Origin of the sequence: Bradyrhizobium sp. AC87j1, from assembly GCF_002936975.1 — a bacterium.
Taxonomy (GTDB): domain Bacteria; phylum Pseudomonadota; class Alphaproteobacteria; order Rhizobiales; family Xanthobacteraceae; genus Bradyrhizobium; species Bradyrhizobium shewense.
On record NZ_PTFE01000010.1, the window covers coordinates 57,672 to 115,342 of the forward strand.

A 57,671-nucleotide genomic window follows, 5' to 3' on the forward strand; every position below is an offset into this window, starting at 1 on the left:
TCGTTACTTGCGGACTTTGAGGGCGAAGAGACCCTGCGGCCGCAGCATTAGGATGCCAACGACAGCGAGCAGCGTCAGAACCTTGGCCATCGAGCCCGACATGAAGAATTCGAGCGTCGATTGCGTCTGCGAGATCGAGAACGCGGAGGCGATGGTGCCGAGCAGGCTCGCGGCGCCGCCGAACACGACGACCAGGAACGTGTCCACGATGTAGAGCTGTCCGGAGGTCGGCCCGGTCGAGCCGATCATGGTGAAGGCACTTCCGGCGATCCCGGCGATGCCGCAACCGAGCCCGAACGTGTAGCGGTCGACCTTCTCGGTATTGATGCCGACCGCGCCGGCCATGATGCGGTTCTGCACCACTGCGCGGACCTGGCGACCCCAGCGCGACATGTACATGACGTAGGCGACCGAAAGAGTGATCAGCACGGTGAGACACATCACGAAGACACCGTTGATCGGCACTTCGATGCTGTCGGTGACGTGCAGCGAGCCCAGCATCCATTGCGGCAACTCGACGCCGACCTCACGCGCGCCGAACACGGAGCGATAGGCCTGCTGCAGCATCAGGCTGAGGCCCCAGGTGGCAAGCAGCGTATCCAGCGGGCGCTTGTAGAGATGTCGTATCAGCACCCACTCCACCAGCATCCCCAATGCGCCGGACGCGACAAAGGCCAGGATCATCGCAAGGAAGAAATAGCCGCTGAACAAGCCCGGCAAATAGGACTGGAAGACATTCGAGGTCATCCAGGTGACGTAGGCCCCGAGGATCATGAACTCGCCATGGGCCATGTTGATGACGCCCATCTGGCCGAAGATGATGGCAAGCCCGAGCGCCATCAGGACGTAGACCGAGAACAGGATCAGCCCTGCAAAGCCCTGCATGACGAAGATGGAGCCGAGATCACCAAGCGAGTAGTCGCCGAACATCGATGTCCTCCGTCGGGGATAAGGGTCCCGCGTCGCGAGCAGGTTCGCGACGCGGGGGTCTTGGGCGTGGATTTGCTGTCCACGCCAGGGAGCGGTTGGACTTGAGGAAAAGCGCGACGGGCGCCGCAGCTTACTGGTAGCCCTTCGGGAACGGATCGGGCTCAACGAGATCGGCGGTCTCGTAGATCAGCTCGAACTGGCCATCGAGCTTGGCGCGTCCCACCCGGGTCTTCGACCAGAGGTGATGATTCTCGTGGATGCGCACATAGCCTTCCGGCGCGCCCTTGAACTCGACGCCGGGCGAAGCCGCTGCGATCTTGTCGACGTCGAAGGAACCCGCCTTCTCCACCGTCAACTTCCACAGCCACGGGCCGAGATAGGCAGCCTGGGTGACGTCTCCAATCACCGTCTTCTCGCCCCACGCCTTCTTGAACGCCGGCACGAAGGCCTTGTTGTTCGGATTGTCGAGCGACTGGAAGTACTTCATGCAGGCATAGGCACCCGCGATGTTCTCGCCGCCGATGCCGTCGATCTCGTCTTCGGTCACCGAGATCGTCAGCAGCGCCTGCTTGGAGAGGTCGATGCCGGCGGCCTTGAGCTGCTTGTAGAAGGCGACGTTCGAGCCGCCCACGACGTCGGTGAAGATCACGTCGGGCTTGGTCAGCTTGATCTTGTTAATGACCGAGTTGAACTGGGTGTTGCCGAGCGGATAGTATTCCTCGCCGACCACCTTGCCCTTCAGCACGTTCTCGACGTGCTTGCGCGCGATCTTGTTCGAGGTGCGCGGCCAGATGTAGTCGGAGCCGATGAAGAAGAACGACTTCGCGCCCTTTTCCTTGGCGATCCAGTTCAGGCCGGCGAGAATCTGCTGGGTCGCCTCCTGGCCGGTGTAGATGACGTTCTTGGACTGCTCGAGGCCTTCGTAGAAGGTCGGGTAATAGAGCATGCCGTTGTACTGCTCCATGACCGGCAGCACCGCCTTGCGGGAGGCCGAGGTCCAGCAGCCCATGATCGCCGCGACCTTGTCGTTGACCAGCAGCTTCTTGGCCTTTTCGGCGAAAGTCGGCCAATCGCTGGCGCCGTCCTCCTGGATGAACTTGATCTTGCGCCCGAGCACGCCGCCCATGGCATTGATCTGCTCGATGGCGAGCTTTTCGGCCTCGATCGACCCGGTCTCGGAGATGGCCATGGTGCCGGTCGCCGAATGCAGGATGCCGACCGTGACCTCGGTGTCGGTGACCGCAAGGCCGGTGGTGTTGACCGCCGAGGTCGCGGGAGCCTGCGCAAAGGATGCCCGCGGCAGCATCGTGATGGCCGGCACGGCGGCCATTCCCATCAATAGTTTGCGCCGGAGCGGCGACAAAAGGCCCTTGTTTGGTTCGTCTGACATGAGCACCCCACTTTTGTTCGAGGACACGCGATTGGTGCCGGTGAGGATGGCTCGGATCTATGCAGTGCCAGCATACGCAAGATCGCGTATACTGCACCGCAAAATGCCGACGTAGGCTTTTGGTACGGAATTTGCGAGGGCTCCGGGTCCGTATCAGGAGTGGGGTAGAGCGTGGCAGGGCGGCAGCGAATAGACCGCGTCAGGCGCCAGTACAACCAATGGGTCGCCAACCAGACGCTGGAAGACTACGCGCTGCGCTTCACGGCCAAGAGCGCGCGCCGCTGGTCCGCCGCCCGGGTCGCCAACACGGCGCTGGGCGCGATCTCGTTCCTGGCGATGGAGGCGATCGGCGGCACCATCACGCTGAACTATGGCGTCACCAACGCCGCCGCGGCCATCCTCGTGGTCTCGACCATTATCTTCTGCTGTGGCGTGCCAATCGCCTATTATGCCGCCAAATGCGGCATCGACATCGACCTGCTCACGCGCGGCGCCGGCTTCGGCTATATCGGCTCCACCGTCACCTCGCTGATTTACGCGTCCTTCACCTTCATCTTCTTTGCGATCGAAGCCGTGATCCTGGCGTCCGCGCTCGAGATGTGCTTCGGGATTCCGCGGCCGATCGGCTACCTCATCAGCGCCGTCGTCATCATCCCGCTGGTGGCCTACGGCATCACGCTGATCAGCCGCTTCCAATTGTGGACGCAGCCCCTGTGGATCGTGCTCCACATCATTCCGTTCGCGGCGATCGCCTGGCACAACCCGCACTCCTTCACGGAGTGGCGCAAGTTCTCAGGCGAGCACGGCGACCTCAACGGGCATTTCGACCTGCTACTGTTCGGGGTTGCGGCCTCGGTGGTGTTTTCGCTGGTGGCGCAGATCGGCGAGCAGGTCGACTTCCTGCGATTTTTGCCGCGCGATCGCCGCGCCTCCAAGGCGTCCTGGTGGGTGGCGCTGATGAGCGCAGGACCGGGCTGGATCGTGCTGGGCGCGCTGAAGCTCCTCGCGGGTTCGTTCCTCGCCTTCTTCGCGCTCAGCCACGGGGTGCCGCCCGAGGAGGCCGCCGAGCCCGCGCATATGTATCTCGAAGCGTTCCGCTATGTGCTGTCGCAGCCTGACCTCGCGCTGGCGTTGACCGGCACGTTCGTGATCCTGTCCCAGGTGAAGATCAACGTCACCAACGCCTATGCCGGCTCGATCGCCTGGTCGAACTTCTTCTCGCGCTTGACCCACAGCCATCCCGGCCGGGTCGTCTGGCTGGTCTTCAACGTCATCGTGGCGCTGCTGTTGATGGAGATCGGCGTCTACAAGGCCCTGGAGCAGACGCTGGCGCTCTATTCGAACGTCGCGATCGCCTGGGTCGGTGCGCTGGTCGCGGATCTCGTCGTCAACAAGCCGCTTGGATTGCGGCCACAGCAGATCGAGTTCAAACGCGCGCATCTCTACGACGTCAATCCGGTCGGCGTGGGTGCGATGACGATCGCGACCATTGTTTCCATCAGCGCCTTTTACGGCCTGTTCGGGCCTACCGCGAAGGCGCTGTCAGCCTTCATAGCGCTGGCCGTTGCCTTCCTCACCGCACCGCTGATTGCCTGGGCCACGGACGGCAAATATTACATCGCGCGCAAGCCGAAGCGGAGTTGGCAGGACCTCGAGTCGATCCAGTGCTGCATCTGCGAGCACGCGTTCGAGCCGGAGGACATGGCCTCCTGCCCCGCTTACGCCGGACCGATTTGCTCCTTGTGCTGCTCACTGGATGCCCGATGCCACGATCTCTGCAAGCCGCACGCGCGGATCCAGGCGCAGGTATCGGAGACGCTGGGCAAGCTGCTGCCGCAGCCGATCTACGCGCGCATCAATTCCCAACTCGGCCATTATGTCGGCGTGTTCGTGGTCTCCGCCGGCCTCGTCGCGCTGGTGCTGGGCCTGATCTATCTGCAGACCTCGGCGAGCGTGCATGGCGAGAATACGCTCGTCTCCGACGTGCTCTGGAAGGTGTTCTTCTCGCTCAGCATCATCATCGGTGTGGTGGCGTGGCTGTTCGTGCTGGCACAACAGAGCCGCCGGGCCGCCGAGGAGGAGACCCGGCGGCAGACCGCGCTGCTGATCCAGGAGATAGACGCCCACAAGCGCACCGACGCCGAGCTGCAGCGCGCCAAGGAGGTTGCCGAATCCGCCAACCTCGCCAAGAGCCGCTACGTGGTGGGCCTGAGCCACGAGCTGCGTTCACCGCTGAACGCGATCAGCGGCTATGCTCAGCTCCTGGAGCAGGACACGACGCTCAACACCAAGCCGCGCGATCAGGTCCGCGTCGTCCGCCGCAGCGCCGATCACCTCTCCGGCCTGATCGACGGCATTCTGGACATCTCCAAGATCGAGGCGGGACGGCTGTACCTGTCGCGCGACGAGGTGCGCTTCAGCGAGTTCCTCGATCAGCTCGTGGGCATGTTCCGCCTTCAGGCCGCTGCCAAGGGCATCGATTTCGTGTTCAGGCGGCCGGCGTATTTACCGCTGGTGGTCTATGCCGATGAGAAGCGGCTGCGCCAAGTGTTGATCAATTTGCTCTCGAACGCCATCAAGTTCACCCAGACCGGCAGCGTGCAGTTCGTGGTGCACTATCGCAGCCCCGTCGCGGAGTTCGAGGTGATCGACACCGGTCCCGGCATCCAGGGCGACGATCTCGAACGCATCTTCGCGCCGTTCGAGCGCGGTGCGCTCGGCGTCTCGCAGCCACAAACCGGCACCGGGCTCGGCCTGACCATCAGCCGTCTGCTCGCCGGCGTGATGGGCGGCGATATCAAGGTCATGAGCACGGTCGGCACCGGCTCAACGTTCAAGGTCAAGATCCTGCTCTCGGAGGTCATCAATCCCCAGCGCATCGCGCCGGTGGAGGCTCCGATCTCCGGCTATCACGGCGCGCGCAAGACCATCCTCATCACCGACGACGACCCCGTGCATCGCGACCTCCTGCGCGAGGTGCTGACGCCGCTCGGCTTCATCCTGCTCAGCGCCCCCGACGGCCCCGGCTGCCTCGCATTGGCGCAGCATTGCCGGCCCGATATGTTCCTGCTCGACATCTCGATGCCCGCCATGGACGGCTGGGCCGTCGCGGAGGCCTTGCGCGCGAGCGGCCATCACCAGGCGCGCATCCTGATGGTGTCGGCCAGCGCGATCGAGGCCCACGGCGCGCCGCTGGCGCAGCCCTTCCATGACGGCTATCTGATGAAGCCGATCGACATCCCGAGGCTTCTGGAGACGATCCGCCAGCTCCTCAAGATCGAATGGCAATACGGCTCGGACGAGATCGCGGTGCCGTTCTGGCGCCCCGAAAGCGGATCGAGGCCGCCGGCGCGGCACATCGAGGCGCTGATCGGGCTCGGCAGGATCGGCTACGTCAAGGGCATCCAATTGAAGCTGGACGAGATCGGCAGCGAGCATCCGGAACACGCCGACTTCGTCGCGCAGATGCGGTCGCTGGTCGACCGCTTCGATCTCGAGCAGTACATGGCCACATTGAAGACGTTGCATGCGCATGAACATTGAGTCGAAAAAGCGCGACGTCGCGCTCGTCGTGGATGACTCTCCCGAAACGCTGCGGCTGCTCACCGACGCGCTCGACGGCGCCGGCATGACGGTGATGGTGGCGCTCGACGGCGCGGCGGCGATCCGCATCATCGACCAGATCACGCCCGACATCGTGCTGCTCGATGCCGTGATGCCCGGCATCGACGGCTTCGAGACCTGCCGTCGGCTCAAGCGCGATGCGGGTCTTGCCAATGTCCCCGTGATTTTCATGACGGGCCTCGCCGAAACCGAGCATATCGTTCGCGGGCTCGAGGCCGGTGGCGTCGATTACGTGACAAAACCGATCGTGATCGAGGAAATGCTGGCGCGCATCCGCGTCCATCTCGGCAATGCCCGCCTGACCCAGAGCGCGCGCACGGCGCTCGACGTCTCCGGCCGCTTCCTGTTCGCGGTCGACCGCCAGGGCCAAGTGCTGTGGGCGACGCCGCAGGCGCAGAAGCTGCTGTCCGATCATCACGGCGCACAGGCTGACGATTTCGTCCTGCCGCCATCGCTGCTGCAATGGCTGGAGCAGGCCAGGGCCAAGGGCAGTTCGAAGTCCCAGGCGGCTTCCTTGCCCGACAACCCGCAGCTTCGGCTCTATTACATGGGCGAAACCGCGCCGAACGAGTTCCTGCTGCGGCTCTCCAGGGAGTCCGGCACCGCGCTGCCCCCCGAATTCACCAGCGAACTCGGTCTCACCACCCGCGAGGGCGAGGTGCTGGCCTGGCTCAGCAAGGGCAAGACCAACCGCGACATCGCGCAAATCCTGGGCCTCAGCCCGCGAACGGTCGACAAGCATCTCGAGCAGATCTACGCCAAGCTTGGCGTGGAGAACCGCACGGCGGCGGCGGCGATTGCGGCGAATACGACGCGAAGGAATTCGTAGAGCCGCGGTGTGGATGAGTTGGTACGCCGCTCACCCAACCGACGGTGTCGTCCCGGACAAGCGAAGCGCCGATCCGGGACCCATAACCACAGGAAGCAATCTTCCGCGAGTCGGCAACTCCGAGTGCCCATAACCACTTCTCCCTGTGGCTATGGGTCCCGGGTTCGCTTCGCGCCCCGGGACGACGGCGGAGTGTGTGGCAATCACATCCGCCTCTCACACGATCAGCGCCCTCACCGGTAAACAAACGCCTTGTCATCCAGATCCGTCTTCGGGATCTCGTCCTTCTCGGTCCAGTAATCCTGGCTGTGCTGCCATTCCGGCTTGTCGCCGCGCTTGGGCAACAGGTCCATGTTGCGCATCATATAGCCGGGGTTGAAGTTTTCCGGATCGATCCAGGGCAGGATCGGCATGTTGTGGTCTTCGGCGCGCAAGCGCACCTCGACCTTCTTCGCGCCCTTGTCCTTCATATGGCCAAGAAGCCGGCAGACGAAATCTGCGACCAGATCGACGCGCAGCGTCCAGCTGGCGCGGAAATAGCCGAACACCCAGACCATGTTCGGAACGCCCGTGAACATCATGCCGCGATAGGTGACGGTGTCGCCGAACGCCAGCGGCTTGCCGTCGATCTCGAAGGCGATGTCGCCGAGCGCCGCGAGATTGAAGCCGGTCGCGGTGACGATGACATCGGCTTCCAGCAGCTTGCCGGATTTGAGCTGAATGCCGTTCTCGACGAAGCATTCGATCTCGTCGGTGACAACGGAGGCCTTGCCGCTGGCGATGCCCTTGAACAGATCGGCATCGGGCACGAACGCGATGCGCTGCCGCCACGGCCGGTAAGTCGGCGTGAAGTGCGTCTCGACGTCGTAGTCGGGACCGAGCACCGCGCTGATCTGGCCGATCAGGTCTTTCTTGACCTGTTCTGGCTTGGACACGCAGAGTTTCGTGAAGGCATCCTGCTCGAACAGGATCTTGCGCCGAACGATCTCGTGGATCCAGGCCTCATCGACCTGAAGCCTGCGCAGCTCCTCCGCGATCTCGATGGCGTTGCGGCCGAGGCGAAAATAGGTCGGCGAACGCTGCAGCATGGTGACATGCGCGCACTTGTCCGCGATGTTCGGCACCAGCGTTGCCGCAGTCGCGCCTGAGCCGATCACCACGACCTTCTTGTTCGTGAGGTCGAGATCATCAGGCCAGGTCTGCGGATGGACGACGCGGCCCTTGAAGCGATCGGTGCCCTTCCATTCCGGCGTATAGCCTTCCGAATGGCGGTAATAGCCCTGGCACATCCAGAGGAAATTCGCGGTGAACGTCTTCGGCTCGCCGGTGTCGGTCGTCACCGCCTCGATGGTCCAGAGACTCCGCTCGCTCGACCAGCTCGCGGAATTGATCTTGTGCTTGTAGCGGATATGCCGCGCGATATCGTTGTCGTCGATCACCTCGTTCATGTAGGCGAGGATTTCTTCGGCGGTCGCGATCGGCGGCCCGACCCAGGGCTTGAAGCTATAGCCGAACGTATGGAGATCACTGTCCGAGCGGATGCCGGGATAACGATGCGTGCTCCATGTGCCGCCGAACGTCGCCTGCGTTTCCAGGATCACGTAGCTGGTGCCTGGAAGCTGCTTGTTGATGTGATAGGCGCTGCCGATGCCGGAGATGCCGGCGCCGACGATCAGTACGTCGAAATGTTCAGAAGCCTGTTTGGCCGTGGCGTGACTGCGAACAGCGACATTCATTGTTGCTTCTATGCCTTGCTTGTTTTTGTGGCCGCCCTTGACGGACGACGCGTTTCCTCCGCGGCCGGCATGATCACCCGCCGCGCTTCCGCTTCAAAATGACATAGATCAAGTCGCGGTCAAATCACAGTGCCGCACCCCAGCTCCGCGCGGTCTGCAAGATCCAGTCGCGGTAGAGCGTGAGCGGCGTGACCCCCGTCAATCCGCCACAGCCATCGCCGGCGTTCGGTCCCGTCGCCCAGCTGATGACACCGACAAGCACGGCGCCGTTCGGCTTGTCCTCGAACACAGGACCACCGGAATCGCCGGTACAAGCGCCAATTCCGTCGCGAACACCGTTGGTTACGGGATCGACCAGGCGGATCTGAAGCGTGCCGGGCTGGCCCGTGACGACAAGGCCCGCGACGCGCGTGGCCCCGCCGCTCCTGCCATCACCGCGCACGGTGACACCGGTACCGGCAATGACGAAACGGCTACCGACCTGGATTGGAATATTCGGCGCGCCAACCGGCACCGCCGATTTTCCCTTGAGTGGAATTTCCAGTTGCAATAGCGCCACGTCTGCACCGGCACGATGCACCTGCGCTTTATAGCCCGGATGGATCGCGATGGTGCGCACGTTCAGCAATTGCGGTGCGCCACCGCTGCGATCGACGATCTTGTAGTCCGCGCCCGGCGGCAAGCAGTGAGCGCCGGTCAATACGATCTTCGGCGCGATCAGAGTGCCGGTGCAAGAATTGCCGCGCGAGCCGACGATGGTGACGACGGCGCGCGCGACGCCATCGGCCTGCGGCGTGCCGCCGCCAACAATGGCATGAGCGGGCGTGGCGAGCACCAGAGTGACCGCGGCGAATGTCGCGATTGTCTTCATGGGGAACATGTCTCGTCAGTCGGTTCGGGGAGCGCCTGATTTGCTTCGGACTGGTCCTTGCCGATAGCGCATGCTAGCCCTCTTGGAAAGGAATTGACGAGGGCAGGACATTGGCGATCGAAGCTGTGATCTTTGATTTTGGCGGCGTGCTGACGAGTTCGCCGTTCGAGGCATTCGCGCGGTTCGAGACCGAGCGCGGCTTGCCCGTCGACATCATACGCAGGACCAACGCCACCAACCATTTGGAAAACGCCTGGGCCAAGTTCGAGCGGGCCGAAGTCGATATCGACACCTTCGACGAATTGTTCGCCACGGAATCGCTCGCACTCGGCGCGGAGGTGCGCGGCCGCGACGTGCTGCCGCTGCTGCAGGGCGATCTGCGCCCCGAGATGGTCGAGGCATTGAAGCGCATCAAGGCGCAATTCAAGACCGGCTGCATCACCAACAATCTGCCTGCCAATGCCATCGGCAGCATGACCGGGCGCTCCCTCTATATCGCCGAAGTCATGGTGTTGTTCGACCACGTGATCGAATCCGCCAAGATCGGCCTGCGCAAGCCTGATCCGCGAATCTACAGGCTGATGGTCGAGACGCTGAAGGTCGATCCGAACAATTGCGTCTATCTCGACGATCTCGGCGTCAATCTGAAACCCGCGCGCGAGATGGGCATGACCACGATCAAGGTGACGAGCGGCGCCCAGGCGATCGCGGAGCTTGAGGCGGCGACGGGGTTGCAGCTCGGGTAGGCACAACTTATTCCGCAGCCGTAGGGTGAGCAAAGCGGAGCGTGCCCACCAAAAATGGCGCGACGGAGATGAAGGTCGTGGGCACGGCGCTTTCGCGCCTTTGCCCACCCTACGAGAGCTCGCAATGACGGCGGAGCCTACTCCGCCGCCGCGATCCGCTCCGGAAACGCCGCCGCCAGCTCGTCGCGATCCGGCTTCAGCACGCCGCGCTCAGTGATCAAGCCCGTCACGAGCCGCGCCGGCGTCACGTCGAAAGCGTAGTTCGCGACCGGCGATCCCTCTGGCACGATGCGCACCGTCTCCAGCCTTCCATCGGCCGTGCGGCCGGTCATGTCGGTGACTTCAACCCCGCTGCGCTGCTCGATCGGAATATCGCGGATGCCGTCATGGACGCTAAAATCGATCGTCGGCGACGGCAGCGCGACATAGAACGGCACGCCATTGTCGTGGGCGGCGAGCGCCTTCAGATAGGTGCCGATCTTGTTGCAGACATCGCCATTCGCGGCGACGCGGTCGGTGCCGACGATGGCAAGATCGACCATGCCGTGCTGCATCAGGTGCCCGCCGGTGTTGTCGGGGATCACCGTGTGCGGCACGCCATGATGACCGAGCTCCCAGGCCGTGAGCGAGGCGCCCTGGTTGCGCGGACGCGTCTCGTCGACCCAGACATGGACCTTGATGCCGCGCTCATGCGCGAGATAGATCGGCGCCGTCGCCGTGCCCCAGTCGACGGTAGCGAGCCAACCGGCGTTGCAATGGGTCAATACGTTGACGATCTCGCCACGCTTCTTCGATGCAATTGCCTCGATCAGCTTCAGCCCGTTGCCGGCGATGCCGCGGTTGATCTCGACATCCTGCTCGACGATCTCGTCGGCGCGCGCATAGGCCGCCTCGGCGCGCTCCAGCGGATCGATCGGCGCGAGCGCCATGCGCATCTCGTCCAGCGCCCATTTCAGATTGATCGCGGTCGGCCGCGCCACCACCAGCGTGTCGTAAGCGCACTTCAGGCCTGCGTCGGAGGCGTCCTCGCGCATGGCGAGCGCCATGCCGTAGGCCGCCGTGGCACCGATCAGCGGCGCGCCCCGCACCAGCATGTCGCGGATGGCGACGGCCGCGTCTTCGCAGGATGTCAGCTTCGCGACGACGAACTCATGCGGCAGCCGGCGCTGGTCGATCGCACCGATTGACCAGCCGTCATGCTCGCGCCAGATGCTGCGAAAATGCTTGCCGTCGACCTTCATGGCATTCTGCCTTTCACTTCACGCGCAGGATGCGCCCGGCCACCGCGTCGAGCTTCTTCAGCAGCTCGGGATCGCGCGCCTCGGGCGCGGTGATCAGCGCGGTGTCGAGCGCGCGGTCCGAACCGATTGGACAGGGCTCATGCTCGCGCGGAAAGTCCTTTGCCAGCCGCGCCACCAAGGCCTTGGCCTTGTCGGCGTTCGAGGTCAGCACGCGGATGATGTCCTGCACGGTGACGGCGTCGTGATCGGGATGCCAACAATCGAAATCCGTCACCATCGCCACCGTGGCGTAACAGATCTCCGCCTCACGCGCGAGCTTCGCCTCCGGCATGTTGGTCATGCCGATCACGGAATAGCCCAGCGTCTTATAGGTCATGCTCTCCGCATAGGTGGAGAATTGCGGCCCTTCCATGCAGACATAAGTGCCGCCACGCGCGATCGCGATGCTTTCGGCTTCCGCGGCCGCGGCAATATGAATGCGCAGACGTGGAGAAACCGGATGCGCCATCGACACATGCGCGACACAGCCCCGGCCGAAGAACGAGCTCTCGCGCTTGTGGGTGCGGTCGACGAACTGGTCGACGAGGACGAAGGTGCCCGGCGGCAGCTCCTCCCTGAAGGAACCGCAGGCCGACAGCGAGATCAAATCGGTGACACCGGCCCGCTTCAGAACGTCGATATTTGCGCGGTAGTTGATGTCGGAGGGCGACAGCCGGTGCCCCTTGTCATGCCGCGGCAGGAATACGATCGGCAACCCTGCGATGGTGCCGCGGCGCACGGGCGCCGACGGCTCGCCCCAGGGGCTCCTGATCACCTCTTCGCGCGCACCCTCGAGGCCCGGCAAATCATAAATGCCCGAGCCGCCGATGATGCCCAATACCGCCTGCGTCATGCCTGCTCCACCCTGTTCGCCACGTGCGACATGGTTAAGCTATGCCAGTTTTGCGGCGGTTTTGGAACGGGGGTGGTGGGGGCGATGATAGTAGTGTGAGGGCGCAGGCCCCACACTCAGTGTCGTCCCTGCGAACGCAGGGACCCATAACCACAGCCCTTGGGTTGGCGAAGACTCGTAGTTCGGTACTTCGACCGTCATAAGGTCGAGAGATTCCGCGGTATGGGTCCCTGCGCCACGTGCGCAATTGCGCACTAGGCAGGGACGACACCGTTTGCTTAAGCCGCGGTCGCCAGCTGCAGCTGGGTCGCCACCATCCGCTCCAGCGTCTCGACCGACTGGAAATTCTCCGGCGTGATCTCGGACTGCGGAATGGTGAAGTCGAACTCGGCTTCGACGCCGAGCATCAGATTGACCATGTCCATCGAGGTCAGGCCGACATCGACGAGCTTGGCAGACGGCGTGACATCGGCCACGAGCGAATTCTGCTCGAGGGTGCCCTTCACCAGCTTGATGATGCGATTACGTACGTCGGTATCAAAGGCTTGCATCGGCAAATTCCCGTCTGTCTGTCAAAGGTCGGACCGGCTTGCCGCTACGATGGGCACGGCCTGTCGGTCCCGCAATGGGCGACACCAATACTTCGCGTTTCTTAGTAAACGATGACTCAGATTGTCTGAAATTCAGGCTTCTTCCAGAGTCCTAACGCGATGCTGGAAAAACGGGTGATGCAAACAACCGGACCTTAACTGTTCGTTCGGAATTGGACTTTGTTTACCCTCTATTTCATCGACGAATTTGAATTAAATCCGTAGCCTCGTCTCACAAGCAAAGATGGCCGGAGGATCGCTTACGTGCATCGCGAATGATGCCGGCGATCTCGAACGGCAAACCGGAGGCGGACGAGTATGAACGTGCGTGAAGCAGTCCTCACTGTCGACGAAACGCAGACGGGATTCCTCGAGCAGGGCCCCTCCCTGATCGAGCGCGCCTCCCGAACCGCCGCAGCTGCCGCGGCCGACGCAGACGGGGTCGATCGCGACGCTCGTTTCCCGCACAAGGCTTTCGAGGTCGCGCGCGAGCAGAAGCTGCTCGGCGTCATGATCCCGGTCGAGTTCGGCGGCTTCGGTGCCTCCATCTACGACGTCACCGACATCTGCTACACGCTCGGACGCGCCTGCGCCTCGACCGCGATGATCTACGCGATGCACCAGACCAAGGTCGCCTGCGTCGTCAGGCACGGCCACGGCATCCCCTGGATGGAGACCATGATGCGCCGGGTCGCCCGCGACCAGTGGCTGCTCGCCTCCTCTACCACCGAAGGCCAGAACGGCGGCAACATCCGCGCCAGCGCCGCTGCCGTCGATCACGCCGGCGACACCGTCTCGCTGGTGCGCGACGCCACCGTGATCTCCTACGGCGCGGAAGCCGACGGCCTCGTCACCATCGCCCGCCGCGCTACCGAGGCCGCCGCCTCCGACCAGGTTCTGCTGGCGCTCGCCAAGGACGATTATTCGCTGAAGCGGACGCTGGGCTGGGAAACGCTCGGCATGCGCGGCACCTGCTCGACCGGCTTCGAGCTGAAGGTCGATTGTCCCGCCGATCGCGTCTTCCCGGAATCCTATGACAAGATCCACGCCCAGACCATGACGCCGTTCGCACATCTGTGCTGGTCGTCGGCCTGGGCCGGCATCGCCGCCGCAGCCGTGACCCGCGCGCAAGCCTTCGTCCGCAAGGCGGCCCGCACCTCCGGCGGCCAGATGCCGCCGGCCGCGGCGCATTTCACCGCCGCCAAGATGTCGCTGGCGAAGCTGCGTGCGCTGCTGTCGACTAATATCGATGCCTTTGCCCGCGCCGAGCATGACGAGCGCGCCCTCGGCTCGCTCGACTTCCAGTCCTCGATCACGCTGCTGAAGGTGCAGGCTTCCGAACTCGCGGTCGAGACCGTGATGCATGCGATGCGCACAGCCGGCCTCTCCGGCTACCGCAACGACGGCGAGTTCACCATGGGCCGGCACCTCCGCGACGTGCTGTCGTCCCCGATCATGATCAACAACGACCGCATTCTGGCCAATGCCGCGACATCGACGCTGATGAGTGGCGTGCCGACAAGCCTTCACGACTGAATCAACAATAACAATTTTGAGATAGCAGGACATCGCGCCATGAATATTGCCATCCTCCCCGACTCGCCCGCGACCGCGCCGCAGATGATCGATCCGCTCGATCATCTGGCCGACAAGCTGTTCCACCGCATGGGCGCCGACGGCGTCTATGCCCGCACCGCGCTCTATGAAGGCGTCGTCGAGAAACTCGCGGCGCTGATCACGAGCCATCGCGAGAGCGGCACCGAGGTGATGCGCTTCCCGCCGGTGATGAGCCGGGCTCAGCTGGAGAAATCCGGCTACCTCAAGAGCTTTCCGAATCTGCTCGGCTGCGTTTGCGGTCTGCACGGCACCGAGCGCGAGATCAACGCCGCGGTGAGCCGCTTCGATGCCGGCGGCGACTGGACCACCTCGCTGTCTCCCGCCGATCTCGTGCTGTCGCCCGCCGCCTGCTATCCGGTCTATCCGATCGCGGCGAGCCGCGGCCCCTTGCCGAAGGGCGGTCTGCGCTTCGACGTTGCCGCGGATTGCTTCCGCCGCGAGCCGTCGAAACATCTCGACCGGCTGCAATCGTTCCGGATGCGCGAATATGTCTGCATCGGCAGCCCAGACGACGTCGCCGATTTCCGTGAGCGCTGGATGGTGCGCGCGCAGGCGATCGCGACCGACCTCGGCCTCACCTTCCGTGTCGACTATGCCAGCGATCCTTTCTTCGGTCGTGTCGGCCAGATGAAGGCGGTGAGCCAGAAGCAGCAGCAGCTCAAGTTCGAGCTGCTCATTCCGCTGCGCTCGGAAGAGCAGCCGACGGCCTGCATGAGCTTCAACTATCACCGCGAGCATTTCGGCACGACCTGGGGAATCCAGGATGCCGGCGGCGAACCAGCCCACACCGGCTGCGTCGCCTTCGGCATGGACCGGCTGGCTGTCGCCATGTTCCACACCCACGGCACCGACCTTTCCGCCTGGCCCGCCAAGGTGCGGGACGTCCTGGGCCTGCAGCCGCGGGTCACGGCCGACGCCCATGTCGAAGGCTGGCGCTAGCTGCATGATCCGGATCCGAAGGATCGCGTCGACGAAAAGTGCGAAGCGGTTTTCCGAAAAGATCATGCTGAAACAATAGACCAAACGAGGCCGGTCATTTCCACGGGTAAGACGAGCGTGATTCACACCAAGGTCCGATGCCGCGAGATCACCGAGTCCGACGCCGAAGCGGTCGCGGACCTGCTGACGCGCGGCTTCGTCGGCCGCTCGCGGAACTATTGGATCCAGGGTCTGCGCCGGCAGGCCTTCCGGTCCGTCCCGGAGGGCTATCCGCGCTTCGGCTACATGCTCGAGAGTGACGGCACGCCGGTCGGCGTGCTGCTGCTGATCTACACGGCGCGGAAGGACGGCGAAGAGACCGCCATCCAGTGCAACCTGTCGAGCTGGTATGTCGATCCGGCCTACCGCAACTATGCTCCGCTGCTGACCAAGATCGCGCAGCGGCACAAGGACGTGACCTATTTCAACATCAGCCCGGCACCGTGGACCTGGCCGATCATCGAAACGCAGGGCTTTCGCGCCTATTGCCGCGGCATATTCTTCTCGGTTCCTGCCCTGGCGCGGCCTCCGCGCTGGAGCGAGATCGAGGTCATCTCGCCTCACGCCAAGACGATCGAGGGACTTTCCGAAGGCGAAACCGAGCTGCTGACACGGCATGCGCGCTACAATTGCCTCAGCCTCGTCTGCCGCACGCCGAAGGGAACATTCCCCTTCATCCTGCAACCGGTGCGGATCCGCCGCGGCTTCATCGCGCCCCCTGCGATGAAGCTGATCTATTGCCGCAGCGCCGCGGAATACGCCGCCTGCGCAGGTCGCATCGGCCGGCTGCTGCTTCGGCTCGGCAAGATCGCGGTGGCGATCGATTCCAACGAACCGCTTCCTGGCCTGGTCGGTATTTATACCGAGCGGCGCGGTCGCAAATATTTCAAGGGACCGGATCGGCCGCAGCTCGGCGATCTCACCGATACGGAACTGGTGTTGTACGGACCGTAGGGAAGGCTGTCGGACCAGACCACCGCTGTCGTCCCTGCCTAGTGCGCAATTGCGCACGGGCGCAGGGACCCATACCGCGTGATCTGTCTCTAAGCCGCAATGCTGGTACCACGGGAAGGTCCCTTCACTTCCAATCTTCGTCAAACCTTTCTCTGTGGTTATGGGTCCCTGCTTTCGCAGGGACGATACTTCATTTGACGCGCCCTCCCGGCCAACTCTCGCGCGCACCTCCGCATTTCCGACGCGCTCTCCATCGCCAGTCACCCTCCGTAAACTACTGCGCTTAAGGGAATTTTCCGGCCTCTTCGCTACCCTCGGCGGCTGAATTAGGTTGCGTTAAGTCTATTGCCCGCCGAGACCCCGCCAACCCCATGACATCGACCTGCGACAACGAGCTTGGTGCACGCCGCGAGCAGGGCCCGGAGGCCCTGGTCGCGCTGAGCCAGCTTGCACTCGACCACATGGAACAAGGCGTCTGCGTCTACGATGCCGACAACCGGATCGTGCTGGTCAACCAGCGTTACCTGTCGCTGTTCGACATGTCGGCCGACATCGTGCGCGTGGGCACGAGCTACCGCGAGGTGCTTGCGCATAGTGCGATGCGCGGCAACTTTCCCCAGGACCAGCTCGACACGCTCTACTCGGCGCGGATCGCGCAGATCGCGGGGGGAAAGCCGTTCCGGACCGAGCAGCAGCTTGCGACCGGCCTCGTGATGTCGCTCGAGCTCAAGCCGCTTCCCGGCGGCGGCTGGATGACGATCTGCGACGATGTCACCCGCCTCGCCCGGCTCGAGGCGGAATTGCGCGTGCAGACCGAGCGCAGCCAGCACGCGCTCTCCAACATGTCGCACGGCCTCATCATGTACGATGCCGACAGCCGTGTCGTCGTCTGCAACGAACGGTTCCTGAACCTCTACGATCTCGACCCCGAGATCGTGAAGCCGGGCGCCTCGCATCGCACGGTGCTCGACCATTGGGTGTCGCGCGGCAATTTGCCCGGCATGGCGGCCGACGAATTCCATAAATCCCGGTTGGAGGACGTGCGCGCCAGAAAGGCGAAATCCCTGCTGGTGATGCGTTATGACGGACGCATGGTGCAGACGGTCTCGCGCTTCCTGCCCGACGGCGGCTGGGTGACCGTGCACGAGGACGTCACCGAGCGGCTGCAATATGAAGAGACGCTGCGGCAGCAGAACTTCATTCTCGATGCCGCGATGGAGAACATGGCGCACGGGCTCGCCTTCTACGACAGCGACATGCGCCTTCGCGTTTGCAACGCCACCTACCGCAAGATCTACCTGCTGTCGCCGGAGGAGACCAGGCCCGGCACGCATCTCGCCGAGCTGATCGAGCGCTCGATGGCGAACGGCGCGTTCTCTTCCGAATACAGCCCGCAACAGCTGCTGGAAGCCGCCAGTGCGAGGATCGCCAATCACGACGCCTCCCCGATGCGCCGTCGGATGTCGAACGACACCGTGATTTCGGTCAGGTACTGCGCTCTGGCCGAGGGCGGCTTCGTCGCCACTTACGAGGACATCACCGAACGCGAGCACGCGATCGAGGAGCTGAGCGAGCAGTATCGCCGCTTCGACGCGGCGTTGAACAACATGAGCCAGGGCCTGTGCATGCTCGATGCGAGCCTGCGCGTCATCGTGTGCAATCGCCGCTACATCGAGATGTACGGCCTGTCGCCTGATGTCGTGAAGCCCGGCGTCTCGATGCGCGAAATCATGGAGCACAGCTGCGAGCTCGGCATTCATCAGAACACCACAGCCACGCGGCTCTATGCCGATTACGTCGAGCGGCTACGCGAGGGCGAGCATACGCTGCACCGCCATTTGAGCGACGGCCGCATCATCAAGCTCAATCACAAGCGGATGGAGCATGGCGGCTGGGTCGTCACCTACGAGGACGTCACCGAGCGCCACAAGGCCCAGGCGCGCGTCGCGCACATGGCGCGGCACGATTCGTTGACCGACCTGCCCAACCGCATGCTGTTCCGCGAAAAGATGGGTGAGGGATTGAACCAGGTCGCGATCGCCGGCGGCGCGATGGCCGTGCTGTGCTTCGACCTCGACAATTTCAAGACCGTCAACGACCGCCTCGGCCACGCCGCCGGCGACCGGCTGCTGCGCTGGGTCGCGGCGCGGCTGAAGGAGAATGTCGGCGAGCACGACACCGTCGCGCGCCTTGGCGGCGACGAGTTCGCCGTCCTCCAGCGCGGACCGCAGCCGCAATCGGCGGAAAAGCTGGCCCGGCGCCTGGTCGAGGTCATCGGTCATCCGCCGCCACTGGAAAGCCAGTCGATCCATGTCGGCGTCTCCGTTGGCATCGCGATCGCGCCCGACCACGGGCTCGATGCCGACGAGCTGATGAAATGCGCCGATCTCGCGCTGTACCAGGCCAAGGCCAAGGGGCGCGGCGCCTATCAGCTGTTCGAGCCCGAGATGGAGGAAGAGGCGCGCAGTCGGCACGCGCTGGAGCACGATCTGCGCGGCGCGCTCGAGGCGCGTGAATTCCATCTGGTGTTCCAGCCGCAGCTGCGGCTCGATTCGTCCGAGCTCACCGGGTTCGAGGCGCTGCTGCGCTGGAAACATCCGTCGCGCGGCTTCGTCTCGCCGGCCGAGTTCATTCCGATCGCTGAAGAGACCGGGCTGATCGTTCCGATCGGCGAATGGGTGCTGCGCAGCGCCTGTGCGACCGCCGCGTCCTGGCCCGATGTCACTGTCGCGGTAAATCTGTCGCCGGTGCAGTTCCGTTCGCGCGGGCTGGTGGCGATGGTCACGAGCGCACTTGCCGAAGCCGGCCTGCCGCCGCAACGGCTCGAGCTCGAGGTCACCGAGACGGCGCTGCTCGACGACAGCGACGCGACGATCGAGATCCTGCACCAGCTTCGCGCGTTAGGGGTACGCGTCAGCCTCGACGATTTCGGCGTCGGCTATTCCTCGCTGAGCTACTTGCGCAAATTTCCATTCGATCGCATCAAGATCGATCGCTCCTTTGTCGGCACGCTCGGCGAAAGTCCGGAGAGCGTTGCCATCGTCCGCACCATCGCGAGCCTCGGCTCCGTGCTCGGCGTCGAAACGACCGCGGAGGGCGTGGAGACCGAGGAACAACTCGACTTCGTCCGCGAATGCGGCTGCACCGCCGTGCAGGGCTATTATTTCGGCAGGCCGTGCCCCGCATCGGAGGTCGGCCGCACCATCGAGACGCTGAGTTCGGTCCGGCGCGTGGCATAACGGCTTCCTCAAATTCCGCCTCTCGGCACACCACCAAACGACGAATTGTCGCATGTGCCGCCTCGACCGGGCTTGCCGCACCGCCCGGCACCCGCGATCTGCGCAATGCGCTTTTCTTCTCCCTCGATTTCAGGAACAATCGCCGCGTAAGAACGAGAAACGGCGGCCCGCAAAGAGGCCGCCGCGAGGGGAGGAGTTTCGATGCCGCGATACGGGCTGAAGACGATCGCATTTGCCGCGATGCATGCTGTCATGGGCGCATTGCTCTCGACTGCCGCCAGCGCGCAGGACTATCCCAGCAAGCCGATCACGCTGATCGTGCCATGGCCGGCCGGCGGATCGACCGATATCTCCATGCGCGCCATCGCCGACAGCGCCTCGAAGGTGCTGGGGCAGCCGATCGTGATCGACAACAAGGCCGGCGGCGGCGGCACGGTGGGCCCGGCGACCATGGCGGCGGCCGCGAAGCCGGATGGCTACACCATCTCGCAGATTCCGATCACCGTGTTCCGCCTGCCCTTGATGCAGGAAGTGTCGTGGGATCCGGCAAAGGACTTCACCTACATCATCCATCTCACCGGCTACACCTTCGGTGTGACCACCAGCGCGGAGTCGCAGTTCAAGAGCTGGAAGGACGTCGTGGAGTTCGCGAAAGCGAATCCGGGCAAGGTGACCTATGCCACGCCGGGCGCCGGCACCTCGCTGCATATCGGCATGGAGCAGATCGCCGCGATGTCCGGCATCAAGCTGACGCAAGTTCCTTTCAAGGGTGGCGCGGAGACCAACGCCGCGGTGCTGGGACAGCACACGATGCTTCAGGCGGACTCCACGGGATGGCGGCCGCTGGTCGACGCCGGCAAGCTGCGGCTGCTGATGGTGTGGACCGGCGCACGCTCGCCGAACTATCCCGACGCGCCGACGCTGAAGGAGCTCGGCTATCCCATGGTCTATGATTCCCCCTTCGGCATCGCCGGCCCGAAAGGCATGGATCCAAAGATCGTCGCCAAGCTGCACGATGCCTTCAAGAAGGCGGTCGAGGATCCCGCGGTGGTCGCGACGCTCGCCAAATACGACATGGTGCCGAACTACAAGAACACCGAGGACTACAAGAAGTTCGTCGTCGAGGTCACGGAGTCCGAGCGCAAGGTGATCGATACGCTCGGGCTTGCGAAGAAGTAGGGCCGAGCCACTTCCGTGTCCCGGACGCGGTGCAGCGCTTCTTCAGCGGTGCACCGCAGAGCCGGGACCCACCTTTGCCACGAACCCATGGGCCCCGGCTCTGCAGCGCACCGCTTCGCGCTGCGCAGCGTCCGGGGAACGGCCGAGAGAGTGCCGATGAGCGATCAAACCAACGTCAAACTCCGCCTCAGCAATTCCGAGCTCTGGGGCGGGCTGATCGGGCTTGGGCTCGGCGGCTTCGTGATCTGGTCCGGCATGAAGCTCAAGCTCGGCAGCATCAACGATCCCGGCTCCGGCTACGTGCTGTTCTACACGGGCATCCTGATGTGCGTGTTCGCAGGCGCCATCATCGTCTCGGCGATCACCGAGGGCGCGCCGACGCTGGCCTCGCGCTGGGAGAATGTGCGCTGGAGCAAGCCGCTCCTGCTGATTGCCTGTCTCGTGGCATTCTCCATTGCACTGGAGCCACTCGGCTTCCTGCTGTCGTCGATCCCCCTGGTGCTGCTGCTGTTGCGGCTGATCGATCCCGTTCGCTGGACGCTGGCGATCCCGATCGCCGTGCTGGTGCCATCAGGCATGTGGTGGGTGCTCAAGCGGCTGCTGTTGATCCAGCTGCCCTCGGGCCTGTTCGGGATCGGCTGACCCTATGGATACGCTTGTCAATGTCGCGCATGGGTTCGGCGTCGCACTGCTGCCGGTCAACCTGCTCTACTGCTTCATCGGTGTCTTCATCGGCACGCTGGTCGGCGTGCTGCCGGGTATCGGGCCGATCTCAGCGATGTCGCTGCTGCTGCCCGTGACGCTATCGGGCACGCCGGAATCCGGCATCATCATGATGGCCGGGATCTATTATGGCTCGATGTATGGCGGCTCGACCACCTCGATCCTGGTCAACATTCCCGGCGAGGCAGCTTCCGTCGTCACCTGCATCGACGGCCACCAGATGGCGAAGCAGGGACGCGCTGGCCCTGCGCTCGGCATTTCCGCCTTCGGCTCCTTCATTGCCGGCACGTTCGCGCTGATCGCCTTGATGCTGGTCGCGCCGAAGCTTGCCAGCGTCGCCATCGCGTTCGGCCCGGCCGAATATTTCAGCCTGATGGTACTCGGCCTCGTGGTGCTCACCTTCCTCACCCAGGGCTCGATGCCGAAGGCATTGCTGATGGCCTGCATCGGCGTCGTGCTCGGACTGATCGGGCTCGACAGCATCACGGCGCAGCCGCGTCTGACCTTCGGCCGCATGGAACTGATCGACGGCATCGGGCTCGTGCCTGTCGTGATGGGCCTGTTCGGCGTTGCCGAGGTGCTGCTCAACACCGAGCAGGCGATCAAGCGCGGCATCATCAACACCAAGATCACCCATCTTCTGCCCACCAGGGAGGACTGGAAAGCGAGTGCAGGTCCGGTCGGGCGCGGCACCATCCTCGGCTTTTTCCTCGGCATCCTGCCGGGCGGCGGCGCCGTCGTGGCGTCCTTCGCCTCCTACGCGCTGGAGAAGCGGCTATCGAAGACACCGGGGCGTTTCGGCCATGGCGCGATCGAAGGCGTCGCCGGCCCGGAATCGGCGAACAATGCCGCGGCGGGCGGCGCCTTCATTCCGCTAATGACGCTCGGCATTCCGCCGAATGTGGTGATGGCGCTGCTGCTCGGCGCCTTCGTCATTCACGGCCTGCAGCCGGGGCCGCTGCTGATCACGCAAAACCCCGGCCTGTTCTGGGGCATCGTCGCCAGCATGTATATCGGCAACGTCATGCTGCTGATCCTGAACCTGCCGATGATCGGCATGTGGGTGCAACTGCTCAAGCTGCCCTACAACATCCTATTCCCCCTGATCATCCTGTTCACGATCCTGGGCGTCTACTGCTCCAGCAACAACGTGTTCGATGTCTATGTGATGATCGCGTTCGGGATCATCGGCTATTTCATGCGCAAGCTCGGCTATGAACCGGCGCCGCTGGTGCTGGCCTTCGTGCTGGGACCGATGATGGAGAACAATCTGCGCAAGTCGCTGATCCTGTCGCAGGGCGATCTCTGGACCTTCGTGCAGCGGCCGATCTCGGGGGTGTGTCTCGTGTTTGCCCTGGTGCTGCTGATCGCGCCGCTATTGCCGTCGCTGCGCAAGAAGCGCGAGCTGGTGGCGCTGGATGAGGGCGCGTGAGAAGATCTCGCAGGGTGGGCAAAGCGACTTGTCCGCCGTAGCTCGAAGAGCGAAGGCGGAAGCGTGCCCACGATCTGTATCCATTACGGAGGAATGGTGGGCACGGCGCAAGTGCGCCTTTGCCCACCCTACGGCATCTCAGCTTGCAGCAGGCAGCGCACTATCCGTTGAAGCGCCCCACGGACGCTCGCCGGATGCCAGCCCGATCAGGCGACCCTGGATGTAGTCGCAGCCCCAGTCGCGCAGCATGCTTGCGGCTTCCTCGTCCTGCACCCATTCAGCGACGGTCTTGATGTCGAGGCGGCGCGCGAGGTCGATCAGGGTCTGCACGAAGGCGCGGTCGTCGGCGGAATGGGTGATGTTCTGCACGAACGCGCCATCGATCTTCACGATATCCACGCCGAGCTTGCGCAAGTTTCGGAACGAGGTGTAGCCGGCGCCGAAATCGTCGATGGCGATGCGGCTGCCGAAATGCTTGAGGCGGCCGACGAAGGCACGGACGTCATCGATGTCCTGGATCGCGACCGTCTCGGTGATCTCGACGATCAGCCGCTCGGCAACGCCGGGATGGGCCTGCATCAGCGATTCGATGCCCGCCCACCAGTCCGGATCCATGGTCGTATCCGGCGAGATGTTGAGGCTGAGGCAGATGTCGGGCGCGGCGGCGAGCTCGGCCACCACGAGCTCGAGCACACGGTGATCGACCAGGCGGATCAGGCCGAGCCGTTCGGCGACCGGCACGATGTCGGGCGCGAGCAGCACCTGGCCGTCGCCCTGGTCCATCCGCACCAGGCATTCATGGAAAGCGCGCTCGCGCGAGCCGGCCGACACCACCGGCTCATAGGCGAGCTTGATGCGGCGCTCGTTCAGCGCGGTGACGATTTCGTCGGTGACGCGGATGTTGACGCGGCGCTGGGCGTCGCGTGTCGCATCCGGACGCCATGCCGCGAACGAGCCGACGCGGCGGCGCTTGGCGGCATCCAGCGTCTCATGGGCACGGTTGACGGCCTCGTCGGTGTTGCGGGCATAGCGCGGTACGCTGACCGCGCCGATCGAGGCGGTGACCGAGACCGGGCCGGATTTGGTCGGCACCACCTCGTCGCGGATGCCGGCAAGGAATCGCTCGGCGGCGACATTCATGTCGTCGACGGTGCAGTTCTTCAGGATCAGGCCGAACTTGTTGCCGGAAAAGCGGCCGAGCACGTCGCCGCCACGCAGGCGTGAGCGGATGCGCTTGGCGACGTCGAGGATCACGGCGTCGGCAACGTCGAAGCCGAAGGCGTCGTTGACGCGGGCGAGATGGTCGATGCCGACCAGCATGAAGGCCGCGGTCGAGCGGAAGCGGGTCGTCTCCTCGATCGCCTCGGCCAGCGCGGCAATCAGATGAGAGCGATTGAGCTCGCCGGTCAGCGGATCGAGCCGGGCCAGCTTGGTCAGCTCCTCGTCGCGGGCGTGGCGTTCATTGTTGATTCGGACCGAGCCGATCGCGCGCACCGGGCGGCCGTCGGGGCCGGCGAACCAGCGGCCCGTCTCCTCGATCCAGATCACGGGATCGGCGGCGCTCATGCGCACGCCGTACTCGACCCGGTAGGGCGTGCCGTCGGCACCATGCACGGCATAGGCTTGCGCCAACGCGGCGGTCCGCAGCGATGGCGCGGGCTCGATCAGCTTGGCGAATTCGGCGCCCGTCGCCAGCCGCTCGGCGGGAATGCCGGGAAAGACGCTGGCGACCTGGTCACCCCAGACGATCGCATCACTGCCAATGTCCCAGGCAAACACGGCCTGGCCGAGGGCGGCCAGAATGTCGGAGGCTTGCGGTAATGCGGGGGTCAAAATCGCCTCGTTTCGGGACAGCGGGAAGTCTGAGCTGACACAGGATAAAGCCAGATTCGTCCCCAACCCTAGGCAAAGTTGATAAACAATTTGGAAACCACGTTTCTACGAGCCGGGGAACCAAACCGGCCCATCCGGCATAGGCCTTGCGAGTACTGACACGCACCCGGCACCAGCGTCCCGAAACGCAACAGGCACTGCCGGATCAACGGTGATGGCGATGTTGAGTACCGATCGATCGGACGCGGCGGAAAACGGCACGGGCACGGCCCTGGTGCCGCTACTGCCGGTTTTGCAATGGGTCCACAAGACGCCGTTGCCGCGTCCCGATCCGAGCTTCGTCGCCCAGCTGATCGCCAATGCCGAACATCTGCCCCAGGCAAGCCGGCTGCGTCGCGCCTCCTCCGAAGATGCGCAGACGGCCTATGGCGGCAAGCGCCCGCTGCAAAGCGTCAGCGCGCGCACGCGGCAGGTGGCTTGAGATCGATCAGCGCGGCGGCGTGTCGGGGGACGGAGACGTGCCGTCGCCCGGCTGCAAATGCGGCGAGGGGACTTCCGGCGAGGGCGTGCTCTGCACCGGCTTCGGTGCGGGAGGATCCATCAACACGGATTCGGCGACCGACTGTGCCGAGGGCGCGGGCGGTGCGGCCGGTGCTGCGATCGGCGCGGCCACCGGCTCGAACTTGGGCTCGGCCACGGCATCGCCCGCCGGAGCTTCCACCTGGCGCTTGGACTTGCGTGGCGCCGGCACCGTTGTCTCGGCGACATAGGTGACGCGGCGGCGCGTGCGCTGGGCAATGCCGCCGAGGAAATCGGCCATCGCGAGCAGCACCAGCAGGAAAAAGGTCGAGTTGCCGAATTTGGGCCACATCACGAATTCGGCAGCGGCCGCGCCGAACAGGATCAGCGACAGCAGATGATCCATCAGGAATTTCGAGCCGGGCCGCGCGCCCTTAATAACTTCGAGCAGCAGCAGTACGATACCGAGCGCCAGCATCACGTCGGCGAGCGTGATCGGCCAGGTCTCGCCTGACACCATCGGCACCTTGAACAGCACATCCGTGAAGGACACGGTTGGCATCAGGAAGGCGATGATGTTGTAGACCGCGAGCGGAATCAGAAGCAGCGGGAAACCGACCATCGGCGAAATGCCTTCTCGATCAAGATATCCAGACAGGACAATGCGGCGGCGAAGCATTAGCTCCGCCGCCGCCACTGTCATATCTCATGGGTTGGCCGAAATCAGGCAGGCCCAATTATCCTGCCTGGAGAAAGGTCCTTAACTCAGGACTCTTTCTTCTTCAGGACCTGACGGCCCTTGTACATGCCGGTCTTGAGGTCGAGATGGTGCGGACGACGCAGCTCGCCGGAGTCCTTGTCTTCCACATAGGTCGGCTTCTTGATGGCGTCTGCCGAGCGGCGCATGCCACGGCGCGACGGCGAGGTTTTTCTTCTCGGAACGGCCATTTCAATATCCTCTAGGGATTGGTGTCATCAGGGCATCGTCCGCGAGGGACGGCTCAGCACCCGCAATCCGAGGCGAGCTGAATGCCGATCAAGGCCGCGCTTATAGAGGAAGGCTGGCCGCAAAGCTAGGCTCTTGGGCCGGAAAATACGCCCGGAAAGGGCCCAAAATCAGCGATTTTCCCGCCAGCAGGTCGCAAGCGAAGAGGCCTGCGCCCTTGCCACATAGGTCCCGGCCAGCCGCCGGACGCCCGGGCCGGGGGTTTTGGCGCTGCGTTTGACCGGATTCGGCAGGATCGAGGCCAGAAGGGCCGCTTCCCGGGGGGAGAGGCCGGCGGCCGATTTGCCGAAGGCATAGGCGCTGGCCGCCCCCACCCCGAACTGGCCCTGCGGGCCGAGCTCGGCGATGTTGAGGTAAATCTCCAGGATCCGCGACTTGGGCAGGACGAGATCGATCCAGAGCGCCAGCGGGAATTCGAGCGCCTTGCGGACGAAATCCCGGCCCTGCCAGAGGAACAAATTCTTCGCGACCTGCTGGGTGATCGTGGAGGCGCCCCGGAACGGCGTACCATCCTCCTGCGCGTCGTCGATCGCCTCGCGTAGCGCGCCCCAATCGATGCCGTGATGCTTGCAGAAATGGGCATCCTCGGCTGCAACCACCGATCGCGGCAGTGAGGGCGACATCGCCGCCAGATCGATCCATTCCCGCTGCATCGGCGCACCGCGAAGCGAGCGCCACGCCATCAGCGTCGAAACCGGATGGCCAATGCGGTAGAAGGGCGCGATCACATAGGGCGCGAGAATGACAACCGCGAGCGCTACCAACAGGATTTTGACGATGCGCAAATCGACCTTTCCGGCATGGAACGAAACGCGGCCACGGCTCTCCCCATTAAGTCTGTGATAATTCTGGCCTTTTCCAGCACTTTTTAGGCCTTCCAAACGATTGACTGGGGCGGGCGCATAAAGGATTGTCCCGCCGAATTTTAGTTCTGGAGCCCTTCTTGATGACCGGCACGTCCCCGTCCGATTTCGCCAAGCGTCTGGACAAGACCGCTGATGACACCGAGGCCCTGCTCGGGCGCCTGTTGTCGGACGACATCCTGCACGATGAGATCGCCCGGCCCAAGCGACTGATGGACGCAATGCGCTATTCGAGCCTGAACGGCGGCAAGCGCCTGCGGCCCTTCCTGGTGGTCGAGAGCGCGGCAGTGTTCGGGGTCTCCCGTGAAGCCGCGCTGCTCGTCGGCGCCGCGCTCGAATGCATCCACTGCTATTCGCTGATCCATGACGACCTTCCGGCAATGGACAATTCGGACCTGCGCCGCGGCCGCCCGACCCTGCACAAGAAGACCGACGACGCGACCGCGATCCTCGCCGGCGACGGTCTGCTGACGCTCGCCTTTGACATCGTCACCCGCGACGAGATTCATCGCGACGCCAATGTGCGGCTGCTGCTGACGCGCGCGCTGGCGCGCTGCGCCGGCATCGGCGGCATGGTCGGCGGCCAGATCCTCGACCTCGCCGGCGAAGGCCGCTTTGGCGGCAACGAGCCGATCGATGTCGCCCGCATTCAGCAGATGAAGACCGGCGCGCTTCTGCGTTACGGCTGCATCGCCGGCGCGATCCTCGGCCAGGCCTCGCAGAAAGAATATCAGGCGCTCGACGATTACGGCCGCGCGCTCGGCGAAGCTTTCCAGATCGCCGACGATTTGCTCGATGTCGAGGGCGATGCGGCGGCCCTCGGCAAGCCGGCCGGCGCCGATGCCGCGCTCGGCAAGACCACCTTCGTCACCCAGCTCGGCATCGAAGGCGCCAAGCAGCGCGTGCGCGACCTGCTCGCCCGGGCCGACAGCGCGGTCTCGATCTTCGGCGATCGCGCCGCCGTGCTGCAGGCCGCCGCGCGGTTTGTCGCCGAGCGGAAGAGCTGACACGCATCGATGGCGGCCGAGGGCAAAGAAGATCCCGTCCTCGTCCGCTTCCGCCAGATGTCGCGGCCGATGCGGCTGCTTTACGCGCGGCCGCGGACCTTCATCGCGCTCGCGGCTGGCGTCCTGGTCTGTCTGCTGCTGCCGGGCTCGCACCGGCTGGTGACACGGCTCCTGTTCGGCTGGGATGCGCTGATCGCGGTCTATCTCGTGCTGGTCTACGCAATGATGCTTTGCAACGACCATCACCACATCCGGCGCGCCGCCGCGATGCAGGACGACGGCCGTTTCGTGATCCTGCTGGTGACGGCGACCGGCGCCTTCGCCAGCATCGCCGCGATCGTCTCAGAGCTCGGCACACCGCATCGGGGCGTGTTGGAGCTGACCATCGCAATCAGCACCATCGCGCTGTCATGGGCCGCCGTGCACACGACCTTCGCGCTGCATTACGCGCATGATTACTATCGGAACGCCAAGCCGGGCGGTCTTCAGTTCCCGAGCGGCGACAAGGAAAACCACGCCGACTATTGGGACTTCGTCTATTTCTCGTTCGTGATCGGCATGACCGCGCAGGTCTCCGACGTCGGCATCACCGACAAGACGATCCGCCGCACGGCCACGGCGCACGGGATCGTGTCGTTCATCTACAACACGGCGTTGCTGGCACTGACGGTCAACATCGCGGCGAGCGCGATTGCGACCTGACATCGTCCCGGCCTTCCGGGACGACGATCTGGATCATGCATGCCCTAACGACACACCTCGGCATTGGCATCGTTGCCGGGGCCGCCGCCGCCGCGATATTCGAGGTGGCAACCGCGGCTGACTGGGCGGCAGCCAGTGTTATTGCAGATGACTTGCCCGCCACCTGCGGCGCGACCGGCGCCAGCCGCGGCAGCAATGCCGGCCGCGGCACCATAGCCGCCCGCCGCGCCGCCGGCCTGAGGACGCTGCCGGGCGGGACGTTCATCACCGTCGTCGCGCTTCGCCGTTGCAGGCTTGGCCGGCTTGGCGGCGCGCTTCTTCTCGCAATCATTGTCGTCGTTGACCGCATAGCCCTCACGGCAGACGATCTTCGTGCACTTGTCGCCATCGGCCTTGAAGCCGTGCTCGCAGACCACCGGGCAGACGCGTGACGGCTTGGCCTTGACCGCATCCAGCGCATCCGTGCTCGCCACCTTCACGTCGAGCTTGGTGCCGGCATAGCGGTTGAACTGCGACAGCGAGCGCTGCGAGGATGTGCTCCAATTGCCGTCGGCGGCGCCCGAGAAGCAGCCGACGCGGCCGAGCTCGGTCTGCACCGAACGGCTGAGATCGGCCGGCGCGGTCGCCGGCGTCAGGGAGGCAACGTTGGTGCCGGCAGGGCTCGCCGTGCTGGCCGGCGCCGCGTTCGGCGCCGCAGCGGCGAGGTTGACGCGCTGCTGCTCGGCGGCAGCTGCCTGCTGCTGCGCCTGCTCCTTGGCCTTCTGCGCAGCGAGCTGCGCCTGCTCGGCGGCCTTCGCATCGGCCGCGGCTCTGGCCTGCGCATCCTTCTGTGCGCCGAGCGCGGCGAGACGATCACGTTCTGCCTCGGCCTGTTTCGCCTTCTCGGTGGCAGCCGCATGGGCCTGCTCGGCACCAATTTTCTCGACTTGAAGCTTGGCGAGGCTCGCATAGAAGCCATCGGGATGCTGGGCGAGGAAGGCGGCCCACGCCGCCTTGTTGCCGACCTGGAGCGCGAGCTCGTAATCGCGGCGGATATCGGCCTGCGGGTTCGGCGCGGGCGCAACCGTTGCTGCGGCCGTCACCTTGACCGGAACCAGCGGCACGTCCTCACCACCGAGGGAGCCGTAGACGAACGGCTCCTGCTTGTTGCCGGTCGACTTGAGCACGTCGTCGCGCACGAAGCCGAAGGCGCGGCGGACGTCGAGGCCGGGTGTCGTCAGATGCTTCGACAGCGCGACCGTAAAGGGGCTGTTGGCGCCGTCGCCGTCCTGGGCGGTGAAGCCGGCCTTCGCCGAATAGGCGATCAGCGTGTTGGGGCTGGTCGGCTCGACCTGGGCGAGGCCCCGGCCGATACCGCGCGCGGCCACCGTGCGCTTCATGGTCTTGCCGAACGGATTGTCGCGGCAGGCATCCAGGATCACCAGCCGAAGCTGTTTTGCCGGTTCGACGGCGACCAGGACGCGGTCGAGCGAGAGCGCCTCGTCATAGACGTCGGTGTCGCGCTCGAGCTTGGCGTCGACGGGGATCAGATAATTCGAGCCCTCGACCTCGATGCCGTGACCGGCATAATACACCACGGCGATGTCGGCATTGCGGGTCGCATCGGCAAAATCTCGCAGCACGCGCCGCGTATCCAGGGCCGATAGATCGTGCCGGAAATCGACGCTGTTGAAACCGGCCTCCTTCAGCGTCTTCGCCATCACCGCACCGTCATTGACGGGATTGGTGAGCGACGGCGCGTGCTGATAGGCCGAATTGGCAATCACCAGCGCGACGCGATTGCCGGCAAGAGCGGGAGCCGTGCCGAACAGCAGCACGGCGGCGAGGAGAAGCGGGCAGAGTCTGAGCAGGTTGCGCATGACACGACTTCCGAAGTTCGGGACGTTTCGGTCCCCCTTGGGACCGCTTTAGCAGGATCCGGTGCCGGCGCTTGTGATTGAGGTCACCAAGGCCGCGCCGGCGACAGCCCGAAGGACCCCCTTTGTTTGTCGCGCCAGCGCGGTCGGGGTTCGCTGCCAAACAGGCGTGCAGACCGAATTCCCCTTAGGCATCGCCAATATGCCCCCGATATTGCGGCAGATTGTCCGTAATCTCGTGCCAGGGCGCCTTCGAGGCCACGAAGATGTGGGCGCTCGGCCGGATCGAGGGGGCATCAACCAGGGTTCCCATGGCGACATGGACCCATTGTCCTTCACGCACCCGGGAATAAAGCAGCGAGCCGCATCGCCCACAATGGGCGTCATGGGTGGTGTCGTCGCCGAAAATCATCCGCTGGTTTTCCCCCCGGACAATGCGGAGCTTGTCCTGCGCGATGCCGGCGAACGGCTTGAAGGCGGAGCCGGTAGTGCGACGGCAGTTCGAGCAGTGGCAGTTCATCGCATAGGAGAACGCATCGGCCACCTCAAAGCGCACGGCGCGGCAGTAGCATTCGCCGATCAGGATACGAGCGTTCGAAGTTTCTGATCCGGTCATTCCAACACCCTCGCGCGATTGACGAGAGACACCCATAGCGCATTTCGATGTGTAGGACTAAGTTCCGCCCAAGCCATCATGCAAAAGGATGACCCATGAGCCAGAACCGTTCGAGTGTCGAAGCCGTCGTGCAATCCTATTTCGACGGGCTTTACGAGGGTGACGCCGAGAAGCTCGGCACCATCTTCCATCCCTCCGCTGACTTGCGCTGGGTCGAGAAGGGCGAGCTCCAGGTCCTGACCGTGCCCGACTGGCTCGACCGCGTCCGCAAGCGCGCCTCCGCCAAGGCCGAAGGCAAGCCGCGCGAGGATTTCATCGTCACCATCGACCGTTCGGACGACAAGACCGCCTTCATCAAGGTCCGTTGCCAGCTGCCGCCGCGTTTCTTCACCGATTATCTGGTGGCGATGAAGCTCGCCGACGGCTGGCAGATCGTGTCGAAGTCGTATCGTTATGATTTGGGGGAGTGAGGCTCGACGTTCCGCTGCCTGAATTCGGACGCGCTCGATATCCATTCTGCATCATTGCAAGCATAACTCTCGCCGCGTCATTGCGAGGAGCTCTTGCGACGAAGCAATCCAGAATCTCTCCGCGGAAGGATTCTGGATTGCTTCGCTGCGCTCGCAATGACGGCGCGGATGAAGCGTGCGTAATCTCTTCCATCTCTTCTCCCGAAAGCTCCCCATGTGTCTCGACCGCCGCTCCCTGCTCGCCTCGCTGTGCTGGATCGCCGCCTCTCCCGCGTTGGCCGCTGAGGCACCGCCTGAGTTCGAAACCTATGAGCGCGAGAGCGGTGGACGGATCGGGGTCTATGCAGAGAACCTTGCGACCGGCAAAAAACTCGCATGGCGCGCCGACGAGCGCTTCGTCATGTGCTCGACCTTCAAGGCCTCGCTTGCGGCTTGCGTGCTGGCCCGGGTCGACCGCGGCGAGGAGCAGCTTGCGGCCATGATCGCTTACGGCAAGGCCGACCTCTTGGACTACGCGCCGGTCGCCAAACAGAATCTTGCGGCCGGCGCGATGTCGGTCAGCGACATGTGCAAGGCGATCGTCGAGCTCAGCGACAATACCTGCGCAAATCTGCTGCTGGCGCGGATCGGCGGCCCCGCCACCCTCACCGCCTTCTGGCGATCGCTCGGCGACACCACCTCCCGGCTCGACCACAACGAGCCAGAACTCAACCGCTCGCCGCCGGGCGATCCCCACGACACCACGACCCCGGCGGCGATGGCAGGAAATTTGCGGCGCCTGGTGGTGGGCGAGGCGCTGTCGCCGGCCTCGCGTGCCCTGCTCACCGACTGGATGGTGAACTGCAAGACCGGCGCGAACCGGTTGCGCGGCGGCCTCCCCGCAGGCTGGACCATCGGCGACAAGACCGGCAACAACGGCAAGGACGCCTCGGGTGATATCGCGGTCGTCTGGCCCAAGCCCGGGACGCCGATCCTGATCGCGGCCTATACCCAGGGCGGCACGCCGAATGCGGCGCAGATCGAAGCCGCCTTTGCACGCATCGGGCGGATGGTGGCCGAGCGGCTGGCGTAAGCCGCGCGCATTGACGTAGCAGTCGCTTCCGGGTCAAGACAGACCATCATGGAAGCGAAGTTTCAGACCTTTCTCATCCTGCTCGCCGTATTGGCAGGCGTGGCGTTGGCCGCACGCCGCTTCAACGTCGCCCCCGCCATCCTGCTGATGCTGGCCGGCGTCGGCCTCGCCTTCGTGCCGGGCATGCCCCCGGTGGAATTGCCGCCGGAACTGGTGCTGCTGATGGTGCTACCGCCGCTGATCTACTCGGCGAGCGTCGCCATGAGCTGGCGTGAGTTCAAGAAAAATTTGCGTCCCATCGTGCTGCTCGCGGTCGGAGCCGTGATCTTCACCGCAGCGATGGTGGCGGCCGCCACGCACTATATGATCGGCCTGCCCTGGACCATCGGCTTCCTGCTCGGCGCCATCGTCGCGCCGCCCGACGTGGTGGCGCCGCTCGCGATCGCGCGCCGGCTCAACATGCCGCGGCGCCTCCTGGTCATCCTCGAGGGTGAGGGGCTCGCCAATGATGCCACTGCGCTGACCCTCTACCGCTTCGCGCTGGCCGCCATCATGGTCGGGCATTTTTCGCTGCCGCTCGCGGCCGGCGAATTCCTCCTCATCGTCGCCAGCGAGATCGCGTTCGGCATCGGCGTCGGTTGGCTCTCCCTTCGCTTCCGCAAATGGTCCGGGGATCCGCAGGTCGAGCTGACGCTGTCGCTGATCACCCCCTACGTGTCCTACTGGCTGCCCGAGCATATCGGCGGCTCCGGGGTGATCGCGACGGTGGCCTGCGGCCTCTATGTGAGCTGGAACGGCCCGCTGCTGATCTCGTCGGCAACGCGCCTGCAGGGCATCTTCTTCTGGGACCTCGTGATCTACCTGATCGAGGGCGTGCTGTTCCTGCTCACCGGATTCCAGATGCGCGCGCTCTACGAGAAATCGAAGGCGTTCCCGCTCGACGACATCCTGATCGCAACCGCCGTGGTCCTGGTGATCGTCGTGGTCGCGCGCTTCGCCTGGCTCTATCCCGCAACCTATCTGCCGCGGATGCTCAGCAGATCGTTGCGCGAGCGCGATCCGTCGCCGCCCTGGCAATGGCCGTTCGTGCTCGCCTTCACCGGCGTGCGCGGCGCAGTGTCGCTCGCGGCCGCGCTGGCACTGCCGTTCACGCTGCCGGATGGCGATGCATTTCCGTATCGCGACCTGATCCTGTTCGTGGCCTTCGGCGTCATCTTCGTCACGCTGATCGGCGTCGGGCTAACGCTGCCGCCGGTGGTGCGGTGGCTCGGCGTCGCCGAGGCCGGCCGTAACGAGCATGCCGCCGAGCACGAGGCCGAGATCGCCGCGCGCCGCCAGGCGCTGGATGCAGCACTGAAATCGCTCGACGCGCTGACCGAGGAGAAGGAGGTGTCCGACGAAGTGATGCGGCTCCTGCGTGCCCGCCACGACATCCGCGTCAACCAGCTGCCTGATTCACTCGATCCCACCCACCACGACGTCTCGGCCGCCGGTACCGCGCTGACCCGCGACCTGATCGCCGCCGAACGAAAATTCATCCACGATCTCCTGCGCGACGGCCAGATCACCGACGAGACCCGCCGCCGGATCGAGCGCGATCTGGATCTGGAGGAAGCCAGCCTGGCGAACCGGGAGTATCGGCGGACACCGCTGTAGCCTCCCGTCATTGCGTGGAGCCGTTGCGACGAAGCAAGCCAGACCGCCTTCACGGAAAGACTCTGGATTGCTTCGCTGCGCTCGCAATGACGGCGGGAGCAACTACCGCTTCGCGCAAAACTCCCCTATGGCCGACGCCACGGCAGCCGCAATCGTTTCATGCCGCTCGGGTGCGTTCATCGCCATTTCCTCGTCGCGGTTGATGATGGAGCCGGCCTCGAGCAGCACTGCGGCGCTGCTGGTCCGCGACAGGACGACGAGCCCGTCATAGCGGTAGACGCCGAAATCCTTGTCGAGCAACTGGCGCCGGTAACGGCCCATCAGCGGCAAAGTGTATTGGCTGGCATAGTGCAGGCCTTGCTCCTTCAACTGCCTGCCGATCATCCGGGCCAGCATCAGGCTGGTGGCGAAGTGGGAATTCCGCTGCGACACGAACAGCGAGTGGCCCGAAAAGCGATCGCTGAAATAGCTCTTCGCACCATCGAATTCCCAGGTCTCGAGCAACTTGTCCGGCACCGAATCGTGATGGATCGACAGGAAGAGATCGGCGTGCGACCCATTGGCGCTGCCGACACGTTTGAACAGGCTGGGCCGCGCCTTGCCGTCCGTGACGAGCAGGCGTGTTGCGGCAAAGCCTTCGGACTTGAGCTTCGCCGTGATGAGTCTTGCGAGACGGAAGTTGAAGCCGAACTCCGGATCGTTGCGCGCGCTCAATGCGCCGTAGGAGTCCGGCGTATGCCCGACATCCACGACGATCCGGAATTTCGGCATCTCGCATTTGGCCGGCGCGGGCGAAGGCCTGGGCCTCGCTTTCGCGACCTTTCGGGCCGAGGCGGCCAGACCCGCATCGATCGGCGGAAGCAATAGCGCGACCAGCGACACCAGGAGAATTGCGACGATGTCCCGCCCTGACGACAAATCCTACTCCGCTGCCGCGATGCGTGGCCGGCCGACGAAGCCCGCGACATCGCCGAATCGTTCGAGCATGACCGCGGGCAAATCCTTCGACTTGCTGGTGACGCAGGCGCCCGAGCGCACTGCATAGCGATCCTGATGCGCCGCCTGCGGCGGGGCCTCGCCCTGCTGGAGCGCCCGCGCCAGATCCATCACCACTTTGCGAAAATGCATGATGCCGAGATCGGTCGGCCCGAGATGCTCGCGGGTGCGGTCGGCGATCGGCCCCTGGCTGTCCTGCACGGCGGCGTCCTGCTCGGAGACACCCTTGATGCCGGTGTAGCTCCTGGTCTTCTGCAGCTTGCGGTCGATCAGGTAGTCGTTCCCCTTATGGCGCAGCGGCACGTAATTTTCGTCGACCTCCGCGATCACGCCATTGCCGCGGTCGTAGGCGTCGCGCTCTGCTTGCGTCAGGGGCCGCTCCGGATTCCAGGCATAGGTGTAGATCCAGCAATTGGTGTCGGTCACAGGCACGAAGGTCTGGCCAAAAATGCTCTCGCCCGGCATCGCGCTCGGCGCGTAGGCGTGAAACGGCATCAGGAATTGCGCGATGCGCCAGTAGATGCTGTCGCCGCCGGTGAGCCGGCCGCCGGCAATGGTCAGCCCGGCCTCGTGCGGGCTGATCTTGATCACCGGTCGCGGGTCTTCCGCGATCCAGCGCATGTGATCGCTCGACATCCGCGCGATCGGATTCACAAAATGCTTCTTGATGTCCAGGATCTCGTTCTCGTCCTTGTCGAAGGAGAGATGGGCGAAGGTGAAATGCGCGGTGTCGATCGAGCCTTCCAGCGCCTGCACCCAGTTGCAGTCCTGCCATTTCTTGCTGACATAGCGGTGCGCGGCCGGCAACAGCGCCATTTCGAGATCGGGCAGCTCGGGCATCGCCTCAAGCGGCCCCATATAGGCCCAGATCATCTCGCCCCATTCGCGCACCGGATAGGATTTGATGCGGATCAGGTCCTTGGCGTTGAGATCGGGATAAGAGGTCGGCATGTCCAGGCAGCGCCCGTCGGTGTCGAATTTCCAGCCGTGATAGACGCAGCGGATGCCGCATTCCTCGTTTCGCCCCAGCCAGAGATTGGCGCCGCGATGCGGGCAATATTGATCGATGACCCCGACGACGCCGCGCGTGTCGCGGAAGGCGAGCAATTCCTCGCCGAGCACGGTGATCTTCTTCGGTTCGCCGTCCGGTTCGGGGAGTTCTTCGGACAGCAGGACGGGAATCCAGAAACGGCGCAGCAATTTGCCCATGCCGGTGCCAGGGCCGGCCTCGGTCAGGAATTTGTTGTCCTCGGCGCGGAGCATGGCTGATCCTCCCGAATATTGTCGGGAAGATTGGCGCGAGAGTGAGAGAACGTCAACGCAAGAACAGCCCTCGTAGGGTGGGCAAAAGGCGCGCCCTTTGCGCCGTGCCCACCGTCCTGTTGCGTGTACGGCGAGATGGTGGGCACGGCGCTGACGCGCCTTTGCCCACCCTACCGCACCGTCTTCTTAAACCGGCCGCTCGCCCTTCACGGTCACCCGCGTGCCCGAGCGCGTGTGGGGCCAGTAGTCCCACATCGCGCGGTGCTGAGTGCAGCGGTTGTCCCAGAAGGCGATGGCGTTCTCGGTCCAGCGGAAGCGGCACTGGAACAGCGGGTTCTCGGCGTGCTGGTAGAGATAGGCGAGCATCGCGTCGCTCTCGTCGCGCGGGATGCCGTTGATGTGGCGAGTGAAGCCGCGATTGACGTAGAGCGCCTTTCTGCCAGTGACGGGATGCGTCCGCACCACGGGGTGCTCGGCGCTCGGATAGGACGGACGGTCGGCAACGCCATAGTTCGCATAGAGCCCGCGATAGATCGGCTCGCCGTCATGCAGCGCGGTGAGCCCATCGAGATAGGTCTTCATGCGGTCGGACAGCGCATCATAGGCGGCGTACATGTTGGCGAACAGCGTGTCGCCGCCGCGCGGCGGGCACTGCTTGATGTAGAGGATCGAGCCCATCGGCGGCTCGAGATCGCAGGACACGTCGGAGTGCCAGCCCTCGCCGTTGGCGCGCGGCGAGTTCTTGTGCGCGTAGATCTTCATCAGCGCCGGGTCTTCGTCCTCATGCGGCGCGGCGGGATGGAAATGCAGCTCGCCGAACTTACGACCGAAGGCGAGATGCTGCTGCGGCGTGATTTGCTGGTCGCGAAAGAAGATGACGAGGTTTTCGGCGAGCGCGCGATGGATCTCGTCCATCTGCTGATTTGAGCGCGCGTCGTCGGAGACGAGCCTTCCGATGTCGACGCCCGATATTTCCGCGCCGATGATGGGCGTGAGCTTCTCGACCGCGATGGTCTGGTAGGGCGCGCCGTCCTCCGCCGCGTGGCGATAGCGCGGGCCTTGCTTGCCGGCGAGTGAGCTCATGGGCGTTGCTCCCGATCATTGTTGATTGGGAGCTATCGTAGCGCGCAACGACAGATACGCAATCTGCGCTGCAACCACAGCTGTCGTCCCGGGGCGCGCGTAGCGCGAACCCGGGACCCATAACCGGATCTGGTTTGGCGAAGACTCGGAGTGACAGCCCGTCATAACCACACAGTCCTGTGGTTATGGGTCCCGGATCGGCGCGCGCTTGAGGCGCGCTTGTCCGGGACGACGGAAGCGCGTGGCGCGCGAGCGGAGTGAAATCACTCCGCCGCGGTCACCGGCACCTTGGCGCCCTGGCCGTAACGCTGCTCGATGTAGTCGATGACCAGCGCCTTGAAGTCGGCGGAGATGGTCGGGCCGCGCAGCGTGCGGAACTTCTTGCCGTCGACGAAAACCGGCGCGGCAGGCGCTTCGCCGGTGCCCGGCAGCGAGATGCCGATATTGGCGTGCTTGGATTCGCCGGGGCCGTTGACGATGCAGCCCATCACCGCGACGTTGAGCTCCTCGACGCCGGGAAATTTCGTCTTCCACGTCGGCATCTCGTCGCGGATGAACTCCTGGATCGAGCTTGCCAGCTCCTGGAACGTGGTCGAGGTGGTGCGGCCGCAACCGGGACAGGCCGCGACTAGGGGCACGAAGGTGCGGAAGCCCATCGTCTGCAACAGCTCCTGGCCGACCTGCACCTCGCGGGTGCGGTCGCCACCGGGCTCCGGCGTCAGCGAGATGCGGATGGTGTCGCCGATGCCCTGCTGAAGCAGGATGCCGAGCGCGGCGGAGGAGGCAACGATGCCCTTGGTGCCCATGCCGGCCTCGGTGAGGCCGAGATGGATGGCGTAATCGGAACGGCTGGCGAGAACCTCGTAGACCGCGATCAGATCCTGCACCGCCGAGACCTTTGCGGAGAGGATGATGCGGTTCTTGGGCATGCCGAGCTCTTCGGCGCGCGCCGCCGACAGCAGCGCCGACTGCACCATGGCTTCGCGCATCACCGCGCGCGCATCGCGCGGGTCGGACGAGGCGGTGTTCTCGTCCATCAGCTTGGTCAGCAGTTCCTGGTCGAGCGAGCCCCAATTGGCGCCGATGCGGACCGGCTTGTTGTTCTTGTTGGCGATCTCGATGATGTCGGCGAACTGGGTGTCGCGCTTGTCCTTGAAGCCGACATTGCCGGGATTGATGCGGTACTTGGCGAGCGCCTCGGCGCAGGCCGGGTAGGCCGCCAGCAGCTTGTGGCCGATATAATGGAAGTCGCCGATCAGCGGCGTGGTGATACCGCGCTTGGCGAGGCCGTCGCGAATGTGCGGAACGGCGGCCGCGGCTTCCTCCCGGTCCACGGTGATGCGGACCATTTCGGAGCCGGCGCGCGCGAGCGCTGCGACCTGGGCAATGGTACCGTCGATGTCGGCGGTGTCGGTGTTGGTCATCGACTGCACGACGATCGGCGCACCGCCGCCGACGGCGACGTCGCCGACCTTGACCTGGGTGGTGTGATGGCGCGGCGCAGGCCCCGCGATGTCGGAATCGATGGTGGTTTCGGGCTTGTTCATGGGGTCCAAATATCAGGTTTTGGTGACGTTCAGCAATGCATCGCGCGGCGCCGCAGCGACTTGGCTCGGACGGTTAACCAGAAAAAGCCCAGCAATTACAAGGACGGCGGCCGCCCCGAACGCCAAGCTTAGGGTGTCGTGCATGATGAAATAGCTACCCACGACGCCAAACAAAGGGGTGATGAAGGTAAAAGCCGACAATTTGCTGGCCGAATAGGCCTTCACCAGAGCGAACCAAAGCGTGAACGTGGTTCCAACCACCCAGATCGCCTGGAAGGCCATCAGGCCGAGCGACAGCGGCGCCGGCGTATGCGTGATGGTCTCGCCGAACAACCAGGCCGCCAGTCCCAGGATCGGGATCGAGATCGCCACCTGATAACCCAGCGCCTTCTCGGGCGCGGCGAACCGCAACCTCGTGCCCTTGGCTACCAGCGTGGTGGCCGCCCACAGCGCGGCGCCACCGACGATCATGAGGTCGCCGAGCAGGACATGCGAATCGACATTGGGCTGCGGCACGCCAATCGCGAGGGCGACGCCGGCAAAGCTGATGGCGAGGCCCAGCCATTGCGAGGCGCCAAGCCGTTCGCCGAGCACCTGATAAGAGCCGAGCGCGACGAAGAACGGCGCGGTGTAGAGGAACACCACTGCGCGCGAGGCTGACGTGAGACGCAGCCCCTGGAAGATCAGCACGAATTCGATGCCGAACATCAGCCCGGCAATCAGGCCCGGCTTCCACGTGCCATCATTCTCGAAGAATTTGACGCCGCGAAACGTGCCGATGAGGAACAGCACCGGCAGCGCGCCCGCCGACCGGATCGTGGCCTGCAGCATCGGCGGAATGTCCGGCAGCACCAGCTTCACCGCGATCTGGTTGAACCCCCAGGTCAGGCACAGCATGAGCATCAAGGCGATGGCGCCGGCACTGAGGGGACGTGCGGCGGAATAGTTGGCTTGTGGCGAGGACATCTCTTCCCGATTACCGGCTTTGCGCCGTTGTTGCTCTATGCAGCTTTCTGACAATGGGTGCAGACGCCCGTGATCTCCACCACGGACAATTTAGGCGCAAAGCCCGAGCTGCGCGCCGCAGCATTGAGATCCCCGGCGAATGATGCCGACGGGATCTCTCCGACCAGGCCGCAGCGCTCGCAGATCAGGAACGCCACCGCCGAGGTCGCGTCGTGGTCGTGGGCGGCGCAGGCGAGATAGGCGTTGCGGCTCTCGATGCGGTGCACGAGGCCGTTGGCCATCAGGAAATCGAGCGCGCGATAGACCGTGATCGGCGCCGGCCGCGACATCGATTTGGCAAGCTCGTCGATCACCTCATAGGCGCCGAGCGGGCGATGGCTGGAGAGCAAGGCCCCCAGCACCTGACGGCGTATCGGCGTGAATTTCTGTGCGCGCTGCTTGCAGACCTCCTCGGCATGCGCCAGCGCATCCGCGGTGCAGCGGCCGTGATCGTGGTCAGGCGCGGGAAATGCCGGCTTTGCGAGGGTCATGCGGCCACGTTCTAGCATTTGAGCCCGGGAACCCAAAGCACGACCCTGCGACCGGCTGCCAGCCATGCTCGCGCTGCGGGACAGCATCCTGATAATCCGCCATGGAATAATCATAAGCTTGCTTATTATATCCCAAGCTTATTGGAGACCAAGCTTATGACCCGCGGGTCCGTCGACCAGAACTTCCTGTTCACGCTCGGTGAGCTCTACCGCCTCTTGCGCGTCTATGCCGACAAGGAGGCATCGCGGTTCGGCATCACCCGGGCGCAATGGGCGGTGCTGGCCAAGGTCGAGCGCAGCGAAGGCATGAAGCAGTCGGAACTCGCGGAGCTGCTCGAGATGCAGCCGATCACGCTGACCCGCCTGATCGACAAGCTCTGCGACAATGACTGGATCGAGCGCCGCAGCGACGCTTCGGACCGCCGCGTCAAGCGCCTGTATCTGAGGAAGGCCGGCCGGCAATTGCTGGGCCGGATGAGCGGGCTGAAGTCCGAGCTCACGGCCAACGCGCTCGACGGCATCACGCCGGCGGACGCCCATCGCCTCCTGACCCAGCTCGAAACCATCAAGGAAAACGTGCGTACCGCGATCCAGACCAGCGGCGCGGAACAGGCGCGTAAGGAGCAGCGCTATGGCTGACCAAGTCCTCAAGTTCCAGCCCGAGCAGAAGACCGACAGCGGCAAGCCCACCAAGAAAGCCGGCACCGACCCGCGCCGTCGCCTGGTCGCGGGCCTGCGGCGTTACCGCCGCTTCCTGCTCCTGGTCGTACTGCCTGTCACCGCCGCCATCGGCGGCATCACTTTCTACCTGCATGGCGGCCGCTATGTCGGCACCGACGACGCCTATGTCGGCGCGCAGAAGGTGCTGGTGACGCCCGACATCTCCGGCAAGATCCAGAAGGTCGTCGTGAAGGAAGGCCAGTCCGTCAAGCAGGGCGACGAGCTGTTCGAGATCGACCCCGCTCCGTTTCGCCACGCGGTGGACGAAGCCAAGGCGCAGCTCGCGCAGGCCCGCACGACCTACGACAACCTCGTCGCCAACATCAAGATCTATGGCGACATGCTGGGCCTCGCCCAGCAAGGCATCGATTTGAAGCAGCGCGATGTCGAGCGCAAGCAGGCGCTGGTGAAGAACAATTACGGCTCGCAGCTCGATCTCGACAACGCCTCGAATGCGCTGGTCACCGCCGGCGCGCAGGCGCAGTACATCAAGCAACAGCTCTCCAACGCCAAGACGCAGCTGCTCGGCGACCCCGAATTGCCGCTGGAACAATTCCCGCCTTACGCACAGGCGAAGGCCAAGCTGGACGATGCCCAGCGCAACCTCGACCACACCGTGCTGCGCGCGCCGATGGACGGCGTGGCGACGCAGGTCGAGCAGATCCAGCTCGGCCGCTATGTCGCCGCCGGCACGCCGGTGTTTTCCATCATCGACGTCGCCCACCCCTGGGTCGACGCCAATCCGAAGGAGAGCGACCTCACGCACGTCACCGAAGGACAGCCGGTCACGCTCGAGGTCGACGCGTTCCCGAACCACGTCTTCAAGGGCAAGATCGGCTCGCTCTCCCCCGGTACCGGTGCGCAATTCGCGATCCTGCCGCCGCAGAATGCCACCGGCAATTTCGTCAAGGTGGTGCAGCGCGTGCCGATCCGCATCTATTTCGACGAGACCGACAAATATGTGCGGAAGCTGAAGGCTGGCATGAGCGTCTACGCCACCATCGACACCGGTCATCAGCGCTCGCTCGCCGGCCTGCTTGGCCTGTCGGCGACAGCGAGCCAGGATAAAGACTGAACGCAAGGACTGATCTGATGTCCGGTCCCAATGCCAGCCTGATGGTCCCCGGCCTGCGCCGGAACATGGTGACGATCTGCGCCATGACCGCGACCATCATGCAGGCGCTGGACACCACCATCGCTAACGTCGCCCTGCCCTACATGCAGGGCACGCTGTCGGCCTCACAGGACCAGATCAACTGGGTGCTGACCTCCTACATCGTCGCCGCCGCGATCATGACGGCGCCGGTCGGCTGGATCGCCAACCGCTTCGGCCGAAAGCGCATCTTCATCATCTGCTCGGCCGGCTTCACGATGGCCTCGGTGCTGTGCGGCCTGGCCCAGGACATCAACCAGATGGTGCTGTTCCGCCTGCTGCAGGGCGTGTTCGGCGCGGCCCTGGTGCCGCTGTCGCAATCGGTGATGCTCGACTATTACACGCTCCAGGAGCGCGCCAAGGCGATGTCGATCTGGGGCATGGGCGTGATGATGGGCCCCATCATGGGGCCCTCGCTGGGGGCCTGGCTGACCGAGACCTATTCCTGGCACTGGGTGTTCTTCGTCAACCTGCCGTTCGGCTTCATCACCGTGCTCGGGCTGATCGTCTTCATGGACGAGACCGACAAGAATCTCAGCCTCAAATTCGACTGGTTCGGCTTCGCTGCGCTGGCGGTCGCGATCGGCTCGCTTCAGCTCGCCCTCGACCGTGGCGAGCAATTGGGCTGGCTGGAATCCAATGAGATCCTCGCGGAGTTCATCGTCTCGGCCGTCGCCTTCTACTTCTTCCTCGCGCACTCCTTCACGACCTCGACCCCGTTCATCCGCTTCGCGCTGTTTCGGGACCGCAACTTCGTCACCGGCTGCGTGTTCATGATCGTGATGGGGCTCGTGCTGTTCTCGACCATGGCGCTGGCCTCACCCTATATGCAGAACGTGATCGGCTATCCCATCATCACCGCCGGCCTCTTGCTGGCGAGCCGCGGCTTCGGCACCTTCTTCGCCATGATGCTGGTCGGCCGCATGATGCGTTATTTCGAGGCGCGCACGCTGATCATCGCCGGCCTGACGCTGACCGCGGCCTCGCTGTTCCAGATGACCGGCTGGACCGATTTGACCCAGGTGCCGGAGATCGTCACCGTCAGCGTCATCCAAGGCTTCGGCTTCGGCCTGGTCTTCGTGCCGCTCTCGACCGTGGCGTTCCTGACGCTGTCGAACGATCTCCGCACTGACGGCACCGCGATGCTGACCCTGATGCGCAACGTCGCGAGCTCGGTCGGCATTTCCGTCGTCATTGCCCAATTGACGCAGGGGACGCGGCGGACCTATGCGATCCTGTCCGAGCACATCAACCCGTTCAACCATGCACTGCAGATGCCCGACGTCAGGGGCCTGATCAACCTGTCTACCGACGCCGGCCGCGCCATGGCCGACAGGATGGTCAGCGTGCAGGCGCAGATCATCGCCTTCGCCTACGACTATCAGCTGGTGATGTGCTTCATCCTCTGCACCATCCCGCTCGCCTTGCTGATCGGCTCGACCAAGGCCACGCTGCGCAAGCAGGCGGCGGGACCGGAGCATGCGGTGATGGAGTAGGACGCGGTCGACCACCAATCTCCACTGTCGTCCCGGACAAGCGCAGCGGAGCGAAGCGCAGATCCGGGATCCATAATCACCGGCAGTGGTTTGGTGAAGACTCGGAGTTACCAGTCTCGCGCCATAACCTCTCCCTGTGGTTATCGGTCCCTGCGTTCGGAGGGACGACACCGAAATTGTGGCGCGTCCCCTACAACAACTCCTCGCAGCCCAGATCATCCACGGCCGCAAATATCCGCTCCAGATTATTCCACCAGATCACCGGCGGGATGTTGATGCTCCACTGCCAGACCGGCCTCGTGATCTGCCAGAGCACCGCCCAGCGGTAGTCGCGATCGAGCGCACCGCGCGTGTAGCCGGTGATGCCGCTTTCGATCAACGTGTCATGGTAGAGATTGAGCAGCGAGCGTTCGAGCGCCTGCCGGCGTTCCGGATACCAATGCATTGCCATCATGTAGGCGAGGTCGTGGGCTGGAACGTTGATGCTCCACAGGTCGAAATCGAAGATGCGCACGGTATCGGCAACGCCGGCGCGCGGCAGCAGGAAATTCCAGACATGGGCATCGCCGTGGGTGATGCTGAGGTGACGGCGTGAGTGGTAACGCTGGGACAGCCGGTCCGACTGATCGATGAGGCGGCGATAGAGGGTACGCCGCTCCTCGCTGAGGCGATCACCGAGAAAATCGGCAAAGCGGTCGTAATGGCCCGCGAAGGTCTCCATGCGCTCCGCACTGTCCTCAGGGCTCGCCCAGGTGCCGACGGTGTCGCCGAGGCTCGGATGGTCCCACCAGGCCGCATGCCAGTGTGCGAGCGAAGTGACGATAGCGATCGTCTGTTCACGCGACGGCGGCAGCGGCCAGGCCGCCGCGATGTCGTGGCTGTCTGTGAGGTCCTCGAGCAGGAGATGCCAGGTGACGTTGCCCTCGTCGAAATGTCCGTCGAAGCAGCGGGGCACCAAGCCCTGCGGCATGCTTGGCGTCAGTCGCGTGTAGTATTCGACCTCGTGCCGGCCGCCATTGGCAAGCTTCTCGGCGAAGTCGGAATTCGCGGTCTTCAGGATCAGTGTCTGCGGCGCGCCGCCGGATTCGCCGACATAGCGCAGACCGAGGCGGACGATGTGTGACACGACGGTGTCGCGCTGATGCAGCACCTTCACCTCGCGGACCGCGCCGGCGTCCAGCACGCCGCCTCTGCGCAGTGCCGCCGTCAGTCGGGCGGGCTCAACGACATCAGGCAGTTGTGGAGGTGTCATGAAATTCACGATGCCCCTGTCCCGCGCCATACTGCACGATCATAGCCCCACGCACCAGCGGCCGAACCGACGCCGCGCTCAAGCCGCCTCGGTCGAGTCGCGCACGGTCCGCACCACGACCGACCGAAGCTGTTCGAGATTGGCCGCCATGCCGGCGATCGCCTGCCTGACCTCGGCGGCGCGCTTGTCCACGGAAGCGGCGTCGCGGCTGACATTGCCGATCTTGGCCGAGACCTCCTTCGCCGCTGAAGCCGATTCGGAAATCGACCGCGTGATCTCCCGCGTCGCGGCGTCCTGCTCTTCCATCGCGGCGGCAACCGAGGTCGCCACGCCGTCGATCTCGACGATGTGCCCTCCCATCGTCTCGACGGCATCGACCGCGGCCTGCGTCGAGGCCTGAATCTCGGTGATCAGCCGCGTGATCTCCTCGGTGGATTTGGCGGTCTGGTCGGACAGGGACTTCACTTCGGCGGCGACCACGGCGAAGCCGCGGCCGGCCTCGCCGGCACGGGCGGCCTCGATCGTGGCGTTGAGCGCCAGGAGGTTGGTCTGGCCGGCGATGCCGCCGATGAGGTCGGAGACCTCGGCGATCTTCTTCACCGATCCGGCCAGTGCCTGGATGGTCGAACGCGCCTGCTCGCGGCCGGCGACAGCCGATTTTGTGACGGTGCTGGTCCGCACGACCTGGCTTGCGATCTCGCGGATCGAGGCGCTCAGCTCTTCAGCCGCGGCCGAGACGGTCTGCGAACTGCTCAGGGCCTGGGTGGAGGCCGCCGCGACCGCCTGCGATTGCGCGGAGAGCGACCTCGCGATCTCCGACAGGCTGGACGCCGCCCGCTCCACGCCTTGCGTCGCTGCGCCGGCGGTGTCGACCGACCGGCCGGTCTCGCGCTCGACGGTTTCGGCCATCTGGTGCAGGGCGGAGCGCTTGGCGAGCGCCGCCTCGTGCTCCTGCCGCAACTGCTCCTCGCGCAGGCGGGAATTCTCGACCGCCGCCTGCTTGAATACCACAAGCGCCCCCGCCATCGAGCCGACCTCGTCCTTACGGTCAGCGAAAGGAATGTCGGCGGCGAGATCGCCGGTCGCAAGCTTCTGCATCGTGCCCGTCATGCGCACGATCGGGCGCACCACGCCGAGGGCAACGCCGAGCAGGCCCGCGGCAACGAGAGCCAGGACAGCGGCGGAGACGCCGAGGAGGATATAAAGCATCGAGCTGTCACGGTCCGCGGCCAGCTTTTCCATGGCGGCATTCTGCTTGTTGGCGTTCTCGACGATGCTGTCGATCACGGCGCGATGCGCGGTGTAGGCGTCCTTCACCTGCGCATAGATGCGCTCGGACGCAGCGGCGTCCTTGGCCTTGAGGGCCGGCAGGAGCTGGTCGGACGCCTTCCAGAACTTCTGCACCTCGGCGTCGGACTTGGACACCAGCGCCGTTTTCAGGTCGGCCGAGAGGCTGGAGGTGACCCAGAACGCCTTGCGCTCGTCGTAGTCCTTGCGGAGCTGGGCCAGACGTTCGCCGTGGGCCGCCAGCTGGTCCGGCTCGCGCATGGCCAGGGTCGCCTCGAGATAGGCCTCGATGACATATTCCGGCGGCGGCAGAATGTCCGCGATGAGGTCGTTGCCGAGCTTGATGTCGGAGTAGAGCGGACCGCCGACCTTGAGCTCTTTCAAGGCGTAGAGGCTGGTCGAAACCACGGCGGCAAAACCGATGGCGAGAACGATGCCGAACGCAATGATCGCAGATGACAACGACAGACGAAATTTCATGAAAACAATCCAGGGCGGTGTCAAAACTGCAGCCACCCTAGACGAATACGGTAAATACGGGATTGCTTCGCGCCGAAATTGTATCGCGCGAACCCCGTCTAACTACGGGAATTTGACGTTAAGTCGTCGGTATTTGAGTCAGCGAGGCTGACGCACACACGTGCGGGAGAATCGTTTCGGCCGGAGGCAGCCTCGGCTTCGATGCGCCAGATGAGACATGCGTGCCGGCGACCAAGCCTCCGGCACGCATTGTCTCACACGTCGAAGAACACCGTCTCGTTGTCGCCCTGGAGCCGCAGGTCGAGCCGGTAGGCCGGCTTGCCGGCTTCGCGCACCGCAGTCAGCGTGGCGCGGCGCTCGGTGGGCACCAGCGCCAGCACGGGGTCGGCGGCGTTGCCGGCCTCGTCGCCGAAATAGATCCGGGTGTAGAGATGCCGCAGCATGCCGCGGCCGAACACCGCAAGGAGGATGTGCGGCGCCTGCGGCTTGCCATCGGGATCCGGCACCGTGCCCGGCTTGATGGTCTCGAACGCGTAATTGCCGTCCTTGTCGGTGCCGCAACGGGCAAAGCCGCGGAAGCTCGCATTCGGCAGCGCACGCTTGTCCTGCGGGTCGGCAAAGCGACCCTGCGCGTCCGCCTGCCAGATCTCCAGCATGCAATCCGGCACGGCAACACCGTCACCGTCGAACACACGCCCCTCGATGCGGATGCGCTCGCCGGTGACGTCTGGCGTGAGCGTCGAGTTGGTGAACGCGTCGTTCCATGCGTATTCGCCGTTCGGCGTCAGGCCATATTTGAAGAACGGGCCGACCGTCTGCGATGGGGTGATCCCGTCGGGCGTCACAGAATCCTGCACTTAGTGATTCTCCATGGGGGTGGCGTTCTTGCCGCGCAGCACGACGTCAAAGCGGTAGCACAGCGCCCATTCGGGCTGGGTGTTCTCGAGATCGAACGAGGAGACCATCCGCGCTCGCGCCTTCTCGTCCGGCACCGAGTTGAAGATCGGATCGAACGGGAACAGCGGATCGTTCGGAAAATACATCTGCGTCACGAGGCGCGTGACGAAGGAATGGCCGAACACCGACAGATGGATGTGTGCCGGACGCCAGGCATTGTGGTGATTGCCCCAGGGATAGGCGCCGGGCTTGATGGTGACGAAACGATAGTAGCCGGCGGCATCGCTCACGGTACGGCCGGCACCGGTGAAGTTCGGATCGAGCGGCGCCGGATGCTGGTCGCGGACATGGACATAGCGACCGCAGGAATTGGCCTGCCAGATCTCGACCAATGAATTCGGCACGCCGCGGCCATTCTCGTCGCGCACATGGCCGTGCACGATGATGCGTTCGCCGATCGGCTCGCCGGTATGCTGGGTGGTGAGGTCGGCATCGCCCTCCCGCACGGTTTCGTGGCCGTAGACCGGACCGGTCAGCTCCGACAGGGTGTGCCGCATCGGGATCAAGGGCTTGTTCGGCGCGCGCTTGATCGAGCTCTTGTAGTCGGGCGACAGCGGCAGCGGATGCGCCTTGTTGCTGTCAGTGGGATAGATGAATGTCATGGGCGAACTCCTCCCCGGCCATTGTGGTCCGGCCGGACAACGCTTCCGCCAATCATTATAGGATATAACTAATTGGGGGAAGCGGGTTTGAGCCCTATTTGATCGGCGGACGCGGCAGTACGGCTTCCCCGACTTCGAGCCGGTAGACATGGTCGAGCGAATACCAGGGCGTCGCAACATCGCGTTCGGTCGGATGTGGCGCGTCATGACGCAGGAACTTGCCGATCAGCGCCTGCGTCACGCCGAACTGCACGTCGCTGTCGATATGGGGATCGTTGGGATCGTAGACCTGCGAGATCAGGACCTTGAAGCCCGGCTTGAAGATCAGGGCATGCAAATGCGCGGGGCGATAGGGATGGCGGCTCTGCGCCTCCAGCAGGCGGCCGACCACGCCGCCCGTCGGAATGGGATAGCCCACCATCATCACCGAACGGAAGGAGAAGCGCCCATCCTGGTCGGTCGTGAACTTGCCACGCAGGTTCATGTCGGCCTGGTCAGGATCCTGGTTCTCGTAGAGGCCGACCGGAGAGGCGTGCCAGACATCGACCTCGGCGCCGACGACCGGACGACCGTCCTTGTCCACGACGCGGCCGTTCACGAACAGCGGCGCGCCCGGTGTCTCGGAGCGGACGATCGATCCGCCATTCTCGACCCGCGGCGAGTTCAACCGCCAGAATGGCCCGAGCAGCGACTGATCGGTTTCGGTATTGCCCTGATCGCCGTTGTTGAGCAGGCACACCAGCGGCGACACGCCGAGCGAGCCCGCCATCAGCACCACTTCGTTGTGCGTGTCGGTGGTCAGCTTGCCGAGCTCGGCGATGACAGCGGTGGCATCGCGAAACTCCTTCTCGGTCAGGCGGACGTCGCGCACGAAGCCGTGCAAATGCTTGACCAGGGAGATCATGATCTGGCGCATGCGCGGATCGGAAGTCCGCTCCATCACCGCCAGTGCCGCGGCCGTGACGTCCTGCTCGCGCTCGATGATCATGCCCGCCTCCCGATCGTCCGTCATTCCGGGGCAGCCCGACAGGGCTGAACCCGGAACCTCGAGATCCCGGATTCCGCTCTAACGAGCGGCTCCGGGATGACGGTTCACTGCGTGGACCGTCAGTTCAGCCTCTCGATCGCGACCGCGACGCCCTGGCCGACGCCGACGCACATGGTGGCGAGCGCGAGCTTGCCGCCGCGCTTCTCCATGCCGTGGACGGCGGTGAGCGCGAGGCGCGCGCCGCTCATGCCGAGGGGATGGCCGAGCGCGATGGCGCCGCCATGCGGATTGACGAAATCCGCATCGTCGGCGACGCCGAGCTGGCGCATGCAGGCGATGCCTTGCGAGGCGAAGGCCTCGTTGAGCTCGATCAGGTCGAAATCGCTGATCTTCTTGCCGAGCCGCTCCATCAGCTTGCGGGTCGCGGGCACGGGACCGATGCCCATGATGCGCGGCGGCACGCCGGCCGAGGCAAGGCCGAGGATGCGCGCGCGCGGCGTCAGGCCATGCTTCTTCACCGCAGCTTCCGACGCCAGGATCATCGCGGCGGCGCCGTCATTGACGCCGGAAGCATTGCCGGCGGTCACCGTGCCGGGATTGCGTACGATCGGCTTCAGTTTTGCCAAACCTTCGAGCGTGGTCTCGGGACGCGGATGCTCGTCCTTGTCGACGGTGATGGAACCCGCCTTGCCGCCGGGAATGGTGATCGGGATGATTTCTTCCGCAAAATAGCCGGCCGCGATCGCTGCGCCCGCGCGCTGCTGCGAGCGGATGGCGAAAGCGTCCTGGTCGGCGCGCGAGACCTGGAATTCCTCGGCGACGTTCTCGCCGGTCTCCGGCATGGCGTCGACGCCGTACTGCGCCTTCAGTAGCGGATTGATGAAGCGCCAGCCGATGGTGGTGTCGAAAATCTCGGCCGAGCGCGAGAAGGCCTCTTGCGCCTTGCCCATCACGAAGGGCGCGCGGGTCATGGATTCGACGCCGCCGGCAATGGCAAGCTCGATCTCGCCGGAGCGGATGGCGCGGCCGGCCGCACCGACCGCATCGAGGCCCGAGGCGCAGAGCCGGTTGAGCGTCTGGCCGGGAACCGAATCCGGCAGACCTGCGAGCAGGAGCGCCATGCGGGCGACGTTGCGGTTGTCCTCGCCGGCCTGGTTGGCACAGCCGAAGAAGACTTCGTCCACCTGCGCCCAGTCGAGATTAGGATGCTTGGTCATCAGTGCCTTGATCGGGGCTGCGGCGAGATCGTCGGCGCGCACCTTGGCGAGCGAGCCGCCGAAGCGGCCGATCGGGGTCCGCACGGCATCGCAGATAAAGACATCACGCATCGTTGTTCTCCCTGAATGCCGCGGTTCGGCCCAAATTCTTCAATGACGGCGGAGTTTTAGGAGGGCGCCCGCAGCAGGTCAATCGACCGATACACGCGTGTTCCGAGGGGGCCACACGCCGGCCACGCATGCCGCAATGCGGACAACGTGGAAAACCTCCCCTTCCCGGCCAAAGCGATAGGAGCAGGAGGCGAAATTTTGTAGGTTGCGCCGCCCATGACCATGCAACAGCCGATACCCGTACCTCCTCCCGACGAAGCGCCCGCCTCGCCAGCGGAAGCCATCGCGCGCGTCACGCCGATGATGGAACAGTACCTGGAGATCAAGGCGGCGCACCAGGGCCTGCTGCTGTTCTACCGGATGGGCGATTTCTACGAATTGTTCTTCGAGGACGCCGAGATCGCCTCCAGGACGCTCGGCATCGTGCTGACCAAGCGCGGCAAGCACCAGGGCGCCGACATCCCGATGTGCGGCGTGCCGGTCGAGCGCTCCGAGGACTATCTGCACCGCCTGATATCGGCCGGGCACCGCGTCGCGGTCTGCGAGCAGACCGAGGATCCCGCCGCCGCCAAGGCGCGCGGCAACAAGAGCGTGGTGCGCCGCGGCGTGGTGCGGCTGGTCACGCCGGGCACGCTGACCGAGGACACGCTGCTCGATGCGCGCGCGAATAACTATCTGCTCGCAATCGCGCGCGCCCGCTCCTCTGCCGGCGGCGACCGCTTCGGCCTCGCCTGGATCGACATCTCGACCGCCGAGTTCACCGTGATGGAATGTTCGGGCGGCGAGCTCGCCGCAACGCTGGCGCGCATCAACCCGAACGAGGCGATCGTCACCGACGCGCTCTATAACGACAGCGAGCTCGGACAGACCTTGCGCGAGCTGCCGGCCGTGACCCCGCTGACCCGCGACGTCTTCGACGGCGCCACCGCCGAGAAGCGGCTGTGCGATTACTTTGCCGTCGCGACCATGGACGGGCTGGCGCAGCTGACGCGGCTGGAGGCCACAGCAGCAGCAGCAGCCGTCACTTATGTCGACCGCACCCAGGTCGGCAAGCATCCGCCGCTGTCGCCGCCCGCGCGCGAGGCCTCGGGCGCGACGATGGCGATCGATCCAGCCACGCGCGCCAATCTCGAGCTGACCCGGACGCTCGCGGGCGAACGCCGCGGCTCGCTGCTCGATGCGATCGACTGCACGGTGACCTCGGCGGGCTCGCGCCTGCTTGCCCAACGCCTGGCCGCGCCGCTGACGGATGCGCCGGCGATCGCGCGCCGGCTCGATGCGGTCAGCGTCTTCGTCGCCGATTCCGCCGCGCGCGAAGACATCCGCAGCATTTTGCGCGGCGCGCCCGACATGTCGCGCGCGCTGGCGCGTCTCTCGGTCGGCCGCGGCGGCCCGCGCGACCTCGCAGGCATCCGCGACGGCATCGTCGCCGCCGACCAGGTGCTGGCGCGGCTTTCCGAGCTAGATCAGCCGCCGCAGGAGATCGCGGTGGTGATGGCGGCGTTGCAGAGGCCCTCGCGCGAGCTCGCGGCCGAATTCGCCAGCGCGCTCGACGAGCAGCTGCCGCTGATCAAGCGCGATGGCGGCTTCGTTCGACAGGGCTATGAGCCCGCGCTCGACGAAGCCCGAAACCTGCGCGATGCCTCGCGTCTCGTTGTGGCCTCGATGCAGGCGCGCTACGCCGACACGACATCCGTGAAAGGCCTGAAGATCCGGCACAACAACGTGCTCGGCTATTTCGTCGAGGTGACCGCGCAGCACGGCGACAAGCTGATGTCGGCGCCGCTGAACGCGACTTTCATTCATCGCCAGACGCTGGCGGGGCAGGTGCGCTTCACCACCTCCGAGTTGGGCGAGATCGAAGCCAAGATCGCCAATGCCGGCGATCGCGCGCTCGGCCTAGAGCTCGAGATTTTCGAGCGGCTGTCAGCCAAGGCCATGGCGATCAGCGACGATCTGCGCGCCGCCGCCCACGCCTTCGCCTTGCTCGACGTTGCGACATCACTCGCAAAGCTCGCCGTCGACGATAATTATGTGCGGCCGGATGTGGACGACTCGCTCGGCTTTGCGATCGAGGCCGGCCGCCATCCGGTGGTGGAGCAGGCTCTGAAGCGCAATGGCGAGCCGTTCATCGCCAATGCCTGCGACCTCTCACCAAGCCCTGCGCAAAAATCCGGCCAGCTCTGGCTGCTCACCGGTCCCAACATGGCCGGTAAATCGACCTTCCTGCGTCAGAACGCGCTGATTGCCCTTCTTGCCCAGATCGGCAGCTTCGTGCCGGCCACGCGCGCGCGGATCGGCATCATCGACCGGCTGTTCTCGCGCGTCGGCGCCGCCGACGATCTCGCCCGCGGTCGCTCCACCTTCATGGTCGAAATGGTCGAGACCGCGGCGATCCTAAACCAGGCCGGCGAGCGCTCACTCGTGATCCTCGACGAGATCGGCCGCGGCACCGCGACCTTCGACGGTCTCTCGATCGCCTGGGCTGCGATCGAGCATCTGCACGAAAGCAATCGCTGCCGCACGCTATTCGCCACGCATTATCATGAACTGACCGCGCTCTCGGCAAAGCTGCCGCGGATGTTCAACGCCACGGTGCGGGTGAAGGAGTGGCAGGGCAATGTCGTGTTCCTGCACGAGGTGCTGCCGGGCTCGGCCGACCGCTCCTACGGCATCCAGGTCGCCAAGCTCGCCGGCCTGCCCCCGGCGGTGATCACGCGCGCGAAGTCGGTGCTCTCCAAGCTGGAGGCGCAGGACCGCGGCCAGACCGCACGGGCGCTGGTGGACGATCTTCCGTTATTCGCCGTGCCCTCACGCGCGGCAGCGGAAGCTGCTCCGCCGAGCGAAGCCGAATTGCTGATGGACGCCGTGAAGGCGCTGCACCCCGACGAGATGTCGCCACGCGAGGCGCTCGATGCGTTGTATGCGCTGAAGGCCAAGCTGCCGAAGGCATAGATCAGACCGTCATTCCGGGATGGTCCGAAGGACCAGACCCGGAATCTCGAGATTCCGGGTTCGCCTCTTCGAGGCGCCCCGGAATGACTGTGCGCCTGGCTACGCCCTCGCCGCGATCGCTGCCGCCTCCGCGGCGGCGCGCTGCATGCTGGTCGACATCTCGTTCGTCACCGTGCTCTGCTCCTCGACGGCAGCGGCGGTCGATGTCACGTATTCGCTGACATTGTTGATCGCCTGCTTGATCGAGCCGAGCGCGCTGACGACGTCGCCGGAGATGCCGTTGAGGCTGCCGATCTCCTGGCCGATCTTGTCGGTGGCCTGCTTGGCCTGATTGGCGAGACTCTTCACTTCGGAGGCAACCACCGCAAAGCCGCGGCCGGCTTCGCCGGCCCGTGCGGATTCGATCGTGGCGTTCAGCGCCAGGAGGTTGATCTGGCCGGTGATGCTGTTGATCATCTCGACGATGCCGCTCATCGACTGCGCTGCCTCGGTGAGGCGCTGAGCCTGAGCGTCGGCTGAGGCGACCTGCTCCACCGCGCTCATCGCGGTCTCGCGGGACTTGGTCATCGCCTCGGAGATCTCCCGCACCGAAGCGTTCAGTTCCTCCGAGCCGGCGGCGACCGATTCCATCATGCCGCGCACGCGCTCGTTGCCCATGCGGACCAGCACTTGCCGCGTGGTGTCGGTGGCGTATTTCACGACCTTGAACGGCTTGCCGTTGAGATCGAGGATCGGGTTATAGGAGGCCTGGATGTAGACCTCCTTGCCGCCCTTGCCGATGCGCTTGTATTCGGCCGCCTGGTACTGACCGCGGTTGAGCGCGGCCCAGAACTCGCGATAAGCCGCGCCGTCGCGCTCCGCGGGCTCGACGAACATGCTGTGGTGCTTGCCCTTGATCTCGGCCAGCGAGTAGCCGAGTGCGCCGAGGAAGTTGGCGTTGGCGGCGATGATCGTGCCGTCCATGTTGAACTCGATCACGGCCTGGGCCTTGTCGATCGCCGATATCTGACCGGCGAGATCGGCGTTCTTCAGCTTCTCCGCGGTGACGTCGGTTGCGAACTTGACGACGCCGTAAGGTTTGCCGTTCTCGTCGAGCAGCGGGTTGTAGGAGGCGAGAATCCACACTTCGCGGCCGCCCTTGCCGATGCGCTTGAACTCGCCGGCCTGGTATTCACCCCGGTTGAGCGCAGCCCAGAACTCGCGATAGGCCGCGCCGTCGCGGTCGGCCTGCGGCATGAACAGGCTGTGATGCTTGCCCTCGATCTCGGCCAGCGAATAGCCGAGCGTCTTGCAGAAATTCTCGTTGGCGGTGACGATGGTGCCGTCGAGCTTGAATTCGATGACGGCCTGGGCGCGGCTGATGGCGGCGATCTTCGACGCATCCGTCATGCTCCGGATCTTCTTCGCGGTGATGTCGGTCGCGATCTTGGCGACCATCACCGTCTTGCCGTTGCCGTCGAGCACCGGATTGTAGGATGCTTCGATCCAAACCTCGCGGCCACCCTTCGCGATCCGCTTGAACTCGCGCGCTTGATACTCGCCACGGTTCAATGCAGCCCAGAACGCCTTGTACTCGGCGGTATCGCGCTGGTCGCCCGGCACGAACATGGAGTGATGCTTGCCCTGAATCTCGTCAAGCCGATAGCCGAGGGCGTCGAGAAAATTCTGGTTGGCCGTGATGATCGAGCCATCGAGATTGAATTCGATCATAGCCTGCGAACGGCCTATGGCGTCGAGCCGCCCTTGTGCATCGCTGTGGGACTTGCGACCGAACATCAAACAATCTCCATCTCGAAATACGCGATACTTCGTACGGGAAAAGCTCGAACAAAGTTCTAATAGAAATGTCGGAAACCAGCAGGGCCGGGAACGATCCGGCGGGCGTCGAGAGCCGCCATCCGCGCCCCCTGCGACTTGAAATGACATTTCTCATTCAATGGCTTGGGAAGATGCTGCGTTGCCTGTCGGCATGAGATGCGGTCTCCGACATGTCCTTTCGCGACGCGATGTCGCGCGTGTCCGTAGTCTCACGGCCCTTGCCGCGCCTTGTGCATCCTATGCCGGCCGATTCCCCACAGCGTCAGATTCCAGGCGATGCAGGTGCCGAGCGCAAGACACAGACCGACGGCCGAGCCGAACGACACCACCGCAACGTGCAGGACGGCAATCGCCGTGCCGAATCCGAGCAGGCCCCAGGCGGAGTTGGCGAGCACGGCTGCGGTCGGCGGGCCGCCGATGCGCGGATGCAGGATCACCATGATGCTGGAGAACACCACGGGATACAGCGCGATGATGCCGCTGATGCGGGGGCCTACCCAGCCCGAGGTCGAGACCACGATGGCGACCAGGGTCGCGACCAGTGCAGCCCGCATCGGCACGTCGTACCAGCGGCGCGTGACCAGCGGCATCTTCACATGGCGATAGCCCGCCAGGAGCGGAATGCAGATGCCGAAGGCGATCAGATTGGCGGCGAGCCCGGCGGTGAGCGACCAGTCGAACTGGCGGATGATCGAGGCCAGCACGATCCAGACGGCGACCGCACTTCCACAACTCACCGCGAGACTGTGCCGCTGCGCCAACACGACATAAATGACGCACATGAAGATCGTCGCCGCATTGATCGGCAGGCTCGCCAGCGAACCCTGCGCGATGAAGGCGGCATCGTGGTCGAGTGCGAGGAAGACGTAGGAGGGACCGGCCGAGATCGGCAGGGTCGCGACCAGCGCGCCGATCACCGGACCCGCGCGCTCGGTGATGATCGAGGCCGTCACGACGAACGCCGCCGCGATCGCCATGCGCAGGAGAAGGAAGAGGAAGAAGTGGAGATCGGGGGACATTTTTGGCTTCTTACCCTCCCCTGGAGGGGGAGGGTCGGCTCATATTGAGCGCAGCGAAATATGCGACGGGGCGGGGTGACAGTCTCTCAACGGCGACGGTGCCCGAGTGGAGAGATCACGCCACCCCGCTCGCGCTATGCGCGATCGACCCTCCCCCTCCAGGGGAGGGTAAGAGACTCATATCCGCTGCATCGACACCGACACCTTCGGGCCGTTCTTGATGGTCTGATAGACCACGCAATAGCGCTCGGTCAGCTTGAGCAGGAGATCGAGCTTGTCCTGCGGCGCTGATGTGTCGACCTCGAAGCGCAGACGGATCTCGGCGAAGCCGACCGGGGTCTCCTTGTCGACGCCGAGCGTGCCGCGGAAATCGAGATCGCCCTCGGCATAGACGTTGCCGGTCTTGAGCGGCACCTCGATCGCAGTCGCGACCGATTTCAGGGTGACGCCGGCACAGGCGACAAGCGCCTCAAGCAACATGTCCCCGGAGCAAAGCTCGAGGCCGGAACCGCCGGTCGCCGGATGAAGGCCGGCAAGCGCGATGGCGCGGCCGGTCTCGACCTTGCAGGCGATGCCTTCGCTGTCGGTGGAGCCCTTGGCCTTCAGCGTGATCAGTGCGGTCTTGGGATCGGTCTTGTAGCGCTCCTTGATCGGAGCCTG

At 64.5% G+C, this 57,671-nt stretch carries 48 protein-coding genes (1 of these 48 only partly in view); 20 read left to right on the forward strand and 28 right to left on the reverse strand.

Features of this window, described 5'->3' with window-relative positions:
* Positions 1-3: 3 nt before the first annotated feature.
* Both urtB and urtA read right to left on the reverse strand, forming a co-directional pair.
* Complete coding sequence (gene urtB / locus CV770_RS08525) at positions 4-930, reverse strand: urea ABC transporter permease subunit UrtB (RefSeq protein ID WP_018316774.1); 927 nt, start codon at positions 928-930, stop codon at positions 4-6.
* Positions 931-1,060: 130 nt separating this feature from the next.
* On the reverse strand, positions 1,061-2,320 hold the full coding sequence (urtA, locus tag CV770_RS08530) for an urea ABC transporter substrate-binding protein (RefSeq protein ID WP_104462005.1): 1,260 nt from the start codon (positions 2,318-2,320) through the stop codon (positions 1,061-1,063).
* Between the two features lie 171 nt (positions 2,321-2,491).
* Between urtA and CV770_RS08535 the strand changes: the two genes are divergently transcribed.
* On the forward strand, positions 2,492-5,863 hold the full coding sequence (locus CV770_RS08535; protein ID WP_104462006.1) for a hybrid sensor histidine kinase/response regulator: 3,372 nt from the start codon (positions 2,492-2,494) through the stop codon (positions 5,861-5,863).
* Entirely contained in the window at positions 5,847-6,773 is a 927-nt protein-coding gene (locus CV770_RS08540; protein WP_201759760.1) for a response regulator, read from the forward strand. Before CV770_RS08535 ends, CV770_RS08540 begins: the two co-directional genes overlap by 17 nt.
* A gap of 233 nt (positions 6,774-7,006) precedes the next feature.
* Here CV770_RS08540 and CV770_RS08545 read toward each other — a convergent pair whose 3' ends face one another.
* Together CV770_RS08545 and CV770_RS08550 are read right to left on the reverse strand one after the other, a co-directional pair.
* Entirely contained in the window at positions 7,007-8,509 is a 1,503-nt protein-coding gene (locus CV770_RS08545) for a flavin-containing monooxygenase (protein ID WP_104462008.1), read from the reverse strand.
* Positions 8,510-8,633: 124 nt separating this feature from the next.
* On the reverse strand, positions 8,634-9,380 hold the full coding sequence (locus tag CV770_RS08550; protein ID WP_104462040.1) for a S1 family peptidase: 747 nt from the start codon (positions 9,378-9,380) through the stop codon (positions 8,634-8,636).
* A 110-nt stretch (positions 9,381-9,490) separates the two neighbouring features.
* Between CV770_RS08550 and CV770_RS08555 the strand changes: the two genes are divergently transcribed.
* Complete coding sequence (locus tag CV770_RS08555) at positions 9,491-10,126, forward strand: HAD-IA family hydrolase (protein WP_201759761.1); 636 nt, start codon at positions 9,491-9,493, stop codon at positions 10,124-10,126.
* 137 nt (positions 10,127-10,263) lie between these two features.
* On the opposite strand, the gene mtnA is transcribed toward CV770_RS08555, so the two are convergent.
* The 3 genes from mtnA to CV770_RS08570 form a co-directional block, all read right to left on the reverse strand.
* Entirely contained in the window at positions 10,264-11,367 is a 1,104-nt protein-coding gene (gene mtnA / locus CV770_RS08560; protein ID WP_104462009.1) for an S-methyl-5-thioribose-1-phosphate isomerase, read from the reverse strand.
* Positions 11,368-11,380: 13 nt separating this feature from the next.
* Positions 11,381-12,259 (reverse strand): S-methyl-5'-thioadenosine phosphorylase, encoded by an 879-nt coding sequence (locus tag CV770_RS08565; RefSeq protein ID WP_104462010.1) that lies wholly within the window; start codon positions 12,257-12,259, stop codon positions 11,381-11,383.
* A 278-nt stretch (positions 12,260-12,537) separates the two neighbouring features.
* Positions 12,538-12,810 (reverse strand): phosphopantetheine-binding protein, encoded by a 273-nt coding sequence (locus CV770_RS08570; protein ID WP_104462011.1) that lies wholly within the window; start codon positions 12,808-12,810, stop codon positions 12,538-12,540.
* A 357-nt stretch (positions 12,811-13,167) separates the two neighbouring features.
* On the opposite strand from CV770_RS08570, the gene CV770_RS08575 reads away from it, so the two are divergent.
* From CV770_RS08575 to CV770_RS08605, 7 genes are all read left to right on the forward strand, one after another.
* The gene (locus CV770_RS08575) at positions 13,168-14,385 is read left to right on the forward strand and encodes an acyl-CoA dehydrogenase family protein (protein WP_104462012.1); all 1,218 of its coding nucleotides are present in this window, start codon (positions 13,168-13,170) and stop codon (positions 14,383-14,385) included.
* Positions 14,386-14,424: 39 nt separating this feature from the next.
* Positions 14,425-15,405, forward strand: coding sequence for an amino acid--[acyl-carrier-protein] ligase (locus CV770_RS08580; RefSeq protein ID WP_104462013.1), 981 nt, complete (start codon positions 14,425-14,427; stop codon positions 15,403-15,405).
* 117 nt (positions 15,406-15,522) lie between these two features.
* Positions 15,523-16,398 carry a GNAT family N-acetyltransferase gene (locus CV770_RS08585; protein WP_104462014.1) on the forward strand — a complete coding sequence of 292 codons (876 nt, stop codon included), beginning with the start codon at positions 15,523-15,525 and terminating at the stop codon, positions 16,396-16,398.
* Between the two features lie 371 nt (positions 16,399-16,769).
* On the forward strand, positions 16,770-19,637 hold the full coding sequence (locus CV770_RS08590) for a PAS-domain containing protein (protein WP_104462015.1): 2,868 nt from the start codon (positions 16,770-16,772) through the stop codon (positions 19,635-19,637).
* Positions 19,638-19,838: 201 nt separating this feature from the next.
* Entirely contained in the window at positions 19,839-20,816 is a 978-nt protein-coding gene (locus CV770_RS08595; RefSeq protein ID WP_091964436.1) for a tripartite tricarboxylate transporter substrate binding protein, read from the forward strand.
* Between the two features lie 156 nt (positions 20,817-20,972).
* A complete protein-coding gene (locus CV770_RS08600; protein WP_104462041.1) occupies positions 20,973-21,458 on the forward strand; it encodes a tripartite tricarboxylate transporter TctB family protein in 486 nt (161 codons plus the stop codon).
* A 4-nt stretch (positions 21,459-21,462) separates the two neighbouring features.
* Positions 21,463-22,971, forward strand: coding sequence for a tripartite tricarboxylate transporter permease (locus CV770_RS08605; protein WP_104462016.1), 1,509 nt, complete (start codon positions 21,463-21,465; stop codon positions 22,969-22,971).
* Between the two features lie 138 nt (positions 22,972-23,109).
* Here CV770_RS08605 and CV770_RS08610 read toward each other — a convergent pair whose 3' ends face one another.
* The gene (locus CV770_RS08610; RefSeq protein WP_104462017.1) at positions 23,110-24,804 is read right to left on the reverse strand and encodes a bifunctional diguanylate cyclase/phosphodiesterase; all 1,695 of its coding nucleotides are present in this window, start codon (positions 24,802-24,804) and stop codon (positions 23,110-23,112) included.
* A 220-nt stretch (positions 24,805-25,024) separates the two neighbouring features.
* Between CV770_RS08610 and CV770_RS08615 the strand changes: the two genes are divergently transcribed.
* Positions 25,025-25,285: a hypothetical protein gene (locus CV770_RS08615; protein ID WP_038970702.1), complete on the forward strand. Its 261-nt coding sequence runs from the start codon at positions 25,025-25,027 to the stop codon at positions 25,283-25,285.
* A gap of 6 nt (positions 25,286-25,291) precedes the next feature.
* On the opposite strand, the gene CV770_RS08620 is transcribed toward CV770_RS08615, so the two are convergent.
* The 3 genes from CV770_RS08620 to mtgA all read right to left on the reverse strand — a co-directional run bounded on the left by CV770_RS08620 (position 25,292) and on the right by mtgA (position 27,114).
* Positions 25,292-25,945, reverse strand: a complete 654-nt coding sequence (locus tag CV770_RS08620) for a hypothetical protein (protein ID WP_165637660.1) — start codon at positions 25,943-25,945, stop codon at positions 25,292-25,294.
* Positions 25,946-26,088: 143 nt separating this feature from the next.
* The gene (gene rpmF, locus CV770_RS08625) at positions 26,089-26,271 is read right to left on the reverse strand and encodes a 50S ribosomal protein L32 (RefSeq protein WP_007598106.1); all 183 of its coding nucleotides are present in this window, start codon (positions 26,269-26,271) and stop codon (positions 26,089-26,091) included.
* A gap of 168 nt (positions 26,272-26,439) precedes the next feature.
* Positions 26,440-27,114, reverse strand: coding sequence for a monofunctional biosynthetic peptidoglycan transglycosylase (gene mtgA / locus CV770_RS08630; RefSeq protein WP_104462018.1), 675 nt, complete (start codon positions 27,112-27,114; stop codon positions 26,440-26,442).
* A gap of 161 nt (positions 27,115-27,275) precedes the next feature.
* Here mtgA and CV770_RS08635 point away from each other — a divergent pair, with 161 nt between their 5' ends.
* Positions 27,276-28,199: a polyprenyl synthetase family protein gene (locus CV770_RS08635; protein ID WP_091964450.1), complete on the forward strand. Its 924-nt coding sequence runs from the start codon at positions 27,276-27,278 to the stop codon at positions 28,197-28,199.
* A gap of 9 nt (positions 28,200-28,208) precedes the next feature.
* Complete coding sequence (locus CV770_RS08640; RefSeq protein WP_091964453.1) at positions 28,209-28,901, forward strand: DUF1345 domain-containing protein; 693 nt, start codon at positions 28,209-28,211, stop codon at positions 28,899-28,901.
* Positions 28,902-28,945: 44 nt separating this feature from the next.
* Here CV770_RS08640 and CV770_RS08645 read toward each other — a convergent pair whose 3' ends face one another.
* Together CV770_RS08645 and CV770_RS08650 are read right to left on the reverse strand one after the other, a co-directional pair.
* On the reverse strand, positions 28,946-30,760 hold the full coding sequence (locus tag CV770_RS08645; protein WP_104462019.1) for a caspase family protein: 1,815 nt from the start codon (positions 30,758-30,760) through the stop codon (positions 28,946-28,948).
* Between the two features lie 184 nt (positions 30,761-30,944).
* Complete coding sequence (locus CV770_RS08650; RefSeq protein WP_104462020.1) at positions 30,945-31,373, reverse strand: GFA family protein; 429 nt, start codon at positions 31,371-31,373, stop codon at positions 30,945-30,947.
* Positions 31,374-31,468: 95 nt separating this feature from the next.
* Between CV770_RS08650 and CV770_RS08655 the strand changes: the two genes are divergently transcribed.
* The 3 genes from CV770_RS08655 (at position 31,469) to CV770_RS08670 (ending at position 34,571) form a co-directional block, all read left to right on the forward strand.
* Positions 31,469-31,843, forward strand: coding sequence for a nuclear transport factor 2 family protein (locus CV770_RS08655; RefSeq protein ID WP_104462021.1), 375 nt, complete (start codon positions 31,469-31,471; stop codon positions 31,841-31,843).
* Between the two features lie 214 nt (positions 31,844-32,057).
* Positions 32,058-32,915, forward strand: coding sequence for a class A beta-lactamase (bla, locus tag CV770_RS08665; protein WP_104462023.1), 858 nt, complete (start codon positions 32,058-32,060; stop codon positions 32,913-32,915).
* Between the two features lie 48 nt (positions 32,916-32,963).
* On the forward strand, positions 32,964-34,571 hold the full coding sequence (locus CV770_RS08670; RefSeq protein WP_201759762.1) for a Na+/H+ antiporter: 1,608 nt from the start codon (positions 32,964-32,966) through the stop codon (positions 34,569-34,571).
* A 102-nt stretch (positions 34,572-34,673) separates the two neighbouring features.
* On the opposite strand, the gene CV770_RS08675 is transcribed toward CV770_RS08670, so the two are convergent.
* From CV770_RS08675 to CV770_RS08700, 6 genes are all read right to left on the reverse strand, one after another.
* Positions 34,674-35,489 (reverse strand): N-acetylmuramoyl-L-alanine amidase, encoded by an 816-nt coding sequence (locus CV770_RS08675; RefSeq protein WP_201759763.1) that lies wholly within the window; start codon positions 35,487-35,489, stop codon positions 34,674-34,676.
* Between the two features lie 3 nt (positions 35,490-35,492).
* The gene (locus tag CV770_RS08680; protein WP_104462025.1) at positions 35,493-36,830 is read right to left on the reverse strand and encodes a Rieske 2Fe-2S domain-containing protein; all 1,338 of its coding nucleotides are present in this window, start codon (positions 36,828-36,830) and stop codon (positions 35,493-35,495) included.
* Positions 36,831-37,016: 186 nt separating this feature from the next.
* A complete protein-coding gene (locus CV770_RS08685) occupies positions 37,017-37,913 on the reverse strand; it encodes a TauD/TfdA dioxygenase family protein (protein WP_104462026.1) in 897 nt (298 codons plus the stop codon).
* Positions 37,914-38,176: 263 nt separating this feature from the next.
* Entirely contained in the window at positions 38,177-39,460 is a 1,284-nt protein-coding gene (gene ispG, locus CV770_RS08690; protein WP_091964477.1) for a flavodoxin-dependent (E)-4-hydroxy-3-methylbut-2-enyl-diphosphate synthase, read from the reverse strand.
* A gap of 12 nt (positions 39,461-39,472) precedes the next feature.
* Complete coding sequence (locus CV770_RS08695) at positions 39,473-40,426, reverse strand: DMT family transporter (RefSeq protein ID WP_091964480.1); 954 nt, start codon at positions 40,424-40,426, stop codon at positions 39,473-39,475.
* Positions 40,427-40,461: 35 nt separating this feature from the next.
* Positions 40,462-40,956 carry a Fur family transcriptional regulator gene (locus tag CV770_RS08700; protein ID WP_018316739.1) on the reverse strand — a complete coding sequence of 165 codons (495 nt, stop codon included), beginning with the start codon at positions 40,954-40,956 and terminating at the stop codon, positions 40,462-40,464.
* A gap of 156 nt (positions 40,957-41,112) precedes the next feature.
* On the opposite strand from CV770_RS08700, the gene CV770_RS08705 reads away from it, so the two are divergent.
* From CV770_RS08705 to CV770_RS08715, 3 genes are read left to right on the forward strand one after another with little or no spacing between them, the layout of a single operon-like run.
* The gene (locus CV770_RS08705) at positions 41,113-41,595 is read left to right on the forward strand and encodes a MarR family winged helix-turn-helix transcriptional regulator (RefSeq protein ID WP_026201730.1); all 483 of its coding nucleotides are present in this window, start codon (positions 41,113-41,115) and stop codon (positions 41,593-41,595) included.
* Positions 41,588-42,751 (forward strand): HlyD family secretion protein, encoded by a 1,164-nt coding sequence (locus tag CV770_RS08710; protein ID WP_104462027.1) that lies wholly within the window; start codon positions 41,588-41,590, stop codon positions 42,749-42,751. Before CV770_RS08705 ends, CV770_RS08710 begins: the two co-directional genes overlap by 8 nt.
* Positions 42,752-42,768: 17 nt before the next feature.
* The gene (locus CV770_RS08715; protein WP_104462028.1) at positions 42,769-44,325 is read left to right on the forward strand and encodes an MDR family MFS transporter; all 1,557 of its coding nucleotides are present in this window, start codon (positions 42,769-42,771) and stop codon (positions 44,323-44,325) included.
* Between the two features lie 190 nt (positions 44,326-44,515).
* On the opposite strand, the gene CV770_RS08720 is transcribed toward CV770_RS08715, so the two are convergent.
* From CV770_RS08720 to pcaF, 6 genes are all read right to left on the reverse strand, one after another.
* Positions 44,516-45,607, reverse strand: a complete 1,092-nt coding sequence (locus CV770_RS08720) for a phosphotransferase (RefSeq protein WP_104462029.1) — start codon at positions 45,605-45,607, stop codon at positions 44,516-44,518.
* A 48-nt stretch (positions 45,608-45,655) separates the two neighbouring features.
* Positions 45,656-47,344, reverse strand: a complete 1,689-nt coding sequence (locus tag CV770_RS08725; RefSeq protein ID WP_104462030.1) for a methyl-accepting chemotaxis protein — start codon at positions 47,342-47,344, stop codon at positions 45,656-45,658.
* Between the two features lie 254 nt (positions 47,345-47,598).
* Entirely contained in the window at positions 47,599-48,201 is a 603-nt protein-coding gene (gene pcaG, locus CV770_RS08730) for a protocatechuate 3,4-dioxygenase subunit alpha (RefSeq protein WP_091964498.1), read from the reverse strand.
* Complete coding sequence (gene pcaH / locus CV770_RS08735; protein WP_091964501.1) at positions 48,202-48,903, reverse strand: protocatechuate 3,4-dioxygenase subunit beta; 702 nt, start codon at positions 48,901-48,903, stop codon at positions 48,202-48,204. It lies immediately after the preceding gene.
* 94 nt (positions 48,904-48,997) lie between these two features.
* A complete protein-coding gene (locus tag CV770_RS08740; RefSeq protein WP_201759764.1) occupies positions 48,998-49,891 on the reverse strand; it encodes a dioxygenase family protein in 894 nt (297 codons plus the stop codon).
* Between the two features lie 119 nt (positions 49,892-50,010).
* The gene (gene pcaF / locus CV770_RS08745) at positions 50,011-51,219 is read right to left on the reverse strand and encodes a 3-oxoadipyl-CoA thiolase (protein ID WP_104462032.1); all 1,209 of its coding nucleotides are present in this window, start codon (positions 51,217-51,219) and stop codon (positions 50,011-50,013) included.
* Between the two features lie 216 nt (positions 51,220-51,435).
* Between pcaF and mutS the strand changes: the two genes are divergently transcribed.
* Positions 51,436-54,174, forward strand: coding sequence for a DNA mismatch repair protein MutS (mutS, locus tag CV770_RS08750; RefSeq protein ID WP_104462033.1), 2,739 nt, complete (start codon positions 51,436-51,438; stop codon positions 54,172-54,174).
* 99 nt (positions 54,175-54,273) lie between these two features.
* On the opposite strand, the gene CV770_RS08755 is transcribed toward mutS, so the two are convergent.
* The 3 genes from CV770_RS08755 to CV770_RS08765 all read right to left on the reverse strand — a co-directional run.
* Positions 54,274-55,950: a methyl-accepting chemotaxis protein gene (locus tag CV770_RS08755; RefSeq protein WP_104462034.1), complete on the reverse strand. Its 1,677-nt coding sequence runs from the start codon at positions 55,948-55,950 to the stop codon at positions 54,274-54,276.
* Between the two features lie 251 nt (positions 55,951-56,201).
* The gene (locus tag CV770_RS08760) at positions 56,202-57,011 is read right to left on the reverse strand and encodes a hypothetical protein (RefSeq protein WP_104462035.1); all 810 of its coding nucleotides are present in this window, start codon (positions 57,009-57,011) and stop codon (positions 56,202-56,204) included.
* Positions 57,012-57,188: 177 nt separating this feature from the next.
* On the reverse strand, positions 57,189-57,671 hold the 3' portion of the coding sequence (locus CV770_RS08765; protein ID WP_104462036.1) for an OsmC family protein. It continues 27 nt past the right edge of the window; 483 of the gene's 510 nt are visible here — the last part of the coding sequence; its start codon lies off the right edge, out of view; it ends in the stop codon at positions 57,189-57,191.

Coding starts and splice junctions, on each gene's coding strand:
- CV770_RS08685 (WP_104462026.1), bottom strand. CDS start 37,913: ATGAGCTCACTCGCCGGCAAGCAAGGCCCGCGCTATCGCCACGCGGCG.
- urtA (WP_104462005.1), bottom strand. CDS start 2,320: ATGTCAGACGAACCAAACAAGGGCCTTTTGTCGCCGCTCCGGCGCAAA.
- CV770_RS08645 (WP_104462019.1), bottom strand. CDS start 30,760: ATGCGCAACCTGCTCAGACTCTGCCCGCTTCTCCTCGCCGCCGTGCTG.
- CV770_RS08620 (WP_165637660.1), bottom strand. CDS start 25,945: ATGGTCGGTTTCCCGCTGCTTCTGATTCCGCTCGCGGTCTACAACATC.
- pcaH (WP_091964501.1), bottom strand. CDS start 48,903: ATGACATTCATCTATCCCACTGACAGCAACAAGGCGCATCCGCTGCCG.
- CV770_RS08600 (WP_104462041.1), top strand. CDS start 20,973: ATGAGCGATCAAACCAACGTCAAACTCCGCCTCAGCAATTCCGAGCTC.
- CV770_RS08640 (WP_091964453.1), top strand. CDS start 28,209: ATGGCGGCCGAGGGCAAAGAAGATCCCGTCCTCGTCCGCTTCCGCCAG.
- CV770_RS08550 (WP_104462040.1), bottom strand. CDS start 9,380: ATGAAGACAATCGCGACATTCGCCGCGGTCACTCTGGTGCTCGCCACG.
- CV770_RS08590 (WP_104462015.1), top strand. CDS start 16,770: ATGACATCGACCTGCGACAACGAGCTTGGTGCACGCCGCGAGCAGGGC.
- CV770_RS08725 (WP_104462030.1), bottom strand. CDS start 47,344: ATGAAATTTCGTCTGTCGTTGTCATCTGCGATCATTGCGTTCGGCATC.
- CV770_RS08680 (WP_104462025.1), bottom strand. CDS start 36,830: ATGCTCCGCGCCGAGGACAACAAATTCCTGACCGAGGCCGGCCCTGGC.
- mtnA (WP_104462009.1), bottom strand. CDS start 11,367: ATGAAGGTCGACGGCAAGCATTTTCGCAGCATCTGGCGCGAGCATGAC.
- rpmF (WP_007598106.1), bottom strand. CDS start 26,271: ATGGCCGTTCCGAGAAGAAAAACCTCGCCGTCGCGCCGTGGCATGCGC.
- CV770_RS08635 (WP_091964450.1), top strand. CDS start 27,276: ATGACCGGCACGTCCCCGTCCGATTTCGCCAAGCGTCTGGACAAGACC.
- CV770_RS08580 (WP_104462013.1), top strand. CDS start 14,425: ATGAATATTGCCATCCTCCCCGACTCGCCCGCGACCGCGCCGCAGATG.
- CV770_RS08705 (WP_026201730.1), top strand. CDS start 41,113: ATGACCCGCGGGTCCGTCGACCAGAACTTCCTGTTCACGCTCGGTGAG.
- mutS (WP_104462033.1), top strand. CDS start 51,436: ATGACCATGCAACAGCCGATACCCGTACCTCCTCCCGACGAAGCGCCC.
- CV770_RS08605 (WP_104462016.1), top strand. CDS start 21,463: ATGGATACGCTTGTCAATGTCGCGCATGGGTTCGGCGTCGCACTGCTG.
- CV770_RS08655 (WP_104462021.1), top strand. CDS start 31,469: ATGAGCCAGAACCGTTCGAGTGTCGAAGCCGTCGTGCAATCCTATTTC.
- CV770_RS08720 (WP_104462029.1), bottom strand. CDS start 45,607: ATGGCGCGGGACAGGGGCATCGTGAATTTCATGACACCTCCACAACTG.
- CV770_RS08700 (WP_018316739.1), bottom strand. CDS start 40,956: ATGACCCTCGCAAAGCCGGCATTTCCCGCGCCTGACCACGATCACGGC.
- CV770_RS08565 (WP_104462010.1), bottom strand. CDS start 12,259: ATGACGCAGGCGGTATTGGGCATCATCGGCGGCTCGGGCATTTATGAT.
- CV770_RS08740 (WP_201759764.1), bottom strand. CDS start 49,891: ATGATCATCGAGCGCGAGCAGGACGTCACGGCCGCGGCACTGGCGGTG.
- bla (WP_104462023.1), top strand. CDS start 32,058: ATGTGTCTCGACCGCCGCTCCCTGCTCGCCTCGCTGTGCTGGATCGCC.
- CV770_RS08595 (WP_091964436.1), top strand. CDS start 19,839: ATGCCGCGATACGGGCTGAAGACGATCGCATTTGCCGCGATGCATGCT.
- CV770_RS08545 (WP_104462008.1), bottom strand. CDS start 8,509: ATGAATGTCGCTGTTCGCAGTCACGCCACGGCCAAACAGGCTTCTGAA.
- CV770_RS08695 (WP_091964480.1), bottom strand. CDS start 40,426: ATGTCCTCGCCACAAGCCAACTATTCCGCCGCACGTCCCCTCAGTGCC.
- CV770_RS08540 (WP_201759760.1), top strand. CDS start 5,847: ATGCGCATGAACATTGAGTCGAAAAAGCGCGACGTCGCGCTCGTCGTG.
- CV770_RS08570 (WP_104462011.1), bottom strand. CDS start 12,810: ATGCAAGCCTTTGATACCGACGTACGTAATCGCATCATCAAGCTGGTG.
- CV770_RS08710 (WP_104462027.1), top strand. CDS start 41,588: ATGGCTGACCAAGTCCTCAAGTTCCAGCCCGAGCAGAAGACCGACAGC.
- CV770_RS08760 (WP_104462035.1), bottom strand. CDS start 57,011: ATGTCCCCCGATCTCCACTTCTTCCTCTTCCTTCTCCTGCGCATGGCG.
- CV770_RS08755 (WP_104462034.1), bottom strand. CDS start 55,950: ATGTTCGGTCGCAAGTCCCACAGCGATGCACAAGGGCGGCTCGACGCC.
- urtB (WP_018316774.1), bottom strand. CDS start 930: ATGTTCGGCGACTACTCGCTTGGTGATCTCGGCTCCATCTTCGTCATG.
- pcaF (WP_104462032.1), bottom strand. CDS start 51,219: ATGCGTGATGTCTTTATCTGCGATGCCGTGCGGACCCCGATCGGCCGC.
- CV770_RS08650 (WP_104462020.1), bottom strand. CDS start 31,373: ATGACCGGATCAGAAACTTCGAACGCTCGTATCCTGATCGGCGAATGC.
- CV770_RS08615 (WP_038970702.1), top strand. CDS start 25,025: ATGTTGAGTACCGATCGATCGGACGCGGCGGAAAACGGCACGGGCACG.
- CV770_RS08575 (WP_104462012.1), top strand. CDS start 13,168: ATGAACGTGCGTGAAGCAGTCCTCACTGTCGACGAAACGCAGACGGGA.
- ispG (WP_091964477.1), bottom strand. CDS start 39,460: ATGAACAAGCCCGAAACCACCATCGATTCCGACATCGCGGGGCCTGCG.
- CV770_RS08715 (WP_104462028.1), top strand. CDS start 42,769: ATGTCCGGTCCCAATGCCAGCCTGATGGTCCCCGGCCTGCGCCGGAAC.
- CV770_RS08670 (WP_201759762.1), top strand. CDS start 32,964: ATGGAAGCGAAGTTTCAGACCTTTCTCATCCTGCTCGCCGTATTGGCA.